Below are 46,645 nucleotides of genomic sequence, written 5' to 3'. Positions count from 1 at the left end.
GCAGGTTCCCGCACGTCTGCCGGTCCGAAACGGTCGCATCCTCGATGCCGACCTGCCCGCCTTGTGCTCGTCCAGCAGGCGCTGCACGGCCTGCTTGTTCGACACCTTGCGCGCCCGGCTGACCGCGCTGGGCGACCACGTCGACCAGCTCATCGCGGCCAGGCTGGCGTCGTCGCGCCGGGCGAACGCCACCGCGAACGTGACCACCGGGGTGTGCGTGGGTCTCGCGCTGGTGCTGGGCCTGGCGAGCGTGCTCATCCTGCGCCGCTCGCTCGTCACGCCGCTGAACCGGCTGGTCGCGCAGGTGCGCGAGGTGTCCGCGGGCGACCTGCACCGCGAGGTCGAGGCGGCCGGGCCGGAGGAGGTGACCAGGCTCGGCGAAGCGGTCGAGGCGATGCGGGTGCGGATCCTTTCGGAGGCCGACCAGGTGGCGGCTGCCTCCAACCGGATCGCCCGGCTGGAGGAGACCGACCGGATCGCCCGCACGCTCGGCGACACGGCGATCCGCCGGCTCTACGGCATCACGCTGGACCTGCAGTCCGCGGCCGCCCGGTTCCCCCGGTCCGGCCCGGTGATGGCGACCGCGATCAGCGGCATCGACCGCACGATCTCGGCGTTGCGGAGCTCCGTCTACGGCACGGCGACGCGCACCCAGCCTCCGCTGCACACCCAGGTCAGCGAGGTGGTCGGGGAGCTGGAGAGCACCCACGGGCACGCGCCGGGGCTGCTGCTCACCGGCGACCTCGACGCCGAGCCGCCCGCCGAGGTCGCCGCCGAGGTCACCCAGGTGCTGCGCGACTTCCTCCGCGCCACCGCGGTGCCGGGCGGCGGCGCGGAGGAGGTCGAGCTGGCCCTGTCTGGCGAGGAGATCCGGCTGTGCGTGACCTGCGCGGCGCCGGACGAGCGGGTGGCCGGCGTGGAGCGGGCACTGGCGGAGGCGTCCGCGGACGCGGTGGTGCGCCGCGAGCCGGGCCGCGTCACGGTCGAGTGGCGGCGTCCGTTGTGACGACCGGGTAGGCCGGTTCGCTCATCTCCGCCAGCGCGGTCTCGCGGCCCTCCGGCGTGAGGTGGTCGATGTAGAGGCGGCCGTTGAGGTGGTCGGTCTCGTGCTGGAAGCAGCGGGCGAGCAGGTCGCGGCCCGGCACGGCGATGGGGTTGCCCGCGAGGTCGAAGCCGCGGACGGTGACCTGGGCGGGGCGTTCGACGACGGCCCTGGCGCCGGGCACGGACAGGCAGCCTTCGGGGTGGGCGCCGGTCTCGTCACCGGCGACCTCGATGACCGGGTTCACCACGTGGCCGGCGTGCCACAGCTCGCCCTCGCTGCGTGCGTAGCTCTCCGGGCAGAGGTAGACGAACACGCGCAGCGGGACGCCGATCTGGTTGGCCGCGAGGCCGACGCCGCTGGCGGTGCGCATGCTGACGAACATGTCGGACACCAGCTGGGCCAGGTCGTCGCCGAACTCGGTGACGTCGGCGCACGGCCGGTGCAGCACGGGGTTGCCGACGACGGTGATGGGCCGGGACGCGCCCCGGGCGTAGTGGTGGGCCAGGTCGCCGCCGGTGGTGACGTCGTGGTGGACCTCGATCTCGGACATGGGACGAGTAAATCAACCGGGTGCGGGTATGACCGCGAGTGCCCAGTTCGAGTGCACCAAAAGGCAGGCAGAGATGACGAAGGCTCGCGAAATCATGACGCCGGACCCCGAGTGCGTGCGGACCAGCGACACCGTGCTCGACGCCGCGAAGCGGATGGCGGAGCTCCAGGTGGGGGCGATGCCCATCTGCGGTGAGGACAACCGGCTCAAGGGGATGCTGACCGATCGGGACATCGTGGTGAAGGTGCTGGCGGAAGGCAAGGACCCGCGCGCGGTGAACGCCGGGGAGCTCGCGCAGGGCGAGGCGGTCACGATCGGCGCCGACGACGATGCGAAGGAGATCCTGCGCACGATGTCGCAGCACCAGGTCCGGCGGCTCCCCGTGATCGACGGCCACGACCTGGTGGGGATCGTCGCGCAGGCGGACGTGGCGCGATCGCTGGACGAGCCCGAAATCGGCGATTTGCTGCAGGCACTGTCGGCCGATTGATGGCGGTAGGTTCATCCGCGCCCGGAGGGGCGTCAACGCTTGGTCGTTGAGCGCCCGCTCCGGGCTTTGCGCTGTGTCGTGGAGATCCGCTCGCGGGTTTGCGCCTCGTTGCGGCCCGCTCGTTGGCCGTGCGCTGCGTCGTAGAGGCCGCTCGCAGGTTTCCGCTCCTCGTTGCGACCCGCTCGCTGGCCGTGCGCCGCCTCGTACAAGCCCCGCGCAGGTGTCCACCCCCACATCGCGACTCGCCCGCCACCATGCGCCGCCCCGTAACGCCCCACGCACGCTTACGCCCCCACATCGCGACCCGCCCGCCACCACGCGCCGCCCCGTAACGCCCCACGCACGCTTACGCCCCCACAAAGCGACCCGCCCGCGACCGTGCGCCGCCTCGTAAAAGCCGCGCGCACGTCTCCGCCCCCCACAGCGACCCGCCCGCCACCGCTCTCCTCGTAAAGGCCCCACGCAGGTGTCCGCTCCTCATTGCGGCCCGCTCCGGCGTCTCGCTGTCCGGGGCTCCAGCCGATCTACCCCGCGCGTCTACCCCCTGTTGCTCCAGTCAGGTGATCCAACCAATTCGACCCGATGGGGTGGCGATTTTCCGCCCAGCACCGGTTTTTGTCGGTCGCCGTCCTTAACGTGGCTGCCATGAACCCGCAAACCCACCCTGGTCCCAAGTGGACGGTCCGCATTCGCACCGCCCTGCTGGGTGCCGCGCGCGCCCTGGCCAGGTCAGTCCGCGTCCTCCAGCCGGAACCCGACCTTCAACCCGACCTGGAAGTGACCGATCGCGCCGTTCTCGATGTGGCCGCGTATTTCGGTCACCTCGAACCAGTCCAACCCCCGCAACGTCTGCGCCGCACGCTCGATCCCCCCGCGAATGGCGGCGTCCAGGCTCTCACTGGACGAGCCGACGATCTCGGTGACGCGATAGGTGTGCCCGGCCATCTCAGGCCTCCTTGCCCTAGGCGAATCCCGGCCCCGGCATTGTCACCCGCCACGCCCGCCACCGCATCCCGCTCCCGATCTCGCGCGCCCGTCGCGACAACCCACCCAAGCCCCTGGGCGAGCCCCAACCTCAACATCGCCACATCCCCCGCACGACTCCGCGCACCCACACACAACCTATGCGCCTTCCCCACGGCCAACCATCAACGCGCACTCACCCCACTCCCCTCCTGCCCGCTCTCCGCCCGGCCCACGAGCGGCCACCTCAAGATCCGCGCGCCGGGGACCGGCGCCGGTCCCAGGGGCGCATGCCAGGATCGGGGGCATGACACCAGAGGAGCTGTTGACCACCACCCGCAGCGTGCGCAAGCGGCTGGACCTGTCGCGTCCCGTGCCGCGCGAGCTCATCGAGCGCGCGATCACCCTCGCGCTGCAGGCGCCGACCGGGTCGAACCGGCAGGACTGGCACTGGGTCGTGGTCACCGACGCCGACAAGCGCGCCAAGCTGGCCGAGCTGTACGCGAAGTCCTACAAGGCCTACCGCGACCTCGGCCCGGCGCCGGAGGAGCGCTACCCCGGCGACACGGACCGCGCCGCCGCCCAGCACCGGGTGATGAACAGCGCCGACTACCTGGCCGAGCACATGGCCGAGGTGCCGGTGCTGCTCGTCCCGGCGATCCACGTCCCGGGCGGCAAGCTGCCCGAGGGCAACCAGGCCGGCCTGTGGGGCTCGATCCTGCCCGCGGTGTGGAGCTACATGCTCGCCGCGCGCACCCTCGGGCTCGGCACTGCCTGGACGTCGCTGCACCTGGTCTACGAGAAGGAGGCTGCTGAACTGCTGGGCATCCCGGACCACGTCCGGCAGGCTGCGCTGATCCCGACGGCGTTCTACACCGGCGAGACGTTCAAGCCGGCGAAGCGCCAGCCGCTGTCCGAGGTCCTGCACTACGACCAGTGGTGACCCGGTGCCCACGAAGAGCGCGGCGTTCCTGCTGTACCGCCTGACCGGTGACGGTGGGGTGGAGGTGCTCATCGCGCACATGGGTGGGCCGTTCTGGGCGCGCAAGAACGAGCGGGCCTGGTCCATCCCGAAGGGCGAGTACACCGACGAGGACCCGCTGCCCGCCGCACGGCGCGAGTTCGCCGAGGAGGTCGGTGAGCCCGTGCTCACCGGCGAGATCCTGGAGCTGGGCGAGTTCCGCCAGCCGAGCGGCAAGGTCATCACGACGTTCGCCGCGGAGGGCGACTTCGACCCGGCCGGCTTCGCCAGCAACACGTTCGAGATGGAGTGGCCCAAGGGCTCCGGCCGCGTGCAGGAGTTCCCGGAGGTCGACCGCATCGAGTGGACCACGCCCGAGCGCGCCGCGGAACTGCTCGTCAAGGGCCAGGTGCCGATCATCGCCCGCCTGCGGGAAACGCTGGTGGCGCAAGGAGTCCTGCGCGCCTGACCCCAATGACCCAGCACGGTTCCGCCCGGACACCTCACCTCCGGGCGGAACCACCGGGCAGGCCGGCTTGCCCCGAGCGGCCGGCTAGGGCGTGTCTGACAAAGGTCGCGGTTGGTGGCTGGGATGCTGCTGGTTGTGTCGCGGTTTGAGTTGCTCTCGGATGAGCAGTGGGCGTTGATCGAGGACTTGTTGTCGGCGCGGACGGGTAGGCCGGGGCGTCCGTTTTCGGACGCGCGGGTGATGGTGGAGGGGATCATCTACCGGTATCGGTGCGGGCTGGCGTGGCGGGATGTGCCGGGAGTGTTCGGGCCGTGGCAGACGATCTGGACCTGGCACCGCCGGCTGGCCCGGGAGGGCACCTGGGATGTGGTGCTGCAGCGACTGCAGGCCTTCGCGGACGCGGCGGGGTTGATCGACTGGTCGGTCTCGGTCGACTCCACCATCGCGCGGGCGCATCAGCACGCCACGAACATCACCCGCCACACAGGGGGCTGGATCGAACTACACGAAACCCGGAATCGAGCCGCCTGACCACGCCATCGGCCGCTCCCGCGGCGGCTGGACCACCAAGATCCACCGTGTCGTCGACGGAAACGGACGCGCACTGGTCACCCTGCTGACACCAGGCCAGGCCGGAGACTCACCGATGTTCGAACCGCTCATGGCCCACCTGCAGGTGCCCCGACAGGGCGGCGGGCGAGCACGGACCCGCCCCGACCGGGTGCGCGGGGACAAGGCCTACTCCTCCCGCGCCATCCACACGCACCTACGCAGGCGGAAGATCCAGGCGGTCATCCCCGAGCCCGCCGACCAAGCCCGACACCGCCGCCGCAACGTCATCGAACGCAGCTTCAACCAGCTCAAACAATGGCGCGGCATCGCCACCCGCTACGACAAGTTGGCCACCGTCTACCGCGCCGCCATCCTCATCCACGACGTCATCACCTGGACCGACGCAATGTCAGACACGCCCTAGCCCCGGCAGGCCGGCTAGCCCGGGCACATCGGCTAGCCCGGGCACATCGGCTTGCCCCGGCAGGCTGGCTTGCGCGGGCAGGCCAGCTTGCCCGGGCAAGCCGCCGCGCCGGTGAAGCGAAGAGCTGCCACGCTACGCCCGGCCAAGCGGATCCACCGGACGTGCCACCCCGGGCCAAGCGGACCCACCGGACGTGCCGCCCCCGGCCAAGCAGATCCACCGGACGGGCCGCCCCGCGCAGGCAGATCCTGCCTCGGCGGGGCGCGGAACCTGCCGCGCCAGGCGGAACCTTCACCGAGAGCGCGCACGCCGATGGGCCTCGCGCAGCGAGGCCCATCGAACCCACCCTTGAAGAAGCAGCCCCAGAACCAGCCGACAGGCCAGCGACACCAGCCGACGGGCCAGACCACCTGCCCTCAGGCCGGCACCACCAGCCGTCAGGCCAGACCACCTGCCGTCAGCCAGCGACACCAGCCGACAGGCCAGACCACCTGCCCTCAGGCAACCACCGGCCGTCAGGCGAGCGACACCGCGACCTGCTCCAGCTTGTCCAGCGACTCCTGCATGCCGCCCTCCATGCCGGACTCCAGGTGCCCGTCGCGGGTTTCCTTGTTCGGGTACTCGGCCAGCACGGTCAGCGTGGTGCGTCCCTCGTGCTCGGTCAGCGTCAGCGTGTTCAGCGACTCCGCGCCGGGCATGCCTTCGAACACCTCGGTCGACACGATCCGCTCGTGCGGCACGATTTCCCGGTACTCACCGTGGAAGGCGACCTCGAAACCGCCGTTCGCGGTCATCACGTTGCGCCATCTCCCGCCGACCCGCAGGTCGACCTCGACGGACGTGACCTCGCCACGCTCGCCCGCCCACCAGCGCTTCACCAGCTCCGGCGTGGTCCACGCCTGCCACACCAGCCGCGCCGGCGCGTTGAACTCACGCACGATCTGGATCTGGTTGTCCGCCGGGAGCGTCACCTTCGCCGTACCGCTGGTCGTCATCGTGCTCATCTCCGTCCTCCAGTTCCCTGAGTTCTTCCAACACCGCGTCCAAGCGGTCGAATCGCTCGTCCCACAACCGCTGGTAACCACTGACCCACTCGTGGATGTCCTTCAGCGGGCGGGCGTTGATGCGGTAGACCCGCTGCCGTCCGGAGTCGCGAACCTCCACCAGACCCACCTCCCGCAGGACCCGCAGGTGCTTCGACACCAGCGGCTGGGCGAGCCCGAGCACCGACACCAGCTCGTTCACCGGCTTCTCCCCGCCGGCCAGCAGATCGAGGATCTGCCGCCGCCGAGGTTCGGCCACCGCGTTGAACGCGTCCGCCGTAGTCGCTGCCCTTGCCATGCACCAAATATATACCCATATGGGAATGCGTCAAGGGATCCAGGCAACTGCATCGATTTCGACCAGGTAGCGGGGGTCGAACAGGGTCTGGACGCCGACCAGCGTGCTCGCCGAACGCGTGGTCACCCCGGCACGCATCGGCGCGAGGATCGCCTCCGCCAGCTCCGGGCGATATCCGGCGACGTAGATCGTGTGCTTGACCAGGTGCTCACGACTCGTGCCGGCCGCGGCGAGCGCGATGTCGATGTTGCGCACGATCTGCTCCGCCTGCGCGCCGTGGTCACCCTCGCCGACGAGTTCACCCTCCGCGTTCCACGCGACCTGCCCGGACAGGAACACCAGCCGCGACGCGGGCACGGCGACGGACAGGCTGAACATCTCGGGCAGCGCGAAGAGCCCGGCCGGGTTGGCGTACTGCGGCATCTCATCCTTGGTCATCGACCCAGCCTAGGCTATGTTTGGTCAGTGACCAAGAACATCGTCATCGCCGGAGCAGGCCCGACCGGGCTGTGGCTGGCCGCGGAACTCCGCCTCGCCGGCGCCGAAGTGACCGTCCTCGAACAGCGCACCGAACGGGACCCGCACTCGAAGGCCCTCACCATCCACCCGCGCACCATCGAGGTGCTCGCCTCACGCGGCGTCGAGCAGCCCTTCCTGGCCGAAGGGATCCCCATCCCGCAGGGGCACTTCGCCGTGCTCGACGACCGCCTGGACTTCGCCCTGCTCGACACCGATTTCCCGATCACCCTGGCGCTCCTGCAGGCGCGCACCGAGGAACTGCTGGAAGACCACGCGCGCGAAATGGGCGCGGACATCCGGCGCGGCCACCGCGTCATCGGCCTCACCGAACACCCCGGCGAAGCGCGTGTGGCAGTCGACGGCCCAGACGGCGGGTACACGATCGCTGCCGCGTACGTCGTGGGCTGCGACGGCACCCGCAGCACCATCCGCGCCGCCGCCGGGATCGACTTCCCCGGCACGTCGGCGTCCGTGTACGGCTGGCTCGGGGACGTCGTGCTGACCGACCCGCCGTCCGCGGGCTCCTACAGCCGCGCGACCGCGGACGGCCTCCTCCTGGCCGTCCCGCTGCCCGGCGGCCTGCACCGGCTGGTCGGCCACAGTCCCGACGACATCCGCGCCGACCGGCCCGGCGACCTCACCCTCGACGAGCTGCGCGCCAAGGTCACCGCCATCGCCGGCCGCGACTTCGGCATGCACTCCCCCGCGTGGCTGTCCCGGTTCTCCAACGCCAGCCGCCAGGCCACCCGCTACCGCCGGGGACGCGTCCTGCTCGCCGGCGACGCCGCCCACATGCACATGCCGGCCGGTGGCGTCGGGCTCAACGTCGGCCTGCAGGATGCGATGAACCTCGGCTGGAAGCTGGGCGCGGTCGTGCGCGGCGAGGCGCCCGACGACCTGCTCGACACCTACCACGACGAACGCCACCCGGTCGGCGCCGAACTCCTGGAGCACACCCAGGCGCAGACCGCGCTGATGACCGCGTTCTCCCCGGACGGCCGCCGTCTGCGGTCGCTGCTCAGCACCCTCATCGCCGAACAGCCCGCGTTCGCCAAGGCCCTCGCCGAGCGGCTGTCCGGTTTGTCCGTCCGCTACCCCGGCGCGCACCCGCTCACCGGCACCCGTGCGCCGAACCTGAAGTTCGGTGACACCACGCTCTTCCGGCTCCTGCACGCGGGACGCCCGGTGCTGCTGGACTTCCGCGACGAGCCCGGCCCCGCTGCCCCCGGCGCGATCGTCCACCACGGACGCCCGCTGGACGACCGGCCGGACTGGGCCGCGCTCGACACCGCCCTCATCCGCCCCGACGGCCACGTCGCGGAGGTGACCCCCAGCGGCGAGCCTGACCAGCACCGCTGACGGCCACCTGGCTAGCATCGCCCGGTGATCACCCGGAACGGCGACAGCCGGCGCGACGAGATCGTCCGGGCCGCGCTCGACCTGCTGGACGAAGAGGGCCTGGAGGCCGTCAGCCTGCGCGCCGTCGCGCGGCGGCTCGGTGTCCGGCTCAACACCGTCTCCTGGCACGTCAAGACCAAGGCGCGGCTGCGTGAGCTGATGGCCGAGGCGATCTTCGCCGGCATCTCCTTCGACGGGCTCCCGGACGACTGGCGGGACCGCACCGCCGAGCTGGCCCGCCGCTTCCGCCGCGCGCTGCTGGCCCACCGGGACGGCGCGTTCGTCGTGGCCGGGACGTTCGTCGCCGAGCCGGCCACCCTGCGCGCCGCGGAAGCGCTGGTCGCCGCCCTGCTCGAAGGTGGCCTCGAACCGCGCGACGCGGGCTGGACCTGCTGGACGATCCTCTACTTCACGCTCGGCCTCACGCAGGAGGAGCAGGGTGCGGCGGGCGCGGTGGCCGGCCTGCTGGAATCCGCGGTCACCCCGGACAGCCACCCCGCGCTGGCCCGCGTCCTGCCGCACCTCGTGGACAACGAGTTCACCCGCCGCTTCGAGTTCGGGCTCGACCGCATCCTGGACACGGCCGCACGTGGCTAGCCTGAACCCATGACGCCAGGCGAACTCAAACGACTGTGCCTGTCGCTGCCGGGGGCCCGCGAGGAGTTCCCGTTCGGCGAGGCCAACAGCGTGTTCAAGGTCGCGGGCAAGATGTTCGCCCTCAGCCCGCTCGAGTCGAAGCCGCTGCGGGTCAGCCTCAAGTGCGATCCGGACCTCGCGGTGCAGCTGCGCCGCGACCACCCGGAGATCACCGCCGGGTACCACCTGAACAAGCGGCACTGGAACACCGTCGTGCTGGACGGCGGCGTCCCCGAGGACCTGGTGCGGGAGATGGTCGAGGACTCCTACGACCTGGTCGTCTCCGGGCTGCCGCGCCGGGAGCAGGAGAAGCTGCAGTGGGTCGCGCTCAGCCAGGAGAAGACACCCCGCGGATCCGGCAAGCCGGCCCGGTGACCGTCGAACTGACCCTGCTGCCGCGGGTGACCTGCCGCGGCCGGGAGATCACCGCGCCCCGGCTGCGCGACCTCCTCGCGCTGCTCGCCGCCGACCTCACCACCGGCTGCGGCACCGGCCGGCTCGTGGACGGGCTGTGGCCGGACGAGCAGCCGGAGAACCCGGTGAAGGCGTTGCAGATCCTCGTCTCGCGCGCCCGCTCGCAGCTCGGCCCCGACCTCATCGCCAGCACGCCGGCCGGGTACCGCCTCACGCTCGAACCCGCTCAAGTCGACGCCGCCGCGCTGCTCCAGCACGCGTCCGCGGCCCGCGCGGACGATCCCGCGACCGCGCTCGCCGAGGCCGACGCCGGGCTCGCGCTCTGGGATGGCACCGCCGACGACGCGCTGGACCCGCTGTCCACCTTGCGCCGCGAACGCCGTGCCGCCCACCTCTTCCTCGTGCGCGCCCGCGGGCTGGCGCTGTCCCGGCTCGGCCGCCACGCCGAGGCGGTCGAACCGCTCACCGCCGCGGCGGCGGACCGGCCGCGTGACGAGGAAGTCCTGCTGGAGCTGCTGCGCTCGGAATCCGCGACCGCCGGGCCGTCCGCCGCGCTGGCCCGGTTCGAGTCCTACCGCCGCGAGCTGCGGGACCAGCTCGGCACCGATCCCGGCCCGGAACTCCAGGCGTGGCAACGGGAAACGCTCGCCGGGGAGCGGCCCCCGGTCCGCCACGGCATCCCGCACGAGCCCAACCCGCTGCTGGGCCGCGCGGACGACATCGCGGCGGTCACGCAGCTGCTGCGCCGGTCCCGGGTCACCTCGATCGTCGGTCCCGGCGGGCTGGGCAAGACCCGCCTCGCGCATTCGATCGGCCGCGACGCCGAACAGCCGCTGGTCCACTTCGTCGGGCTGGCCGGTGTCCGCGCCGACGCGGACGTGGCCGGGCACGTCGCGACCGCGCTCGCCGTCGGCGAGGCGCGCCGCACCCCGAGTCCGCCGCCGCCCGACGACCTGACCGGCATCGCCGAAGTCCTCGGCGCCGCACCGGCGCTGCTGGTGCTGGACAACTGCGAGCACGTCCTCGACGGGGTCGCGGAGCTGGTCCGGGCCCTGGTGTCGATGACGCGGGACCTGCGCGTGCTCGTCACCAGCCGCGCGCCGCTTGGCCTGTCGTCGGAGTCGGTGTACCCGCTGCCGGAACTGGACCTGGACACGACGATCGAGCTGTTCGTCCAGCGCGCACGGGCCGCGCGGCCGGACGCCGACCTGCCCGCGGACACCGTGGCCGCGCTGTGCCGCCACCTCGACGGGCTGCCGCTGGCGGTGGAACTCGCGGCGGCGCGGGTGCGCGTGCTGTCGGTCGCGGAGATCGCGCGGCGCCTCACCGACCGGTTCGCGCTGCTGCGCGGCGGCCCGCGCGACGCGCCCCAGCGGCACCGGACGCTGCAGGCCGTCGTGGACTGGAGCTGGCACCTCCTCGACGAGCACGCGCAGGCGGCGATGCAGGCGTTGTCGGTGTTCCCCGGCGGGTTCACCGAGGACGCCGCGCGGCACCTGCTCGGCAGCCGCGACACGCTCGACGTGCTGGAGGAGCTGTCCGGTCAGTCCCTGCTGAGGGTCGTCGACACTCCCGTCGGCGCGAGGTTCCGGATGCTGGAGACGGTGCGCGAGTTCAGCGCCGCCCGCCTCGACGAAGCCGGCGGGACCGCGCGCGCCACCGAGGATTTCCTGGCGTGGGCACGGGATTTCGGCCTGGCCCACCACGAACCGGTGTTCGGTCCCGACCCGTACACGGCGAGCGAGCGGATCCGCGTCGAGCAGGACAACCTCCTGACTGCGATGCGGCTGGGCATCGAGCGGGCGGACGGCGCGACCGTCGCGGCCACGGCGGCGGCGCTGGGCGCGCTGTGGACGGCCGACTCCAACTACTCGCGCATGGCCGCGCTCACCACGGACGTCCCGGCGGTGCTCGCGCACTTCCACCCGAAACCGGAGTTCGTCGAGGTGACCCGCACCGCCGCGACCGTGTGCGCCACCACGACCTTCATGCTCCAGGGTCCGCGCGCGGTGCGGTCGCTGGTCGTCCTGCGGCGGCTGCCCGAAGCGCCGCCGACGACGCTGGTCCGGGCGCTGTCCACGCTCCTGTCCACGCTCCCCAAGATCGATCCCCGCGAACTCGGCGCCCTGGGCGACAGCGATCAGCCGCTGCTCGCGTTCGTCGCGCACGCCGTGCACAGCTACTGGTGGGAGACCGCGGGCGACGGCGAGCAGGCACTCGCCTCGGCGGTGCGGATGCTGGACGCGGCGGGCGATTCCGGTCTGCCGTGGGTCCGGTTGATGGCCCGCGCCCGGCTCGGCGAGCTGTACCTGCAGCGCGGCGAACCGGACGAAGCCACGCGGCACCTGCTGGTCGCGATGCGGGTGCTGGCTGAGCTCGCGCCGTGGCCCGACACGATCGGCATCCGGTGGGGGCTCATGCTCGCCGCCCTGCAGAGCGGCGCGGTCGACGAGGCCGAACGCTGGCTGGCGAAGACGAGCCCGGGCGGCGGCGAGGACCGGTTCGACGTCATCACGTTCGACCTGGGGGTGCGCGCCGAGATCGCCTTGGCGCGCAACGAAATCGACCAGGGGCTCGCGCTGTGGCGGCAGGCGGTGGCCCGTCAGCGGGACAGTGGCGTGCTCCCCCTGCCGGAGGCGCCCGGTCTGGACGCGTGGTCGCTGGAGCTGCTCTGCGTCACCGTGATCGCGCACGCGCAGCACGGCAGGCTCGGACTGGTCGCCGACCTGGTCGCCGAGCTCCCCCCGCTGGCGCCGCCGTTGTTCAGCGAGAGCGCGGCGAAGGTGCCCGCCTACCTGATCGGGATGCCGGTGCGCGGCACCGTCCTGCTCGCGCTCGGTGTGCTCGCACTCGACCGCGGGGACCGCACCGGGGTGCGGCTGGTGGCGCTGGCCGAGCGGCTCGGGTTCCTGCGCAACTTCCAGCCGACCATGACACCCGCCGGGTTCCGGGCCGCCGCCGAGAAAGCCGACGGGCCGGCGTACGCCGACGCGGTGTCGGAGTACGCCGGCCTCGGGCCGGACGAGCTGCGCCTGGCGGCGCTGGACCTGCTCAGCGGGTCGGTTCCCGGTTGAACAGGCGCTTGGACCAGAAGTAGCCGAGGACGGTGATCCCCGCGCCCCAGCCGATGGCGCCCCAGCCGTACCAGCCGATCGGCGTGCCGGCGAGCAGGCCGCGCAGGGTCTCGATGACGGCGGTGAACGGCTGGTACTCGGCGAACCAGCGGATGCCGGCGGGCATCGAGTCCAGCGGCACGAACGCGCTGGACAGGAACGGCAGCAGGAAGGTCATCGGCAGCACCACGTTGCTGGCGCCCTCCGGGGTCTTGGAGACCTGGCCGAGCGCGGCGGAGAACCAGCTCAGTCCGAGCGTGAGCAGCAGCAGGACGGCGGCCGCGAGCAGCCAGTCGCCGAAGCCGGCCGAGGTGCGGAACCCCATCGCGACAGCCACCGCGAGGACGATCACGAGGCTCACCACGGTCTGGATGACGTTGCCGATGACATGTCCGGTGAGGACGGACGCGCGGGCGATCGCCATGGTGCGGAACCGGGCGACGATGCCTTCGGTCAGGTCGGTGCAGATCGCGACGGCGACCGGCATCGAGGCCGAGCCGATGGTGAGCAGCAGGATGCCGGGCACGAGGTAGCCGAGGTAGTCGCCGCCGGCCGGCGCGCCCGCGATGCCGTTGCCGATCGCGCCGCCGAAGACGTAGTTGAACAGCAGCAGCATCATGATCGGGACGGCGACGACGCTCGCGGTCATGGACGGGTAGCGCATCGCGTGGCGCAGGTTGCGCCGCAGCATGGTGGCGGAGTCGGTGAACATCAGCGGGAGACCTTCTCTTCGGTGGGGTGGCCGGTCAGGGCGAAGAAGACGTCGTCGAGGTCGGGTGTGTGCACCGACAGGCCCTCGGGCTCGATGCCGGCGTGGTCCATGCGGTCGAGCAGCGCGCGCAGCGAGCGGACGCCGCCGTCGCTGGGGATCTGCAGGGTCCGGGCCTCGTCGTCGCGGGTGACCTCGCCGAACGTGCGGGCGGCCAGGTCGAGTGCGCGGTCGTCGGTGAAGCGGAGCTCGACGTGCCCGCCGGGGATGCGGCGCTTGAGCTCGGCCGGGCTGCCCTCGGCGACGAACACCCCGTGGTCGAGCACGGCGATGCGGTCGGCCAGCTCGTCGGCCTCCTCCAGGTACTGGGTGGTGAGGAAGACGGTGACGCCGCGTGCGACGAGGTCGCGGATGATCTCCCACATGGTGTGGCGGCTGCGCGGGTCGAGGCCGGTGGTCGGCTCGTCGAGGAAGATGATGCGCGGCTCGCCGACCAGGCTCATCGCGAGGTCAAGGCGGCGCCGCATGCCGCCCGAGTAGACCGCGGCGAGCTTCTTGCGCGCCTCGACCAGGTCGAAGCGTTCGAGCAGTTCGGCCGCCCTGCGGCGGCCCTCGGCCTTGGGCAGGTGGTGCAGGTCCGCCATCAGCCAGAGGTTCTCCTCGGCGGTCAGCTTGTTGTCGACGGCGGAGAACTGGCCGGTGACGCCAATGGCGGCGCGAACGCGGTCGGCCTCCGCGGCGACGTCGTGCCCGGCGATGCGGGCGCTGCCGGAGTCGGCCCGCAGGTAGGTCGACAGGATCTGGACCATGGTCGTCTTGCCCGCGCCGTTGGGCCCGAGCAGGGCGAAGATCGAGCCGGCCGGGATGCGCAGATCGATCCCGCCGAGCACGACCTTGTCCCCGAACGCCTTGCGCAGCCCGGCGACCTCGATGGCCGGGGTGGTCGTGGTGGTGGTCAAAGCCCCCTCCTCCGTGTGCTGTTCCGTTGCTGGTGACGAGCTTCGGAGGAGGCGGCTTCAGGAGGGCTTCAAGCCGGTTTCAGGGGTGGCGGGGCGGGGTTTCAGGGACCTTCGCCGGGACGGCGGTGGCTCAGCCAGCGCTCGCCGAGCGAGTCCCAGATCCCCTGGTACTCGCCGAACATGCGGCGGATCACCTCGCGGTCCACCTGCTCGGGCGGGGTCTCGGCCAGGTAGTAGGTGAGGTCGTCGCGCAGCCGGTAGAAGCGGTACTGCGTCTCCTCCATGAGAACCCACAGCGAGCGCCAGGCGAAGAACGGTTCGAGGGTGTTGACCACGGTCACCAGCGCGACGAGCGCGAAGCCGAGGCCGGCCCAGAAGTCCAGGTCCTGCAGGCCGAGGATGATCGTGGACGCGCCGGACAAGACGAGCGTCGCGACCCGGACGAGCGCGGACCGGCGGCGGAAGCGGTTCTTGCGGACCCGCGCGTAGCGGTTGCCGGTCTCGATGCGGGACAGCAGGTCCTGTGCCAGCTCGGCCGGGCTCAGCCCGGGCCGCGGCACCGCCGACTGGATGGGTTCCTCCATCGCGGCAGCTTAGGCGACCGTGATCATCGGGAAGAAGCCTGCGAAGACGCGCCCGGCCTACCGGGTGCGCCACCAGGACACGAGCCGCTCGGCGATGGCGTCCACGTCGGCTGTCAGTCCGAAGTGGTCGGACATCTCGTGGCGCAGGTACTCCCGGATCCCGTCGACGCCGGCGCCCGCGCGCAGACGGGACAGCAACGGCCAGACCAGGCAGTCGTACTCGTCGTCAACGGAATCCGCCACGCCGATCGGATCCCACTCGTTGAGCAGGAGGCGGATCGGCTCGACGGGAAGCACGGGACCAGTATGGAGGCATGCGGCACACCCGATGCGCGGCGGTCGACGTGCACTACCCGGACGCCGGCGGCGCCAACGCGGCACTGGTGCTCGCCGCCGGGCCCGCCTTCGCCGAGATCACCGGGGAGCACGTGGCGCGGCTGGACGAGGTCGAGCCGTACCGGCCGGGCGCCTTCTACCTGCGGGAGCTGCCGGCGATGCGCGCGGTGCTGCGCCGCGCGGGGCCGGTGGACCTGCTCGTCGTCGACGGGTACGTGCACCTCGACCCGGACGGCCGCCCCGGGCTCGGCGCCCACGCGCACGAGGAGTTCGGCGTCCCGGTGATCGGGGTCGCCAAGACGGCCTTCCGCACCGCCACGCACGCCATTCCGGTGTTACGCGGCAAGGCGGTCCGGCCCCTCCACGTCACCGCGATCGGCCTCGCCCCGGACGAGGCCGCGCGGATCGTCCGGACGATGGCCGGTCCGCACCGCCTGCCGGACGCGCTGCGCCGCGTCGACCGGCTGTCACGCGAGTAGGGGCCCGTCCCCCCCGAGGACGGGCCCCACCACCCCCGCGATCAGACCCGGGCGAGTTCCGGTTCCGGCGCCCGCCGCAGGCGCACCACGCCGGACAGCGCGATCAGCAGTCCGAGCGCCGCGATGCCGGTGATCACCGCCAGCGCCGGGGTCAGGCCGGTCAGCAGGTCGCCCTCACCGCTGCCCGTCAGCACCGCCGTCACGATCGCCAGGCCGATCGCGCCTCCGACCTGCAGCGACGTGTTCAGCAGGCCACCGGCGAGTCCCTGCTCGTTGTCGCTGATGCCGGTCGTCGCCTGGATGTTCAGGGACGAGAAGGCCAGGGTGAAGCCGATGCCGAGCAGGATCATGCTCGGCAGCACCGAACCGGCGTACCCCGAGTGCTCGTCGACGCGCAGGAACAGCACGTACGCGAGCACGTGCGCCAGCACGCCACCGAGGATCGTGCGCGACGTGCCGACCCGGTCGATCAGCGGCTCGATCCGCGGCGAACCGAACGCGACGATCAGCGCGGCAGGCAGGAACCCGAGCGCGGTCTCCAGCGCCGACCACCCCAGCACGTCCTGCAGGTACAGCATCACCACGAACTGGAACCCGATGTAGGCCCCGAAGAACAGCGCCGCCCCCAGGTTCGCCCGCGCCAGCGGCCCGGAGCGCAGGATGCCCAGCCGCAGCAACGGGTGGCTGCTGCGCTTTTCGATCAACACGAACGCGGTCAGCAGCGCCGCCGCGACGACGAAGGTGATCAACGTCTGCGGCGAGGCCCACCCGGCCTCCGGCGCCTCGACGACACCGAACACCAGCAGCAGCGACCCGGCGGCACCGGTGATCGCGCCGGGCAGGTCGTAGCCACCCGCCGAGTGGTCCCGCTCGTAGGCCGGGACGACCTTGATCGCCGACACCAGCGCGATCAACGCGATCGGCACCGGCAGCAGGAACGTCCACCGCCAGCCGACCTCGGTCAGCAGCCCGGAGAACACCAGGCCGGCCGAGTACCCGCTGGCGCCGAACACGGCGAAGATGCTGATCGCGCGGTTGCGGGCCGGGCCCTCCTGGAACGTCGTGGTGATGATCGACAGCGCGGCCGGCGCGGTGAAGGCCGCCGCCAGGCCCTTGATGAAGCGGCTCGCGATGAGCAGCGCGCCGTTGTCGACGAGACCACCGAGCAGCGACGCGACCGCGAACACGGCCACCGCGACGAGGAACACCCGCCGCCGCCCGAGCAGGTCCGCCGTGCGGCCGCCGAGCAGGAGCAGCCCGCCGTAACCGAGCACGTACCCGCTCACAACCCACTGCAACGCGCTGGTGGACAGGCCGAGATCAGCCTGGATGGACGGCAGCGCGACGCCGACCATCGAGACGTCGAGGGCGTCCAGGCCCACGACCGTTGACACGGTGAGCAGCACGGCCCACAGCCGTGCGTCCCACCGCGTCGATGTGGTGGACAGGTGCGCAGGAGAAGTCATGGCAGCCAGATTACATGCACACGCATCTAATGCAAGAGGATTTAATGTCTTTGCATCAGATTCCCGTGCATGCTAAGGTGTCGCCATGGGTGACGTCGCCGAAGGCCGGCTGGTGCAGCAGTGGCACGAGCTGCTGGCCCTGCACGCGACCGTCTTCGGCGAGCTGGAATGCCGCCTGCAGGACGCGCACGGCATCGGGGTCAGCGAGTTCGAGGCCCTCGAACGGCTCGCGACCTGCGACTTCAAGTGCCGCTCCGCCGACCTCCTGGAGGCGGTGCACCTGAGCCAGAGCGCCACCTCGCGCCTGGTCGCCCGCCTGGAGAAGGAGGGCCTGGTCGAGCGCGCGATGTGCGAGCAGGACCGGCGCGGCATCTTCGTCTCGCTCACCGACGCCGGGCGGCGCCGCTACGAGGAGGCGAAGCCGACCCACCGCGCGGTGCTGCGGGCCACGCTCGGCGAGGCGCATCTGACGAAGGCCGGTTGACGCGCCGCTCCACGGGGTAGCTCACCGCCATCGCGCAGACGCCGACGGTGGGAGTGCAACCGTGAGCGAGCACAACAGGGAAAGCGTTGTCAGCAAGGCGAAGGCCGGCCTCGACCGCGCGGACGCGGTGCAGCAGCAGCACACCGCGCTCTCCGTGCCGGTCGCCGTGGTGAAGAAGTTCCTCGAGGACCAGTCCACGAACCTGGCGAGCATGATCGCGTTCTGGGCGTTCTTCTCGATCTTCCCGCTGTTCCTCGTCCTGATCACCCTGCTCGGGTTCTTCGTGCCGGACGACCTGAAGGGCGACGTCCTCGGGCACGTCGGGTCGATGTTCCCGCTGCTGGACCCCGCCACCATGCAGGGCTTCGGCGGCTCGGTGTGGGCGCTGGTCCTCGGGCTGGTGACCGCGCTGTGGAGCGGGATCGCGGTCGTGCGCGCCACCCAGACCGCGTTCAACTCGGTGTGGGAGCTGCCGTTCCACGCGCGCCCTAGCCTGCCCGAGCAGATCGGCCGCAGCGTGCTCGTGCTGGTGACGATCGGGCTCGGCCTGGTGGTGAGCACGCTCATCAGCGGGTTCGTCTCCAGCGGCACGGACCTGCTGAACCTGGGGTGGCTGGGCCGGATCCTGGGCTACGCCGTCGCGATCGTCCTGGACATCGCGTTGTTCGTCGCCGCGTTCCGGATCCTCACCGACCGCGACATCTCCACCCGGGACGTGCTGCCCGGCGCGGTGCTCTCCGGCGTGCTGTTCTGGGTCCTGCAAACGCTTTCGTCGCTGATCATCAGCCGCTACCTGCAGAACGCGCAGAGCACCTACGGCACGTTCGCCACGGTCATCACGCTGCTCTGGTGGTTCTACCTGCAGAGCATCATCACGTTGCTCGGCGCGCAGCTCAACGTCGTGCTCAAGGACCGGCTGCACCCGCGCGCGCTGGTCGGCGCCCCGGAGACGGACGCCGACCACCGCGCATACGAGTCCTACGCGGAGGAACGCTCCTACCACGAGCAGGAACGGGTGGACACCGAGTTCCCGCCCGAGCAGCGCCGCTGACTACTCGGCGCCGGTGACGAACGCCTCCCGCTCCGCGGCGGGACGTTCGCGCAGGGCGAGGACCGCGGCCAGCGTCACCAGGCAGGCCACCAGCATGTAGCCCGACACCGACAGCGACGTGCCGGTCTCCCCGACGAGCCAGGTCGACACCAGCGGCGCGAACCCGCCGCCGAGGATGGCGCCGAAGGCGTAGGCGAAGGACACCCCGCTGTACCGGATGCCGGCCGGGAACAGCTCGCTGTACGCCGCCGCCTGCGGGCCGTAGGTCAGGCCGAGCCCGAAGCCCAGCACGATCACCGCGGCCAGCATGAGCGGCACCGAGCGGGTGTCGAACAGCAGGAAGAACGGGAACGTCCAGGCGCCCATCGCCAGCGTGCCGACGAGGTAGGTCTTCCGCCTGCCCCAGCCGTCCGACCAGTGCCCGGCCAGCAGCGTGAACACACCCCACGACACCGCGCCGACCATGCCGACGAACAACATCGTCGTGCTGGACAGCTTGAGCGTGCGGGTGCCGTAGGAGTTGATGAACGCGATCAGGATGTAGCCGACCATGTTGTTGGCGATGAACAGCCCGATCGCGACGACGAGCTCACGCCGGTTGGTGCGCAGCAGCTCGGCCAGCGGCGCCGACCGGCGGGCGCGGCGGGCGCGCAGCTCGCTGAACACCGGGCTCTCCGACACCCTGGCCCGCACGAAGAAGCCGACCGCGATCAGCACCACGCTGAGCAGGAACGGGATCCGCCAGCCCCAGCGCGCGAACTGGTCGTCCGTGGTCGCGGCGGACACGCTGAAGAACACCAGGTTCGCCAGCAGCAACCCGATCGGCACGCCGATCTGCGGGAACGAGCCGAAGTAGCCGCGGCGGCCGGACGGCGCGTGCTCCACCGACATCAGGGCCGCGCCGCCCCACTCACCGCCCGCGGACAGGCCCTGCAGCAGCCGCAGCACGACGAGCAGGACCGGCGCCGCGACACCGATCGAGTCGTAGCCGGGCAGCAGCCCGACACCGATCGTGGAAATCCCCATCAGCAGCAGGGTCGCGACAAGAACCGCCTTGCGGCCGACCCGGTCACCGAGGTGCCCGGCGACGATCCCGCCGATCGGCCGCGCCACGAAGCTCACCCCGAGCGTCGCGAACGAGGCCAGCAGCGCCGCGGTCCCGTCCAGCGAGGGGAAGAACTGCTTGCCGAACACCAGGCTCGCGGCCGAGGCGTAGATGAAGAAGTCGTACCACTCGATGGTCGTGCCGACGAGGCTCGCGCCGACGACGCGGCGCAGCTGCCGGCCGTCGTGCGCCGAGCTCGTCCGGGCCGAGGCCTCGGGCGTGTGCGTCATGGGCCATCCCTTCCCGCCATTGGAAAGAAGATCAAAGGTTTGATTAGTTCCCTGGCAACCTAGATCCCACAGTGCCGGAAGACCAGTGGCGGGTGCAGACCTTTACCGTCCTGAGACCTTCGACCGCCCGGTCACAGGAAGTCACCCAGCCGCGCGGCGAAAGCGGCCGGGTCGCCGGCGAAGCCGGTGTGGTCGCCGGGGAACCGGACCGGTTCGACGCCCAGCTCCTTCGCCAGCGCCTCCGACGTGCGTTCACACAGCTGCCCGGCGGACTCGGTGCCGATGCCGACCACCACGGGACGGGTGCGCAGGACGTCGAAGTCCGGGATCCAGCGGGTGGTCGGGCGGTACATGTGCGCGTACTGGAAGTCCGCGTCGGCCCGGTCCCGCGGGTTCGGCTCCTGGGCGAAGAACTGCTGGAAGACCGGCTCCGGGAGGTCGATGCCGGCCATCACCAGGAACTTCCGCATGGCGCCGACCGGGTCGCCGCCGAAGTGGGTCGCGATGACCTCCTCGCCCTGCGCGCGGATCCGCTCGGCGTCCGGGAGCAGGTCGCTCAGCGGCGGTTCGTGCGCGATGACGGTGGTGACCAGGTCCGGGCGCGCCTGGGCGAGAGCGAGGACGCTGACCGCGCCGCCGCTGGAACCCAGCACCACGGCCGGGCCGGCGTCGGCGTGCTCGATGAGCCGGGCGAGGTCGTCGGCGCGCATCTCCGGCGTGGAGTCCTGGTCCGGGTCGTCGACCGGGCTGCGGTTGATGCCGCGCGGGTCGGTGGTGAGGACGGTGTGGTCGGTGGCGAGCAGCTCGGCGAGCGGGGTGAACGACCGCGCGTCCATGGGTGCGCCGACGAGCACGACGAGCGGGCCGTGGCCGCGGATCTCGTGGTAGAGCTCGGCGCCGGGGACGCGGAGTGTGCCGGCGGTCTGGGACATCGGATCCTCCTCGGGAAGTGGGTTCACAGGTGTGACCGCCGGCGTGGGGCAGAATCATCGCTCGTGACGGAACTGGCCGTTGACCTGGAGCGGGCGCGCGCCGGGGACGACTCGGCGTTCACGCGGCTGGTCGAGCCGCTGCGGCGGGAGCTGCACGCGCACTGCTACCGGATGCTGGGGTCGGCGCATGACGCCGACGACGCGTTGCAGGAGGCGCTGCTCCGGGCGTGGCGGGGGCTGGCGCGCTTCGAGGGGCGCGCGTCGCTGCGGTCGTGGCTGTACACGGTGGCGACGCGGACCTGCCTGGACGCGGTGGAGCGGCGTGGCAGGCGGGCGTTGCCGATGGACCTCGGACCGTCCAGCGAGCACGTGGTCGCCGGTGACTCGCCGCGGACGGACGTCGAGTGGCTCGGGCCGTACCCGACGGGGCCGGACGCGCGGGCCGAGCAGCGGGAGGCGGTCGAGCTGGCGTTCGTGGCCGCGTTGCAGCACCTGCCGGGGAACCAGCGGGCGGCGCTGGTGTTGTTCGAGGTGCTGGGGTTCTCGGCGGCCGAGATCGCGTCGATGATGGGCACCTCGGCGGCGTCGGTGAACTCGGCGCTGCAACGGGCGCGGCGCGTGGTGCCGGCGCGGGAGCCGGCGCCGTCGGACGCGCGGGTGCGGACGCTGGCGTCGGACTACGCCAGTGCCCTGGAGCGGGGCGACGCGGACGCGCTGGTGGCGCTGCTGACCGAGGACGTGACGTGGTCGATGCCGCCGATGCCGCACTGGTACCGCGGAATCGACGCGGCGATGTCCTTCGCGCGCCGGTACCCGCTGGCGTCCTGCGGCTCGTGGCGGCACCGGATCGTCTCCGCGAACGGGTTGCCCGCGGTGGCGTCGTACCTGCGCTCGTCGCCGGGCGGGGCGTTCGAGAGCTGGTCGATCAACGTGCTCCGGCCGCGGGACGGGCGGATCGCGGAGATCACGTCGTTCGTGGCGCGGGAGCACTTCGCGGTGTTCGGGCTGCCGGACGCGCTGGACTGAACGGGCACGGTCCTCTGTGGACCGGTTTACCGTCGGTGACCATGGGTAAACCGATGATCCTCCGGTTGACGAGTCAGCGGAGGAGGTGATGCATCGTGGATGACATGGTGCATCGGCCGGATCGGTTCACCAGCGTCGTGGACGGGCCGTCCGAACTGGCGGCCCTCCGGCGGCGGGTGCGGGTCATGCTCGCGGGCGTCGGCGAAGAACACGTCGTCGACGCGCTGCTGGTGACCGATGAAATCGCCGGCATCGCCTGGCTGTCCACGCGCCAGCCGTTCACGTTGCGGCTGGGCTGGGCGGGCGCGGACACCATCCGTGTCGACGTCACGATCGCCGCCGAGCCACCCGCCCGCGGGGAACTCGGCACGTCGGCGCGGGTCCTCGACGGGATCGCCGCCAGGTGGGGCATGACGCCACGCCGCGGCGAAACGGTGCTGTGGGCGGATGTCCCGGCCGCCGCCCCGGTCACGCCGGACGGTCCGGCGCTGGACGCGGTGCACGTCACGGAACCGGCGTGACGGTGGTCGCCGGTGGTCCGGGAACCGGGCCACCGGCGACGGCGGTTAGAGTGTCCGGGCTGAACTGACCGACGATGGAGGAGATCCGTGCCGCAGGCCTTCGCCACCCGCTGGACGCGCGAGGGCAGCGAAGTCATCGTCACCATCGTCGGCGAGGTCGACCTCACCACGGCGCCCCGCGTGCGCGAAGCCGTGAAGGACGCCCGCGACAGCGCCGGCCCGGTCGCGCTCACCACCGTGATCCTGGACCTGTCCGAGGTCGAGCACCTGGACTCCCTCGGCCTCGCGGTGCTGGTCGAGACCGCCGCCGAGTGCCACTCCGCGGAGCAGGCGCTCGCGCTGGTCTGCCCGACGCCGGTCGTGACGCGGCCGCTGGAGATGACCGGCCTCGACGGGATCCTTACGATCACCGCGTCACTGGACGAGGCCCGCGAGGCGGCGCGGGAGTACCTCTCCGGCAAGTCCTAGGCGCTGGTCGTCGAGCCGGGGCGGACGATCATCAGGACCGTGACTACGGCCCACAGGACGTTGAAGATCCCGGTGTACATCGCCAGCCGCGCCGGGGCGCGTGGCTCCGGTTCCGCCTGCTCCGCGATCCCGTCCAGGATGCCCTGCTGGCGCGGCAGCACCACCAGCACGAGCACGGCCGCCGCGATCGCGGTCAAGACGATGGACACGATCACCCACGCGTCGCCCGTCACGCCGAGGCTGCCCGCGGTCGCGAACCCGAACACCGGGATCGCGATGCCGACCGCGGCGTAGACCCGGCAGATGCGGTGCAGCGTGCGCAGCACCGCGAGGTCGTGGTCGGTGCCGCCGGTCGCGCGGCGGGTCGCGGCGGGGAACATGCTGGCCGCGACGGTGACCGGGCCGATCGCGACCAGCGCCGCGAGCACGTGGAGGGAGAGCAGTACCTTCGTCACGCCCCGGGACGGTAACGGCCGCCGGTGATCACCGGAACTGGCTCGATGGCCAACTTCCACAAGATTCTCGCCAACCCACTGACCAGGGCGGTCCTGGCGCGGCGACGTGGCGAGGACCTACGGTGTCGCCATGCACACGGTCGCCGTGCTGGCGCTGGACCAGGTGGTCCCGTTCGACCTGGCCACCCCGATCGAGATCTTCACCAGGACCCGCCTGCCCGGCGGGCGCCCGGCCTACCGGGTGCGCGTCTGCGCCCCGACCCCGGAGGTCAGCGCGGGCACGTTCACGGTCCGGGCCGAGTGGGGCCTGGAGGCGCTCGCCGACGCCGACACGATCATCCTGCCCGGCTGCGCCGATCCGACGGTGCCGGTGCCGGAGGACGTGCTCGACGCCCTACGCAAGGCAGCCGCCGACGGCACCCGGATCGCGTCGGTCTGCGCCGGCGCGTTCGTCCTCGCCGCGACCGGCCTGCTCGACGGCCTGCGCGCGACGACGCACTGGGTGGCCGCGGACCTGCTCGCCCGTCGGCACCCGGAGGTCGAGGTCGACCCGGACGTGCTGTACGTGGACAACGGCCAGTTCCTCACCTCGGCGGGCGCCGCGGCCGGGATGGACCTGTGCCTGCACCTCATCCGGCGCGACCACGGCTCGGCCGTGGCAGCCGACGCGGCGCGCCTGTCGGTGATGCCGCTGGAGCGGGAGGGCGGTCAGGCGCAGTTCATCGTGCACGACCAGCCTCCGGCGCCGCGGGGTTCGGTGCTGGAGCCGGTGCTGCGGTGGATGACCGATCACCTCGACCGGGACCTGACGCTGAACGACATCGCGGCGCGGGCGGGCATGAGCACGCGGTCGCTGAACCGGCGCTTCCGCGAGCAGACCGGGACGACGCCGCTGCAGTGGCTGCACCGCGAGCGCATCCGGCAGGCGCAGTACCTGCTGGAAACGACGCGGCACCCGGTGGACCGCATCGCGGGGCAGGTGGGTTTCGGTTCGCCGACCGCGTTCCGCGAGCGGTTCCGGCGGGTGGTCGGCACGAGCCCGAACGCCTACCGGGCGGCGTTCCAGCGGCGGGAGCCGGCGCAGCCGGGCGTGCCTTCGTAGCGGCGCCGGGGCTTTGGCGCACGTCAGCACAAGCGCCACCCCGCCGCGCTCCAGCGGCGGGAACGGGCCCAGCCGGGGTCGTCTCCGCGACAGCCGCTCGGGCCGGGTTTCGATTCCCGCGGCGAACCGGCTCAGGCCCGGCGAACCCTCGCAGCAGCGGCTCCACGGCCGATTCCGGTGCGTCGACTCCAGCTGACACCGACCGCGCTGCGGTCAGCAAAGGGAACCTACCCAGCGAAGCACCAAACCTTCCGGCCCCGGCGCGCCGTCGCCCTCCCACGGGCCGAACCAGCCGTCCGCTCCGGATCGGTGACGTCGGCCCGCACCTCCTCGACCGGCGCACCGATCTCCCCGCTCAGCACCAGGTCGCTCCCGTCCAGCCGTCCACCCATCCGACCGCTCCTCCCAGTGGAAAAGGGCGATCCTGACCACGCCAACGATCGAGACGGGGCCGTCCCGTCCACTCCTGGTACTGTCCGGGACATGACCCGGACCCGTCGCGCGCCCAGTGGCGCCGCCGTGCTGCGTGTCGAGCTCACGGACGCCATCGTCGAGGTCGTGATCGACGAACTCGCCGAGAAGGGCTACGCCCGCACCTCGATGGACGGCGTGGCCAGGCGGGCGGAGGTCGGGAAGAGCTCCCTGTACCGCCGGTGGCCGTCGAAGCAGGACATGGTGGCCGACGCGGTCTCCCAGCTGAGCGTCCCGCTGGTCGACATCCCCGACAGCGGCTCCCTGCGCGGCGACATCGAGCGCGCCTTCGAGATGGTCGTGCAGTGGCTCAGCGACGAGCGCCTCGGCCGGATCCTGCCCGACCTGACGGCCGAGGCGAAGCGCAACCCGGCACTGGCCAAGGCCATGACCGAGCACCTGGAGGAGCCGCGCCGCGCCAAGGCGGAACCGGTGCTGGACCGCGCGATCGCCCGGGGCGAGCTGCCGCCGGACGTCGACCGGGAACTGGCGCTCGACATCTTCGCCGCCCCGATCTACTGGCGCTACACCGTCCGCCGCACCGAGATCACGCCCGAGTTCCTGGCGACGCTGACCGATTCGACGCTGGCGTTCCTCGGCGCGCGGCCGGCGAAGAAGCGCCGCAGGTAGTTCACCGCAGCACCCGGAACGTGCTGCGGTGGAACACCACCGGCTCCGCGCCGGGGAAGTCCGTCAGCGCCGTGATTCCGAGGAGGGCGATGACGTGGTCCCCGGCGTCGACCTCGCCGGTCAGCCGGCATTCGAGCTGCAAGGCGCTGTCCTCGACCAGCACGGCGCTGCCCCGCGCCACCCACGGCACCCCGGCGAACCGGTCCCCCTCCGGCATCGCCAGGCTGCGGCAGATCCCGCCCTGCCCGGCCGACAGCACGCTGACCCCGAGCTCCGGCGCCGCCCGCAACGTCCGCCAGGTCCGCGACTCCTTCCGCACGCACACCGAAACCAGCGGCGGGTCCAGGGAAACGGCGGTGAACGTGCTCGCGGCCATGCCCACCGGTTCACCGCCGACCAGCGCGCACACCGCCCCCACCCCGCTCGGGAACTGGCCGAACGCCGCCCGCAACGTGCTCCCGTCGATCATGTCGCCACTCCTTCCAGCTCGAACGCGCCGCGGAGGAACTCGACCGCCGGGCCAACCACCTCCGGGCTGCTGAACACCGCCATCGCGTGGTCCGCGCCCGGCACGACCTCCAAAGTGGACTTTCCACCCGCGGCGAGCACCGCCTCGTGCAGCCGCCTGCTCTGCCCCAGCCCGCACCGGCGGTCGGCGTCGCCGTGGCTGATCCGGAACGGCGGCACCCGCGACGCCGCCGCCACCGCGCGGGACACCGCCGCCCCGGCCACCACGCCGGGCCGCGAAGCCAGCGGGAACCCGAAGAACTGCGACCCGACGTCGACCATGTTCCGCAGACCGGCCTCCGTCGGCTCGAAGGCGTCCTCGGTGATCGTCGAAAAATCGGTGACCGGGTAGTGCAGCACCACCGCGGACAGCCGCGCGGACACCGCCGGGTGGTCGCCGACCGGCCGTCCGATCCGGTCGGTGAGCGCGGCCAGCCCCATCAGGTACCCGCCGGCGGAACTGCCCCACCCGGCGACGCGCGCCGGGTCCAGCCCGTACCGGTGGGCGTGGACGCGGACCCACCGGATCGCGGCGAGCACGTCCTCGACCGGCTCCGGGTACCGCGCCTCGCCGGCGAGCCGGTAGTCCACCGACGCCACCGCGATCCCGTGCCGCGGCAGGCTCGCCCACGGCCCCATTTCCTTGACGCCGCCGAGGAAACTGCCGCCGTGCGCGTAGACCACCACCGGCACCGGGCCGGTCGCGCCGAGCGGGACGTGCAGGTCCAGCGTCAGCGGCCGCCAGCCGACCGGGATCGCGTACTTGACGTTCAGGTACGACTCGGCGTCGTCGAGGACCCGCACCGGCCGGACCGTCCACAAGCGAGGGTCGGCCATGTGGTGCGAGGCGGGCCGCGCGAAGGCGACGTCGGACGGGTGCGGCAGCGTCATGCCTTGCGCACCCCCGGCAGGTAGCGGCCGGCGTCGGGGATCTCGCCGCTCAGCTCGGCGGCGCCGACGAACGCGTTCTTGGCGTCGATGCTGTCGTGGCTGGCGAACGTGCGCGCGTTGCGCCAGAACCGGTCCAGCCGGTACTTGTTGGCGGTGCTGCGCGCGCCGGTGAGGTCGTGCAGGCGTGCCGTGACGTCGAGCGCCGCCGTGGTGCACACGACCTTGACCTTGAAGAACTCGGTCATCAGGGCGCGCAGGTCGGTGGTGTCGTCGGAGTTCGCCAGCTTCCGGCAGGTGTCCAGCAGGTAGGCGCGGCCGGCGGCGAGTTCCGCGGCCATCTCGCCGATCTGCCGGTGCATCAGCGGGTCCTCCATCGCGGAGGCGAACATCGGCATGCTCGCGCGGTTCAGCCCCCGCAGGTACTCCAGCATCGCCGCGTACGCGCCTTCGCCGATCCCCTGCAGCAGCAGCGCGTGGCCGGGCAGGACGAGGTCGACGAACACGACCTCCGACTCGGGCGCCGCGTAGTGCCAGCCGTCGGGCACGAACACCTCTGCGTAGGTGATGGTCTGGCTGATCGTGCCGCGCTGGCCCATGTTGTCCCAGTCGCCGTGCACCTCGACGCCGGGCGCGTCGAGCCGGATCAGCGCGTGGTGCCGGGTTGTCGCACCGTCCGGCCCGGTGAGGCGGAAGCTGACGTTCGCCAGGTCGCGGCCACCGCCGCCGCTGTTGGTGTTGAAGGTCTTCACGCCGTTGACGACCACCCCGCCGTCCGCCCGGCGGCCGGTGACCGGTCCGGTGCCGCCGGTTTCGGCGTTGGAGGCGACGATCCGGCGCCCCTCGGAGATCAGCTCGTCGGCGAGCGCCTGCTTGGTCGACGCGGGCAGCGGCGCGGACATCACCTCGCGGGCCTGCAGCGCGGTGGTCGACCAGCACTGGCCGGTCGACCCGTCGCCCGCGGTCACCTCCAGCGCCGCCTCGACCACCCGGTCCCAGCCGGCGAAGGTGCCGCCCGTCCACAGACCGCCGAACTCGACGGGGACGTTCGCGCGCTGCAGACCGGCCTCGCCGAGCAGGCGCATCGCCTCGGTGGGATCGACGCCGAGTGCGTCCACCTCGACGCCCAGCTCGGCGATGCGCGGCCGGAGCGCCCTGGCGCGCTCGACGACCTCGTCGTAGCTCGCGGGCGCCGAGGGCCAGGCGGGGATTTCGCGGAATTGCGTGGAAACGGACATGAACGCCGTCCTTCCGGGAGGAATCGAGAAATGGACGAGACGGTATCGTCTCGACCACGGTAACTCGTCCGGAGCGGACCAACAAGAGTCTGGACACGCCGGGAGCGCCCGGCGTACGCTGCTCGGACGCGACGATACCGTATCGACCATTCGCGAGCGCTGTTCCGTGGCGTGGTGGGGGGACCGCCATTCACCCCGGATGTCCAGGAGTGCTCATGAACCCAGACGGAAACCACCACCGGTTGCGACCCAACGCGGTGGGCATCTTCGACATGATCCTCATGGTGATCGCGGTGACCGCACCGCTGACCGCGGTCGCCTCGAACCTCTCGCTGAGCCTCGCGTTCGGCGCCGGCACCGGCACGGTCGGCGTGCTCGTCCTGGTGCTGGCGATCCTGCTGGTGTTCTCGGCGGGCTACGTGGCGCTGAGCCGCCAGGTGGTCAACGCGGGCGCCTACTTCGCCTACATCGGGTTCGGCCTCGGCCGTCGCATGGGCGGCGCGTCGGCGCTCGTGGCGACGCTGGCCTACAACGTCGCGGCGGCCGGGATGTCCGTGGCCGTCGGGTACTTCGGCCACGCCGGGCTGTCCGCCTACCTCGGGGTGGACGTCCCGTGGTGGGTGATCGCGCTGGTGGCGGTGGCGGCCACCTGGGTCGTCGGCTACTTCGGCGTGACGATCGCGGGCAAGGTCAACGTGTTCGTGGCCGTGACCGAGTTCGCGGTGCTGCTGGCGTTCGCGATCGCGGTGCTGGTGCGGCGGCCGGGCGGGTTCTCGTTCGACGTGCTCGCGCCGGGCACCGTGTTCGGCGGGAACTTCGGGCTCGCCGTGGTGTTCTGCATCCTGTCCTTCGCCGGGTACGAGGCCGCCGCCATCTACGGCGAGGAGGCGCGGTCGGCGCGGCGGAACGTCGGCCGGGCAACGTACTCCGCGCTGATCGTGCTGGCCGTGACGTTCGTGTTCGTCATGTGGGCGATCGCGGCGGCGTTCCCGGACGCGGCCGCGGCGGCGCAGGCCGATCCCGGCGCGCTGCTGGTCTCGGCGATCACCGCCTACCTCGGCGGGTGGGCCGGGCCGGTGCTGAGCCTGATGATCACGTTCAGCTTCTTCGCCGCGGCGCTGTCCTTCCACGCGATCGCGTCGCGGTACATGTTCTCCCTGGCGCGCGACGGGTTCCTGCCCCGGTCGCTGAGCCGGGTGCACCACCGGCGGCGGACGCCGGTGTCCGCGGGGACCGTGCAGCTGGTCGTGTGCGTGCTGGTGGTGGTGCCGTTCGCGGTGGCGGGCGCCGACCCGATCGCGACGTTCTTCCCCGCGGTCTCCGGGATCACCGCGCTGGCGATCATCTACCTGATGGCGGCGTGCTCGGCGAGCATCGTCACCGCGGCCGCGCGCGGGCGGATCAGCGGTTCCACGTGGGCGGTGCGGGTGGCGCCGTCGATCGCGTGCGTGGCGCTGGTGAGCTGCGGGGTGGTCATCGTCGCGCACTACACGGAAATCACCGGCAGCGATTCGCCCGTCATCAGCGCGCTGCCGCTGTCCCTCGTCGTCGCCGCGGTCTACGGCTGGCTCGCGGCGCGGACCCGGACCGTCACCGAGGAACCGGCTCTGGCCTGAAAGGAAGTCCGATGAGCTACACCCCCAATCCCGGCGACACGCTGGTGTTCGAGAACGACCGCGTGCGCGTGTGGTCGATGACGCTGCCGCCGCGCGGAATGTACGACTGGCACCAGCACCACCACGACCACCTGATCATCTGGCCGGACCCGGGCCGCGCGGAGGCGCAGCGCCTCGGCGACGAGGACTGGACGCTGCGGCAGACCGCGGAGGCCGGGTACGTGGCGTTCAAGACCGTCGGCAGCGGCGGACCCCTGACGCCGCACCGGATCCGCAACCTGGAGGACCACGCCGTGACGCACTACATTGTGGAGCTGATCAGCGAACCGTCACCGAGCCCCGTGGAACTGCCGTCGGAGACGAACGACCGCGGCTCGGCGGTGGACGTCCGGACGGGCGAGCCGTTCTAGGGAGGTCACGTGCGAGTCGCCCTGCGCTCAGCGTTGAGCAGCGCGACGGCTCGCTCTACCTGGGACGGATCGAGCTCTGCCGGACCGGCGGCTGCGGAACGCCTTGACCGGCTACGGCATCATGACCGGCGTGAAGCGTGGATCTTTCTTCCGGACAGCAGCGGTGGTGGCGGCGGCGCTGACCGCCTCGGCGTGTGGATCGTCCTCTTCGGACGCTCCGGCCCCGCCGGCGGCGAGCAGCAGCGCCCCGCCGCCCATCGTGGAACCCACGACGCCGCCGGCCACTTCGCTGACCGTCGGGCAGCGCGCGGTGGTCAGCTACTCCGACGGGATCGACGAGGGTCTGCTGGCGATCACCGTCACCGCGATCGAGCAGGCGGACCAGAACGAGTTCCGGACCGCGTTCGGGGACCGGGCGCAGGGGCTGACGCCGTACTGCATCCGCTACACCGTGGAGAACCTGACCGGGATCGACTTCGGCACCAAGGTCGGCCCGAAGCTGGAGGCCCTGGTCGGCGACGGGGAGACCACGGGAACGTTCATCACGGGCGACATCCCGAGCTGCGCCCCACGCCTGTCCCCCGGCGACTTCGACCACCCCGGCGCGCGGTACGAGAACGCGGACCTGGACGCGACGTCCCCGGACGCCCCGGTGGTGGCGGCCCGCTACGACGGCAACGACTACGACGGCAATCCGCTGGTGTGGCGCATGCCCTGACCCCCGGTGTGTGGTGTTGGCGCGGTGGTGGTGCACGGTGGCCGCCGGGTACCACCACCACCCCCGACGCCGCGGCCACGGTGCCGAGCGCCGCTGCCCGACGCGCCACGCCACGACCGAGCGCCGCTGCCGGACGCGCCGCTCGTGGGCGGCATCGCCGCCGGGAGGGCCGCCCGGCGGCCCTCCCGGCAAGCAGCGCCATGGCTCCGCGCCGCCGCCGCAGAGCGCGCCGCGAGCGGGTGGGACCGGCAACCAACGGTCCCACCCGTGCGGAGTCCTACCCCGCCACCGGCTCCAGCACCTTCGCGCCCGTCTTCTCGCGCAGCTCCTCCTCCGTGACGCCCGGCGCGAGGCGCACCAGGCGGAGGCCCTCCGGTGTCACGTCCAGCACCGCGAGGTCGGTGATGATCCGGTCCACCACGCCCGCGCCGGTCAGGGGCAGCGTGCACGTCTCGACGATCTTCGGGCTGCCGTCCTTCGCCACGTGGTCGGTGATCACGATGATCCGCTTGGTGCCCGCGACCAGGTCCATCGCGCCGCCCATGCCCTTCACCAGCGCGCCGGGCACGGTCCAGTTCGCCAGGTCGCCGTTGGCGGCCACCTGCAGCGCGCCGAGGATCGCGAGGTCGATGTGCCCGCCGCGGATCATGGCGAACGACGTCGCCGAGTCGAAGAAGCTCGCGCCGGGCTGGACGGTCACCGTCTGCTTGCCGGCGTTGATCAGGTCGGCGTCCTCCTCGCCCTCGAACGGGAACGGGCCGAGGCCGAGGATGCCGTTCTCGCTCTGCAGGGTCACCCGGACGCCGTCCGGGATGTGGTTGGCCACCAGCGTGGGGATGCCGATGCCGAGGTTCACGTAGTCCCCGTCGCGCAGTTCCGCCGCCGCCAGCGCGGCCATCTCGTCGCGGCTCCAGCCCATGGTCACGCCTCCGTCCCGGCGAGCGCCCGCGGGCGCACCGTGCGCTTTTCGATCTCCTTCTCCCGCGGCGTGGCGACCACCAGGCGGTCCACGAACACGCCGGGGGTGATCACCAGGTCCGGGTCGACGTAGCCGTCGAGCAGGACCTCGGTCTCCACCACGGTCACCCGGCCGCAGGTGGCGACCACCGGGTTGAAGTTGCGGGCCGCCATCCGGTACACGAGGTTGCCCTCCCGGTCGGCGGTGTGCGCGTGCACCAGCGCCAGGTCGGCGACGATGCCGCGCTCCTGCACGTAGGTCTCGCCGTCGAACTCGGCGTGCGGCTTGCCCTCGGCAACGGGCGTGCCCACGCCCGTCTTCGTGTAGAACGCCGGGATGCCGGCGCCGCCCGCGCGCATCCGCTCGGCCAGCGTGCCCTGCGGCGCGAACTCGACCTCGACCGAACCGTCCAGGTACTGCTGCGCGAACAGCTTGTTCTCCCCGACGTAGGACGCGATCACCTTGCGGACCTGCTTGTTCTCCAGCAGCAGCCCGAGGCCCTTGCCGTCCACACCCATGTTGTTCGACACGATCGTCAGGTCGCTGACCCCGGCTTCGCGGACGACCTCGATCAGGTCGTAGGGGATGCCGGACAGACCGAAGCCGCCGACCGCGATCGTCATGCCGTCGCGCAGCGCGCCTGCCATCGCGTCGGCGGCCGCGCCGAACACCTTGGACACGTGAACTCTCCTTCGAGCGTCCGTGGGATGAGCACCTGCCCGCAGTCAAGACGACCTGGGGAAACCCGGTCAAGCGCGCCTTCTGGATCTCTCGTCAGGTGAACGACTCGAGGCATGGCGTTCACTGAGTGGACGTACCATGGGGACATGCCGCCCGCCCATCTGATCGGCCGGGCCGCGCTGGTGCTTCGCGCGCTGTCCGCGGCCGGCGAGCCCGGCGCGTCGACCTCCGACGTGTCGCGGCTGACCGGGCTCGCCCGGCCGACGGTCCACCGGCTGCTGGCGGCGCTGGCCGACGAGGGGTTCGTCGACCGCGACCAGCGCAACGGCCGCTGGTACCTGGGCCCGGAGCTGTACCTGCTGGGCGAGTCGGCGGCCGCGCGCTACGACGTGACGCAGCACGCGCGGGCGAGCGTGCACCGGCTCGCGGCGGCGACCGGGGAGAGCGCGTTCTTCTCCGCCCGGCGCGGCGACGAAACGGTGTGCCTGCTGCGCGAGGACGGCGACTTCCCGATCCGGTCGTTCGTGCTGTACGAGGGCGCGCGGTTCCCACTGGGCGTGGTCTCGGCCGGGCTCGTCGTGCTGTCGCTGCTGTCCGACCGGGAGATCGACGACTACCTGGCGCGGGTCGACCTGACGGAGCGGTGGGGCGAGGCGCACGCGCCGGGGCCGCTGCGGGAACGGATCGCCGAGACGCGGGAGCGGGGGTACGCCGTCAACCCGGGCCTGGTGGTCGAGGGCAGCTGGGGCATGGCGGCGGCGGTGTTCGGCTCGTCCGGGGAGCCGGCGTGGGCGCTGACGCTGACCGGGGTGGAGTCCCGCTTCCGCGAGCCGCGGCGGGCGCAACTGGGCGCGCTGCTGCTCAAGGAGGCCCACGCCCTGACGACGACGCTGCGCGCGGACCGGCAGCGCGGCGGGCTCTGACGCGGGCGCCGGTGTCCGGGTGTCGCAGGTCGGCAGGGGCGGCCCTTGATGAGCCGCCCCCGCCGGGCCTCAGCCGCGCGTCACCGGTCCAGCGTGCGCAGCGCCCGCTGGTACAGCCGTCGCGCCTCGGTCAGGTTTCCGTGCGCCTGGTGGTCCATCCCGAGCGTCGTCAGGCCCGCCGCGGACACCTCGGGCGCGCGCCGGGCCAGGTGGCGGACCACGTACTCGGCGTCGCGGCCCGCTCCGCCCACCAGCATCGAGCTGAACGAGTGCAGGAACGGCAACCCGACGAAGTACAGGCCGGGCACCGGCGTCACGCCGCGCTCCTGCTCGGGATAGCCGTCCTCGCCGGTGACGGGCAGGTCGATCCAGCCGTAGTCGGGGCGGAAACCGGTGCACCACACCACGTTCGCGACATCGAGCACCCGCCCGTCCGCCAGCACGGGCATGCCGTCCCGGACGCCGGTCGTCTTGTCGACGACCCGCTCCACACCGGCCTTGCGCAGGTCCTCCTTCTTGACCCGGATCAGCGGCCCGCCGTGCCCGCGCACCTCCTCACGCAGCTTGCGGCCCACCGACCGGTTCACGGTCAGGACCCGCGTCGCGGCGAACCACAGCACCCGCAACGCCACCGACGCGACACGGCTTTCGAAGTAGAACGGGATCTCACCGGTGTCCGTGCCGGACAGGATCGTCGGGTGCTCGCGGGCCACCTCGTAGGCGATGTCCGCGCCGGAGTGGCTCGCGCCGACGACCAGCACCGGCCCTGGCCGCAGCTGCGAAGGGTTCCGGTACTCGCTCGAGTGCATCTGGCAGATCTCCGGGCTCAACTCGCCCGCGAAAGCCGGGACACGCGGGACGCCCCACACCCCCGAGGCGACCACCACGTTCGCGGCCTCGAACCGCTCACCGCCCGCGGTCACCACGAACTCTCCGTCCTCTTGCGACAGCCGGTCCACCCGCGTGCCGCAGCGCACCGGCAGGTCGAACCGCCGCGCGTAGGCCTCCAGGTAGTCGGCCATTTCGTCCCGCGTGGGGAAACTGCCGGGTGGCGCGGGGAACCGCATCCCGGGTAGCCCGTCGTAGCGCGCCGGGCTGAACAGCCGCAGCGAATCCCAGTGCCGCCGCCACGAGTCGCCGATCCGTTCGTGCGCGTCGAGAATCACGAACCGCCTGCCGTCGCGGGCCAGGTGGTACCCGGCCGAGAGCCCGGCCTGCCCACCGCCGATGACCACCGTGTCGAACCTCATCGTCCACCTCCTGTTTCGAGGAGACCGACGCTAGGCCGCGGCGCGCCAGGGGAACTTCGGGCGAACGACCCAATTCCCGCCGCCGGGCATGGGTAGTTCTGCCCAGTCAGCCGATCCGGTGCTGGAACGCGTACGCCGCCGCCGCGGTCCGTGAACCGACCCCGAGCTTGGCGAAGATGTTGCTGACGTGCCGCGCCACGGTCTTCTCGCTCAGCACCAGCTCCCGCGCGATACCGCGGTTGGTCGCGCCTGCGGCCAGCAACCGCAGTACCTCCGTCTCCCGCGGGCTCAGCAGCGACGCGCCGCGGCGGGCGTCGCGCACGCGGGCCAGGTCCGGTTCGGCGCCGAGCCGCGCGAACACCTCCGCGGCCGCGTCCAGCTCCACCTCGGCGGCGTCCTCGTCGCCGAGCGCGCGGCAGACCAGCCCGACGAGGCACCGGGTCCGCGCCGCCTCGTAGGGCGCGTCCAGTTCGCACCACAACCGCAACGCGGTCCGCAACGGCGGCAGCGCCGCGGACTCGTCACCCGCGGCGAGGTGCGCCGCGCCGGTCGCGCCCGACGCCAGCGCACGCAGGGCGGGCGTGTGGAACCGGCCTGCGATCGCGGTCAGCTCGGCCGCCGCCGCCCGGGCGCACTCCGGGTCGCCGTTGCCGATCGCGGCTTCCACCTGCGCGGGCAGCAGGCGGGACCGGCTGATGTCGTCCTCGGCCTCGGCCAGCGCGCGGCGCAGGGACACGTCCGCCGCGTCGGCGCGGCCCTGTGCCAGGCGGAGCAGCGCCAGGCCCGGCTGGACGTCCCACCCGCTCTCGCCGGCCCGCCGGTACGAGCGCTCGGCGTCGGCGAACTCGCCACGCAGCCGGTGGATCTCGGCGAGCTGGTAGTAGGCCATGCCCGCGACCACGTGCCCGTACCGCTGGTCCAGCCGCGCGCACGCCGTCCGCGCCTCCCGGACCGCGTCCGGCCAGTCGCCGACGAGCTGCAGCAGTTCCGAGCGGTGCACGCGGCAGATGCCGGAGTAGGCGCCGGTGAACTGCGGCATCGCGTCGCACCAGGCGTTCACCGCGGCGGTCCACTCGCGGGCGCGGCCCAGCTCGTGCACGTCGCGGCAGGCCGCGATCATGCTGCAGTACATCCACCCGGTCACCTGGGAGGAACACGCGCCCGCGGCGATGTCGAGCATCGCCTCGTCCAGCAGCGCGAGCCCCTCGTCGACGCGGCCCTGCGCGAGCCGGGCGCGGCCCTGGACCTGCACCCCGATGGTCACCAGATCCCGGTCGCCGCACCGGTTCCCCAGCTCGACGGCTTCCGCGGCGGTGGCGAACGCGGCGTCCCCGGTCTGCCGCTCGGCCTCGCCGATCAGCAGGTAGCCGCGCTGCGCGCAGTCCGGGTCGTGCGCCAGCAGCCGCGCCGCCCGCGCCATCCAGCCCTGCGCGCGGGAGAACTCGCCCTGGAACGCGCACACTTCGCGCAGCCAGAAGGCGCACCGCACGGCCCGGCCGATCGCGCCGGCGTGCACGTGCTGCTCGTAGCAGCGGCGGAACGCGTCGGCGGCCTCGTCCGGGCGGCCCAGCAACAGCGCCAGCTCGCCGAGCCGCTCCAGGTCCGGCAGCGCGAGCGGGGTTTCCCGGTCGGCGGCGGCCAGGGTGTCGCAGGCGTCGGCCCAGGCCCGCCGGTCGTAAGCCGCGCCGGCCCGTTCGAGCAGGACGCGCGTGTCCACCGGGTCATTAAACGCCCGCGATGTCCTTGTCACCAGGCCCGTCGGTCAGGCGGCCGCGCAGCTTCGCGGGCGCGACGGCGAGCCACCCGTCGGTGAGCGCTTCGCGCAGCGCGGTGCGGGACACCTTCCGCAACTGGACGAGCACCGCCGCGTAGCCGTCGAAGTGCGGGATGGTGAAGAAGGCGTCGGGATTCGCCGCGAGGACCGCTTCCTTCTCGCCGAGGTCGTCCACGCGGATCGCGAGGATCGGCCCGTCCGGCGGGATCTCGTCGCCGAACCGGCGGAGGTCGGCCTTGCTGAACGGCCGCACCCAGGCGAACGCCTTACCGGCGACAGACCACGTCTGGTGACCGTGCCGCTCCCCCTCGGTCACCTCCGGCAGCTCGGAAACCAGCCGTGCCACGTCGCCGACAGTCGCCATCGTCGAACGGTACCGCTCTCACGGCGCGCCCGGCAGCTTCCGCCGCTCGAAGCTCTCGCGCAGGGCGGCGCGGCGGGCGTGGCCGCGCTCGTACAGGCGCCCGAACACGAACGCGTCGGTCACCGAATCTCCCGTTCGCTGCCGGAGGAGCTCGCCCGCGCTCACCAGGTCGTGGTACTCACCGAGCTCGCTCTGCACCTCCTTGACCGTCCGCCGCCACGAGCGCACCCGCTTGCCCAGCAACGGTTTCGCCACATCGGCCGCGTACCGCGCCGCCTTCGCCTTCTTGCGCACCTCGTGCAGGGCGGCGTCGGGGTCGCGCGCGTCGCGCACCGCCTCCGCCGCGGCCGTCAACCGCCGGTTCGCGCGCCGGAGGGCCTTGCGCAGCTCGCGGCGCCCGGACTCGGCGGCGGTCGTCAACGGTGGGTCGGCCACCCACTCGTCGAGCGCGCCCAGCAGCCGGGCGTAGCGCTGGCCGGTCAGTTCGGCGAGCAGCGCCTGCCGGTCCCGCTCGGCTGCTTCGTCCAAATGCGACACCAGTGTGCGGCGGGCGTGCTCGGTTTCCGGCTCACGCGGGAGGTTCGCGAGCTCGGCGAGCAGGGTTTCGCGGCGGACCTCACCGTCCCGCGCCGGGGACAGCACCCGGCCGGCCCACTTGAGTTCGTCCGCCAGCGCCTTGGCCCGGTCACGCACGAAGAGGCGCCGGTAACCGCGCAACGCGCTCCGCAGCCGCCGCATCGCGACGCGCAACTGGTGCACCGCGTCGTCGTCGCCGCGCCGGACGCCCTCGTCGTGCCGCCGGATCGCCTCGACCTGGGTGCGCACGTAGGTCATGACGGTCTCCCCGGCGTTGCCCGGCTCGTCGTCGGCGGCCATGTCGGCGGCGAGCAGGCGCCGCAGCTTCGACGGCCAGTGCGCGGGCCGTACCCCGCACGCGACGAGGGCGTCGGTGAGGATGTCGAGGAGTTCCGGTTCGGCGTCGTCGAGTTCGACCTCGAGTTCGCGCCAGTGGTCCAGGTGCGCCTGGTCGCCGGCGCGCTCGCCGTGGACGTGGTCGTCGGTCAGCACGGCCAGCCGCCGCCCGTCGGCGTCGGTGAGGTCGTGGGTGAAGCGGTCGACGCGGAGGCGTGCGATCTCGACGAGGTCCGCACCACCGGTCCACTCGCGCGCGGCGTCGGCGAGTTCCGGCGGCAACTGGTCGCCCGGCGGCAGCTGGGTCTCCTCGCGGACCCCGGCGGTCGCCGGGCGCTTGAGGTGCCAGCCCGCGTCGTCCCCGCCGGTGCGGCGGCGCAGGGTCACGCCGGCGCGGGCCAGGCGGAGGTCGCGGGTGTCGTAGTAGGTGTTGTCGAGCCGGGACTCCCTCGGCGGGGCCTGCTCCGCCACCGGACCCACCCCGGCCAGCCGCGGCACCGGCCGGCCGTCGTCGAAGTCGAACTTCCGCTCCCGCTCGGTGACCGTCTTGGCGCCCATGGCGAGGAGTTCCCGGGCGACGACCGGCGAAAACCCGCGTGCGGCACCAGCGGAGCGGCCATTGGCAGGCGCCTCGCCTACCGCCGGCGGACGCCGGTGCAGGCGATCAGCTCCGCGCAGCCGGGCCGCAGGAACAAGACGAAAGCCCACACGCCGTCGGGAGCAACGACCTGCCCGAGCGCCAGCTGCTCGTTGCCGAGCTGATCGAGGGCCTCGACGGTGTCCCGCAGATCCAAGGTCTCGACGCCACGCCGCTCGGTGTTGCGCAACCGTGACCGGTAGGTACTCGCCAATCGGTAGGCGGGCACTGGACTCTCGTCCCAGACCCGGTACTCCCCGTCCCGCCGCAGAGCGAGCCGCGCGGCGCGGCAAGCCGCGGACGGCCGGTCGAGCAGCTCCGCCAGCGCTTCCCGGTCCAACCGCGCCTCCTCCCGTCGCGCCGGACGCTACCCGCCCACCGCGCGCCGTGACAGCCGGTTCAGCAGATCGCGTACACGTCCAGCAGCACGGCGTCCGGGCGGCGCAGCGCCGAGCTCACCGCGACCACGTGGTTGAGCCACGCGTGCTCCGGCGAGTCCTCGGCCGTCTCGAAGGTGATCGCGGTGCGGAAGCGGTACGTGGACGGGGCCGGGCACTGTCCGGCGAGCAACGCGGTCATCACCTCGGGCGGCCCGTGCCGCACGCCCCGGCTGGTGATCGAAACCAGCGAACCGTCGTCGGTGCGGGCGGTGTAGCGCGCCTCGACGCGCACCCAGCCGCCGGTCTGCAGGATCTGCCAGTCCGCGCCGCCGGGCAGGACGTCGGCGGACAGCCGCGGGCCGTCGACGCGGCCGCCGGTGATCGGCACGACCCGGCGGCGACCATGGGGGGGTGCCGCCCAGGTCGAGCACCTCGTCCAGCGTCACCTCCGCCCTGGCGAGGAACTCCAGACCGGGTCGCGGTGGCTCGTACGGGGTCGCCATGACCCGGCAAACTATCAGGGATTCTGATCCAGAACAGCCGTCGCGCGGAGGACGAGGTCCCGCAGGTACCGGTGCTCGGGATCGTCGTCGTACATCGGGTGCCACCACATCGCCTCGCGCAGCGGGCCGATCTCCAGCGGGCACGGCAGCGCGCGCACCCCCAGCTCGGCGGGCACCCCGGCGGCGAGCCGGCGCTGCAGCAGCGCGACGCGACCGGTGCCGCGGACCAGGCTCGGCACGGTCAGGAACGTCTCCGTCACCACCTGCACGTTCGGCTCGATGCCGAGCATCCGCATCTGCCGCGCGGCCGGAGTGGACGCCGTCGGCCCGTGGTAGGTGACCACCCACGGCATCGTCTTCAGCTGCTCGACGGTCAGCTCCTCGCCGACATCCGGGTTGTCCCGCGACACGAGGCACACCCAGTCGTCCAGGTACAGCTCGCGGTAGGGCAGGTCGGTGATGAACCCGTGCGGCATCAGCAGCAGGTCGTGGTTGACCAGGGCCTGCGCCGCCTGCTCGACCAGCGACGGGGTGTTCGCGGTCAGCCGCAACCGGGTGCCGGGCGCCTCGGCGGCGAGCAGCGCGGCGATCTCCGCCCCCAGCACCGCCACGCCGTAGTCGCTGATCAGCAGCGAGAACTCGCGCGCCGAGGACGCCGGGTCGAAGTCCGGTTCGGCGGCGAACACCCGTTCCACCCCGGAGATCGCGACGCGCACCCGTTCCTTGAGCTGCACCGCCAGCGGGGTCAGCCGGTAGGAGTTGCCGACCCGGATCAGCAGGTCGTCGCCGAAGTGCCGGCGCAGCTTGCCCAGGTGCGCGGACACCGCGGGCTGGCTCAGACCCATCCGTTCGGCCGCGCGCGTGACGCTGCGCTCCTGCAGCAGCGCGTGCAGCGCGACCAGCAGGTTCAGGTCCAGGCTCGCGAGGTTCACCAGCGCAGGCTACATCAGCCAGGCTGATACCTCCCATAACCGATTTCGTCTTCCCTGATACCGCCGCGGTGCCCGACAGTGGACTCGTCGCTCAAGGAGGAACCGACGTGATCCACGACCGCACCGATCCCGAAGGCGCGATCGCCGCCGCGGCCAAGCGGTGCTCCAACTGGGGCCGCTGGGGAGCCGGGGACGTCCTCGGCACGCTGAACTTCCTGGACGAGGCCAAGCGCCGTGAAGGCGCCGCGCTCGTCCGGCAGGGCAAGAGCTTCTCGCTCGCGCAGCGGTTCGAGGCCGACGGCCCGCAGAAGGGCTGGCGCCGCCGCACCAACCCGGTGCACACGATGCTCGACACCGGCCTGGACGCCGAACGCGGCCAGGGTTTCCCGCACGGCCTCGGCGGCGCGGACGACGTCGTGTTCATGCCGCTGCAGGCCTCGACACAGTGGGATGGGCTCGGCCACATCTTCGACCACGGCACCGCCTACAACGGCCGCCGCGCCGGCGACGTCGTGACCAGCGAGGGCGACCAGGTGACCGGCATCGAAACCACCGCGGGCCGGATCGCCGGCCGTGGCGTGCTGCTCGACGTCGGGCGCGCGATCGGCGACGACGGCGAGCTGCCGGACGGGTTCGCGATCACCGTCGAGCACCTCGAAGCCACCATCGCCGCACAGGGCGAGACCGCCCGCGTCGGCCGAGGCGACCTGCTACTGGTGCGGACCGGACGGCTCACCCGCGCCCGGCGCGAGGGCTGGGGCGACTACGCCGGCGGTGACGCGCCCGGCCTGTCCTTCACCACCGCCGATTGGCTGCACGGCACCGAGATCGCCGGGATCGCCACCGACACCTGGGGTTTCGAGGTGCGGCCCAACGAGTTCGACGTCGCGTTCCAGCCGCTGCACCAGGTCTGCATCCCGCACATCGGCCTGTTCCTCGGCGAGATGTGGGACCTCGACGCGCTCGCCGCGGACTGCGCCGCCGACGGCGTGTACGAGTTCTTCCTCGCCGCCGACCCCATCCCGGTGACCGGCGCGGTCGGCGCCCCGGTCGCACCCGTCGCCGTCAAGTAGGAGTTGCCATGCCAGCCGTGAACAACGTCCTGGTGGTCGGCAGCGGCCTCGCCGGGACCGCCACCGCGATCGGCCTCGCCGCGCACGGCGTCGCCGTCGACCTGGTCGAGCTCAAGCCCGACATCGCCGCCATCGGGTCCGGGATCACCTTGCAGGGCAACGCTTTGCGGGAGCTGCGGAACCTGGGCGTCTGGGAACGGGTGCGCGCCGAGGGGTTCGGTTTCGACAGCCTCGGCCTGCGCGCGCCCGACCCCGCGGGCACCCTGCTCGTGGAGATCCCGGACGCCCGCACGGGCGGGCCGGACCTGCCGGCCACGATGGGCATGCCGCGCCCGGCACTGGCGCGGATCCTGCTGGAGCGCGCGGCCGAAACCGGTGTGAAGACCCGCTTCGGCGTCACCGTCACCGAACTGGAGACCGACGGCAGCGTGGTGTTCTCCGACGGCTCGTCCGGGCGCTACGACCTGGTCGTCGGCGCCGACGGCATCCGCTCGTCGGTGCGCCGCATGCTCGGCGTCGAACTCGAGACCCGCGCCACCGGTATGGGCATCTGGCGCGCGTTCGGGCCGCGCCCGGCGTCCGTCAGGCGCACCGACCTGTTCTACGGCGGCCCGTGCTACATCGCCGGCTACTGCCCCACCGGGGAGAACTCGCTCTACGCCTACGTCGTCGAGGACGCGCAGGACCGCTCCGCGCTCACCCCGGACGAGCGGCTCGCCACGATGCGCGAGCTGGCTGCGGCCTACCACGGCCCGTGGGACGAGATCCGGGAGACGCTGACCGACCCCTCCCGCGTCAACTACACCTGGTTCGAGACCCACGTGCTGCCGCCGCCGTGGAACCGGGGCCGCGTCGTGCTCATCGGCGACGCCGCGCACTCCTGCCCGCCCACCCTCGCGCAGGGCGGCGCGCAGGCCCTGGAGGACGCCGCCGTCCTCACCGAACTGCTGCTCGCCGCCGACGCGCTGGACGACACGCTGTGGCAGGCCTTCACCGACCGCCGCTACGAGCGGGCCAAGGCCGTCGTCGACGCGTCCAACCAGCTCGGCCAGTGGCTCCTCGACCACGAACAGGGCGACGTGCCGGGCCTGATGGGCCGCGTCGCCGCACTCGTCACCCAGCCCGCCTGATCCAGGAGGACCCATGACCGACCGACTCATCACCCACCTGCGCCACGTCGACCTCGCGGTGCCGGACCTGGCCCGGCAGCAGGACTTCTTCACCGGAGCGTGGGGCCTGACCACCGAGCACACCGACTCCGGCATCGCGTTCCTGGCCGCCGAGGGATCGCCCGAGCAGTACGTGATCCGGCTGCGCCAGGCCGACGACAAGCGCATCGACCTGATCTCGTTCGGCGCCGCCACGCCCTCCGATGTGGACACCCTCGCCGCGCGGCTGGCGTCCTCCGGCGTGCGGCTGGTCAGCGAGCCCGGCGCCATCGACACCCCCGGCGGCGGTTACGGCTTCCGGTTCTTCGACAACGAGGGCCGCACGATCGAGATCAGCGCCGACGTCGCCGTCCGCGCCCACCGCAAGGTCGAGGAGGGCGAGTCGATCCCGGTGCGGCTGTCGCACGTCGTGATCAACTCCGCCGACCCGGAGGGCACCCGCGCGTTCTACGAGAAGCACCTCGGGTTCCGGCTCTCCGACATCCTGATGCACCCGCGGATGGGCGAGATGATGTGGTTCATGCGGGTGAACTCGTGGCACCACAGCATGGCCATCGCCCGCTGCCCGCACCCGTCGCTGCACCACGTGTCGTTCGAGATGCGCGGCCTGGACGAGTACATGCGCGGCACCGGGCGGCTGCTGCGCGCCGGGGTGGAGAAGATCTGGGGCCCCGGCCGCCACCTGGCCGGCAACAACACGTTCAGCTACTTCCTCGACCCGCACGGCAACACGATGGAGTACACCACCGAGCTGGAGCTGATCGACGAGGACACCTGGCACCCGCACCTGTACGACTTCAGCGACCCCGAGGTGTCCGACCAGTGGGGCACGGCGAACGCGATGAACGAGTTCGTGGCCCAGAAGTCGTTCAACGACCCGGACAAGGGCCTGTTCGTCGCCCCGCCGGTGTGAGGAGGTCCTGATGCGTTTCGCCACCTACTCGCTGGACGGCGAGGTGCGGGCCGGTGTCGTCGCAGGCGACGGCATCCACCCGCTGCCGCCGGACGTGACGGTGCTCGGCCTGGTGCGGTCCGGGCTGCCGGCCGCGCTGGAGACCGGTTCGAGGGTCCTGAGTGGACCGTCCGTGCCGCTGGATCGCGTGCGGTTGCTGCCGCCGTTGGAACCGCCGACGGTCCGGGACTTCGTCGCGTTCGAGGAGCACGTGGAGGGTGTGGTCGCGAGCGTCTCCGACGGGGCCGGGGTCGTGCCGGAGTGGTACGAGGCGCCCACGTTCTACTTCACCAACCCGTACGCGCTGCTCGGCGCGTTCGACGACGTGCCGGTGCCGCCGGGCGCGCGGCTGTTCGACTTCGAGCTGGAGGTCGCGGCCGTGGTCGGGCGCGACGGGTCGTCGCTGGCGCCGGACGAGGTGGAGATCTTCGGCTACACGGTGCTGAACGACTGGTCGGCCCGTGACCTGCAGCGGCGCGAGATGAGGGTGCAGCTCGGCCCGGCGAAGGGCAAGGACTCGGCGACGACGCTCGGGCCGTGGCTGGTCACGGCCGACGAGCTGGAGTCCTATCGCGACGGTGACGGGTTCCTGGAGCTCGACCTGAGGGTGTCGGTGAACGGCACGGAGATCGGCCAGGACCTGCTGTCCAACATGGGCTGGCCGTTCGAGGAGCTGGTCTCCTACGCTTCACGCGGCACCTGGGTCCGGGCCGGGGACGTGCTGGGCTCCGGGACCTGCGGCAACGGCGGCTGCCTCGCCGAGCTGTGGGGCCGCGGCCGGGAGCTGCCGCCGCTGGCGCCGGGCGACGTCGTGGAGATGACCGTCGAGGGCATCGGGACGATCCGGAACACCGTCGTCGCCGGGGTGGAGCTGCCCCCGGTGCGGGCCGCGCGGCCCCGCCCGCGGAAGCGCAAGCGATGAGAGTCGCCGGCAAGGTCGTCGTCGTGACCGGCGCCGGGCAGGGGCAGGGCGCGGCGGAGGCGCGGCTGCTCGCCGAGGAGGGTGCCCGCGTGATCGGCGTCGACCTGGGCGCCTCGCCGGTGGAGCCGTTGCCCGGGGTCGAGTACCTGCAGCTCGACGTCACCGACTCGGCGGGCTGGGCCGCGCTGGCGTCCCGGCTGGATCGGGTGGACGGGCTGGTCGCGAACGCCGGGGTCACCTGGCGGGCGCGGCTGGACGAGGTCGACCCGGCCGACCTGGCGCGCGTGCACGACGTGAACGTCGGCGGGGTGGTGCGGGCGATCCAGGCCGTGCTGCCGCTGATGCCCACGGGCGGGTCGATCGTGACGGTCGGGTCGGTGGCGGCGCTGACCGGGCACTACCCGGTGGCGTACACGGCGAGCAAGTGGTCGTTGCGCGGGCTGACGCGGGCGGCGTGCCTGGAGCTGGGCGCGCGCGGGATTCGGGTCAACGCGGTGCACCCCGGCTACATCGAGACACCGATGACCGCGTCCGCCGCGGCGGCCTTCCGGGACGCGAACATCGCCGAAACCCCGCTGGGGCGCACCGGAACCGTCGACGAGGTCGCGCCGCTGGTGGTGTTCCTGCTCTCGGACGAGGCGTCGTTCATCACGGGCGCGGAGATCCCGGTCGACGGCGGCCTCACCGCGCACGGTGGCGTGAAATCGATCAGTGACAGACTTCTGAAGGGTATCTGATGTTCGAGTACTTCCCCGGCAACTACGTCTGGAACCTGGGCGTCGTGGCGACGCTGAACAGCGGCGGGCTGATCGACGAGGTCGACCGCGCGTGCCGCCCGATCAAGGAGGCCGCGCAGCGCGGTGAGGACGCCGGGACGGCCGACTTCCTGACGGCGTGGACCGCGCTGACCGACCAGCTCGTGGGGCAGGCGGAGGAAGCGGAGGCGGCGGGGCACACCCGCACCGCGCGGCAGCTGTACGCGCGGGCGACGAACTACCTGTGCCAGGCCGAGCGGATGCAGAGCGCCTCGGCGCCGGGACGGCTGGACACCTACCGGCGGGTGCTTTCGTTGCAGGAGAAAGCGTTTGCGCCGGGGGTGTCGCGGGTCGAGATCCCGTACGAGGGCACGACGCTGCCCGCGTACTTCAGCGCGGCGCCGGTCGACGGTCCGGCGCCGGTGATGATCATGTGGAACGGGCTGGACTCGACCAAGGAGCACATGTACTCCTCCGGGCACTGGGAGGAGCTGGCGGCGCGCGGGATCTCGTGCCTGATGGTGGACTGCCCCGGTTCCGGCGAGGCGTTGCGGCTGCAGGGCCTGACGGCGCGCGTGGACACCGAGGCGTGGGCGTCGGCGTGCGTGGACTACCTGGCCGGGAGGTCCGATGTGGACTCTTCGCGGATCGGCCTGGTGGGCTGGTCGCTGGGCGGCTACTACGCGCCCCGCGCCGCCGCCTTCGAGAAGCGGCTCGCGCTGGTGGTGGCGTGGGGCGCGAACCACGACTGGGGAGCCGTCCAGCGGCGGCGGCTGGAGCGCGAGGGTGAGCGGCCGGTGCCGCACTACTGGGAGCACGTGCTGTGGGTGTGGGGCCACGACGACCTGACGGAGTTCATCGACTTCGCGGACGCCGTCAACCTGGACGGCGTGGTGGAGAAGATCGACGTCCCGTTCCTCATCTGCCACGGCGAGAACGACCGGCAGATCCCGCTGGCGTATGCGCACCGGTCGTACGAGCAGGCCACCGCCAGCCCCCGGCGCGACCTGCGGATCTTCAGCGCCGCCGAGGGCGCGACGGAGCACATCGGGCTGGACCACCTGCCCCACGTGAGCAGCTACGTGGCCGACTGGGTGGCGGACGTGTTCGAGGGTCGCTGACCGAATGGTGGTGTCCCCGCCTCAGGGCGGGGACCCCCCCCCACCGCAAAGGGGCCCCCGGGGGGGCCCCCCCCGCCCG

At 72.2% G+C, this 46,645-nt stretch carries 52 protein-coding genes and 1 pseudogene; 27 read left to right on the top strand and 26 right to left on the bottom strand.

The genetic code is table 11. The features are described from left to right. On the top strand, positions 1-1,006 hold a 1,006-nt coding region (locus ABZ193_RS30030; protein WP_354712357.1), incomplete at its 5' end, for a methyl-accepting chemotaxis protein. On the opposite strand, the gene def is transcribed toward ABZ193_RS30030, so the two are convergent. Next, complete coding sequence (gene def / locus ABZ193_RS30025) at positions 978-1,595, bottom strand: peptide deformylase (protein ID WP_354712356.1); 618 nt, start codon at positions 1,593-1,595, stop codon at positions 978-980. The two genes, ABZ193_RS30030 and def, sit on opposite strands and share 29 nt — an antisense overlap. Positions 1,596-1,668: 73 nt before the next feature. Between def and ABZ193_RS30020 the strand changes: the two genes are divergently transcribed. Continuing rightward, a complete protein-coding gene (locus ABZ193_RS30020; RefSeq protein ID WP_237339780.1) occupies positions 1,669-2,085 on the top strand; it encodes a CBS domain-containing protein in 417 nt (138 codons plus the stop codon). Positions 2,086-2,814: 729 nt separating this feature from the next. On the opposite strand, the gene ABZ193_RS30015 is transcribed toward ABZ193_RS30020, so the two are convergent. Further along, positions 2,815-3,030 (bottom strand): dodecin, encoded by a 216-nt coding sequence (locus ABZ193_RS30015; protein ID WP_017984202.1) that lies wholly within the window; start codon positions 3,028-3,030, stop codon positions 2,815-2,817. A 325-nt stretch (positions 3,031-3,355) separates the two neighbouring features. Between ABZ193_RS30015 and ABZ193_RS30010 the strand changes: the two genes are divergently transcribed. The 3 genes and pseudogenes from ABZ193_RS30010 to ABZ193_RS30000 all read left to right on the top strand — a co-directional run bounded on the left by ABZ193_RS30010 (position 3,356) and on the right by ABZ193_RS30000 (position 5,454). Then, positions 3,356-3,991, top strand: a complete 636-nt coding sequence (locus tag ABZ193_RS30010; protein ID WP_354712355.1) for a nitroreductase family protein — start codon at positions 3,356-3,358, stop codon at positions 3,989-3,991. Between the two features lie 4 nt (positions 3,992-3,995). Beyond that, positions 3,996-4,478 (top strand): NUDIX domain-containing protein, encoded by a 483-nt coding sequence (locus tag ABZ193_RS30005; RefSeq protein ID WP_354712354.1) that lies wholly within the window; start codon positions 3,996-3,998, stop codon positions 4,476-4,478. A 111-nt stretch (positions 4,479-4,589) separates the two neighbouring features. After that, positions 4,590-5,454, top strand: a pseudogene (locus ABZ193_RS30000) (IS5 family transposase). 515 nt (positions 5,455-5,969) lie between these two features. Here ABZ193_RS30000 and ABZ193_RS29995 read toward each other — a convergent pair. Genes ABZ193_RS29995 through ABZ193_RS29985 form a run of 3 tightly spaced genes read right to left on the bottom strand, consistent with a single transcriptional unit; the run spans position 5,970 to position 7,233 of the window. Next, positions 5,970-6,449 (bottom strand): SRPBCC family protein, encoded by a 480-nt coding sequence (locus ABZ193_RS29995; RefSeq protein ID WP_237339451.1) that lies wholly within the window; start codon positions 6,447-6,449, stop codon positions 5,970-5,972. Continuing rightward, positions 6,385-6,795 carry a metalloregulator ArsR/SmtB family transcription factor gene (locus ABZ193_RS29990; protein WP_039791908.1) on the bottom strand — a complete coding sequence of 137 codons (411 nt, stop codon included), beginning with the start codon at positions 6,793-6,795 and terminating at the stop codon, positions 6,385-6,387. Before ABZ193_RS29990 ends, ABZ193_RS29995 begins: the two co-directional genes overlap by 65 nt. A gap of 30 nt (positions 6,796-6,825) precedes the next feature. Beyond that, positions 6,826-7,233 (bottom strand): RidA family protein, encoded by a 408-nt coding sequence (locus tag ABZ193_RS29985; protein ID WP_027936457.1) that lies wholly within the window; start codon positions 7,231-7,233, stop codon positions 6,826-6,828. Between the two features lie 27 nt (positions 7,234-7,260). Between ABZ193_RS29985 and ABZ193_RS29980 the strand changes: the two genes are divergently transcribed. From ABZ193_RS29980 to ABZ193_RS29965, 4 genes are read left to right on the top strand one after another with little or no spacing between them, the layout of a single operon-like run. Continuing rightward, positions 7,261-8,673 (top strand): FAD-dependent monooxygenase, encoded by a 1,413-nt coding sequence (locus ABZ193_RS29980; protein ID WP_354712353.1) that lies wholly within the window; start codon positions 7,261-7,263, stop codon positions 8,671-8,673. Between the two features lie 24 nt (positions 8,674-8,697). Beyond that, a complete protein-coding gene (locus ABZ193_RS29975; RefSeq protein ID WP_354712352.1) occupies positions 8,698-9,309 on the top strand; it encodes a TetR/AcrR family transcriptional regulator C-terminal domain-containing protein in 612 nt (203 codons plus the stop codon). 9 nt (positions 9,310-9,318) lie between these two features. After that, entirely contained in the window at positions 9,319-9,723 is a 405-nt protein-coding gene (locus tag ABZ193_RS29970) for an MmcQ/YjbR family DNA-binding protein (protein ID WP_237339455.1), read from the top strand. After that, positions 9,720-12,836: a BTAD domain-containing putative transcriptional regulator gene (locus ABZ193_RS29965; protein ID WP_354712351.1), complete on the top strand. Its 3,117-nt coding sequence runs from the start codon at positions 9,720-9,722 to the stop codon at positions 12,834-12,836. The genes ABZ193_RS29970 and ABZ193_RS29965 overlap by 4 nt, the downstream gene beginning before the upstream one ends. Here the strand turns inward: ABZ193_RS29965 and ABZ193_RS29960 are convergent. From ABZ193_RS29960 to ABZ193_RS29945, 4 genes are all read right to left on the bottom strand, one after another. Continuing rightward, positions 12,814-13,587 carry an ABC transporter permease gene (locus ABZ193_RS29960; protein WP_354712350.1) on the bottom strand — a complete coding sequence of 258 codons (774 nt, stop codon included), beginning with the start codon at positions 13,585-13,587 and terminating at the stop codon, positions 12,814-12,816. The genes ABZ193_RS29965 and ABZ193_RS29960 overlap by 23 nt on opposite strands. Beyond that, on the bottom strand, positions 13,587-14,543 hold the full coding sequence (locus ABZ193_RS29955; protein WP_354712349.1) for an ATP-binding cassette domain-containing protein: 957 nt from the start codon (positions 14,541-14,543) through the stop codon (positions 13,587-13,589). Before ABZ193_RS29955 ends, ABZ193_RS29960 begins: the two co-directional genes overlap by 1 nt. A gap of 101 nt (positions 14,544-14,644) precedes the next feature. Further along, positions 14,645-15,127: an SLATT domain-containing protein gene (locus tag ABZ193_RS29950; protein WP_020422031.1), complete on the bottom strand. Its 483-nt coding sequence runs from the start codon at positions 15,125-15,127 to the stop codon at positions 14,645-14,647. 57 nt (positions 15,128-15,184) lie between these two features. Next, on the bottom strand, positions 15,185-15,424 hold the full coding sequence (locus ABZ193_RS29945) for a hypothetical protein (protein ID WP_354712348.1): 240 nt from the start codon (positions 15,422-15,424) through the stop codon (positions 15,185-15,187). A 17-nt stretch (positions 15,425-15,441) separates the two neighbouring features. Here ABZ193_RS29945 and ABZ193_RS29940 point away from each other — a divergent pair, with 17 nt between their 5' ends. Next, positions 15,442-15,942: an endonuclease V gene (locus tag ABZ193_RS29940; RefSeq protein WP_020422033.1), complete on the top strand. Its 501-nt coding sequence runs from the start codon at positions 15,442-15,444 to the stop codon at positions 15,940-15,942. A 41-nt stretch (positions 15,943-15,983) separates the two neighbouring features. Here the strand turns inward: ABZ193_RS29940 and ABZ193_RS29935 are convergent, their stop codons facing one another. Further along, positions 15,984-17,408: an MFS transporter gene (locus ABZ193_RS29935; RefSeq protein WP_027936459.1), complete on the bottom strand. Its 1,425-nt coding sequence runs from the start codon at positions 17,406-17,408 to the stop codon at positions 15,984-15,986. An 85-nt stretch (positions 17,409-17,493) separates the two neighbouring features. Between ABZ193_RS29935 and ABZ193_RS29930 the strand changes: the two genes are divergently transcribed. Next, positions 17,494-17,892: a MarR family transcriptional regulator gene (locus tag ABZ193_RS29930; RefSeq protein ID WP_020422035.1), complete on the top strand. Its 399-nt coding sequence runs from the start codon at positions 17,494-17,496 to the stop codon at positions 17,890-17,892. 61 nt (positions 17,893-17,953) lie between these two features. Next, entirely contained in the window at positions 17,954-18,943 is a 990-nt protein-coding gene (locus ABZ193_RS29925; RefSeq protein ID WP_354712347.1) for a YihY/virulence factor BrkB family protein, read from the top strand. Here ABZ193_RS29925 and ABZ193_RS29920 read toward each other — a convergent pair whose 3' ends face one another. Together ABZ193_RS29920 and ABZ193_RS29915 are read right to left on the bottom strand one after the other, a co-directional pair. Beyond that, on the bottom strand, positions 18,944-20,278 hold the full coding sequence (locus ABZ193_RS29920) for an MFS transporter (RefSeq protein ID WP_020422037.1): 1,335 nt from the start codon (positions 20,276-20,278) through the stop codon (positions 18,944-18,946). It lies immediately after the preceding gene. A gap of 131 nt (positions 20,279-20,409) precedes the next feature. Then, on the bottom strand, positions 20,410-21,210 hold the full coding sequence (locus tag ABZ193_RS29915; protein WP_354712346.1) for an alpha/beta hydrolase: 801 nt from the start codon (positions 21,208-21,210) through the stop codon (positions 20,410-20,412). Between the two features lie 63 nt (positions 21,211-21,273). Between ABZ193_RS29915 and ABZ193_RS29910 the strand changes: the two genes are divergently transcribed. The 3 genes from ABZ193_RS29910 to ABZ193_RS29900 all read left to right on the top strand — a co-directional run bounded on the left by ABZ193_RS29910 (position 21,274) and on the right by ABZ193_RS29900 (position 23,225). Continuing rightward, positions 21,274-22,236: a sigma-70 family RNA polymerase sigma factor gene (locus tag ABZ193_RS29910; protein WP_354712345.1), complete on the top strand. Its 963-nt coding sequence runs from the start codon at positions 21,274-21,276 to the stop codon at positions 22,234-22,236. 104 nt (positions 22,237-22,340) lie between these two features. Next, complete coding sequence (locus ABZ193_RS29905; protein ID WP_354712358.1) at positions 22,341-22,757, top strand: hypothetical protein; 417 nt, start codon at positions 22,341-22,343, stop codon at positions 22,755-22,757. An 87-nt stretch (positions 22,758-22,844) separates the two neighbouring features. Continuing rightward, on the top strand, positions 22,845-23,225 hold the full coding sequence (locus ABZ193_RS29900) for an STAS domain-containing protein (RefSeq protein ID WP_354712344.1): 381 nt from the start codon (positions 22,845-22,847) through the stop codon (positions 23,223-23,225). Here the strand turns inward: ABZ193_RS29900 and ABZ193_RS29895 are convergent. Then, positions 23,222-23,680: a DUF2269 family protein gene (locus ABZ193_RS29895; protein WP_017984222.1), complete on the bottom strand. Its 459-nt coding sequence runs from the start codon at positions 23,678-23,680 to the stop codon at positions 23,222-23,224. The two genes, ABZ193_RS29900 and ABZ193_RS29895, sit on opposite strands and share 4 nt — an antisense overlap. 130 nt (positions 23,681-23,810) lie before the next feature. Here ABZ193_RS29895 and ABZ193_RS29890 point away from each other — a divergent pair, with 130 nt between their 5' ends. Continuing rightward, positions 23,811-24,782 (top strand): helix-turn-helix domain-containing protein, encoded by a 972-nt coding sequence (locus ABZ193_RS29890; protein ID WP_354712343.1) that lies wholly within the window; start codon positions 23,811-23,813, stop codon positions 24,780-24,782. A 227-nt stretch (positions 24,783-25,009) separates the two neighbouring features. Here the strand turns inward: ABZ193_RS29890 and ABZ193_RS29885 are convergent, their stop codons facing one another. Continuing rightward, on the bottom strand, positions 25,010-25,174 hold the full coding sequence (locus ABZ193_RS29885; RefSeq protein WP_354712342.1) for a hypothetical protein: 165 nt from the start codon (positions 25,172-25,174) through the stop codon (positions 25,010-25,012). Between the two features lie 91 nt (positions 25,175-25,265). Between ABZ193_RS29885 and ABZ193_RS29880 the strand changes: the two genes are divergently transcribed. Next, the gene (locus ABZ193_RS29880) at positions 25,266-25,883 is read left to right on the top strand and encodes a TetR/AcrR family transcriptional regulator (protein WP_237339465.1); all 618 of its coding nucleotides are present in this window, start codon (positions 25,266-25,268) and stop codon (positions 25,881-25,883) included. Position 25,884: 1 nt separating this feature from the next. On the opposite strand, the gene ABZ193_RS29875 is transcribed toward ABZ193_RS29880, so the two are convergent. From ABZ193_RS29875 to ABZ193_RS29865, 3 genes are read right to left on the bottom strand one after another with little or no spacing between them, the layout of a single operon-like run. After that, positions 25,885-26,352: a flavin reductase family protein gene (locus tag ABZ193_RS29875; RefSeq protein ID WP_354712341.1), complete on the bottom strand. Its 468-nt coding sequence runs from the start codon at positions 26,350-26,352 to the stop codon at positions 25,885-25,887. Next, positions 26,349-27,281, bottom strand: coding sequence for an alpha/beta hydrolase (locus ABZ193_RS29870; RefSeq protein ID WP_354712340.1), 933 nt, complete (start codon positions 27,279-27,281; stop codon positions 26,349-26,351). The genes ABZ193_RS29875 and ABZ193_RS29870 overlap by 4 nt, the downstream gene beginning before the upstream one ends. Further along, positions 27,278-28,516, bottom strand: coding sequence for an acyl-CoA dehydrogenase family protein (locus ABZ193_RS29865; RefSeq protein ID WP_354712339.1), 1,239 nt, complete (start codon positions 28,514-28,516; stop codon positions 27,278-27,280). The genes ABZ193_RS29870 and ABZ193_RS29865 overlap by 4 nt, the downstream gene beginning before the upstream one ends. 215 nt (positions 28,517-28,731) lie before the next feature. Between ABZ193_RS29865 and ABZ193_RS29860 the strand changes: the two genes are divergently transcribed. The 3 genes from ABZ193_RS29860 (at position 28,732) to ABZ193_RS29850 (ending at position 31,260) form a co-directional block, all read left to right on the top strand. Continuing rightward, positions 28,732-30,132 carry an APC family permease gene (locus tag ABZ193_RS29860; protein WP_027936463.1) on the top strand — a complete coding sequence of 467 codons (1,401 nt, stop codon included), beginning with the start codon at positions 28,732-28,734 and terminating at the stop codon, positions 30,130-30,132. A gap of 11 nt (positions 30,133-30,143) precedes the next feature. After that, on the top strand, positions 30,144-30,542 hold the full coding sequence (locus tag ABZ193_RS29855; protein ID WP_020422050.1) for a hypothetical protein: 399 nt from the start codon (positions 30,144-30,146) through the stop codon (positions 30,540-30,542). Between the two features lie 130 nt (positions 30,543-30,672). After that, positions 30,673-31,260, top strand: coding sequence for a hypothetical protein (locus ABZ193_RS29850; protein ID WP_354712338.1), 588 nt, complete (start codon positions 30,673-30,675; stop codon positions 31,258-31,260). 277 nt (positions 31,261-31,537) lie between these two features. Here ABZ193_RS29850 and ABZ193_RS29845 read toward each other — a convergent pair whose 3' ends face one another. After that, positions 31,538-32,179, bottom strand: a complete 642-nt coding sequence (locus ABZ193_RS29845; RefSeq protein WP_037323002.1) for a CoA transferase subunit B — start codon at positions 32,177-32,179, stop codon at positions 31,538-31,540. Positions 32,180-32,181: 2 nt separating this feature from the next. Then, positions 32,182-32,898: a CoA transferase subunit A gene (locus ABZ193_RS29840; RefSeq protein ID WP_020421184.1), complete on the bottom strand. Its 717-nt coding sequence runs from the start codon at positions 32,896-32,898 to the stop codon at positions 32,182-32,184. Positions 32,899-33,045: 147 nt separating this feature from the next. On the opposite strand from ABZ193_RS29840, the gene ABZ193_RS29835 reads away from it, so the two are divergent. Beyond that, complete coding sequence (locus tag ABZ193_RS29835; RefSeq protein ID WP_354712337.1) at positions 33,046-33,822, top strand: IclR family transcriptional regulator; 777 nt, start codon at positions 33,046-33,048, stop codon at positions 33,820-33,822. Positions 33,823-33,902: 80 nt separating this feature from the next. On the opposite strand, the gene ABZ193_RS29830 is transcribed toward ABZ193_RS29835, so the two are convergent. From ABZ193_RS29830 to ABZ193_RS29800, 7 genes are all read right to left on the bottom strand, one after another. Further along, positions 33,903-35,072 carry an FAD-dependent oxidoreductase gene (locus ABZ193_RS29830; RefSeq protein WP_237339472.1) on the bottom strand — a complete coding sequence of 390 codons (1,170 nt, stop codon included), beginning with the start codon at positions 35,070-35,072 and terminating at the stop codon, positions 33,903-33,905. Positions 35,073-35,178: 106 nt separating this feature from the next. Next, positions 35,179-36,789: a response regulator transcription factor gene (locus ABZ193_RS29825; protein ID WP_354712336.1), complete on the bottom strand. Its 1,611-nt coding sequence runs from the start codon at positions 36,787-36,789 to the stop codon at positions 35,179-35,181. Between the two features lie 7 nt (positions 36,790-36,796). Further along, the gene (locus ABZ193_RS29820) at positions 36,797-37,210 is read right to left on the bottom strand and encodes an MmcQ/YjbR family DNA-binding protein (protein ID WP_354712335.1); all 414 of its coding nucleotides are present in this window, start codon (positions 37,208-37,210) and stop codon (positions 36,797-36,799) included. An 18-nt stretch (positions 37,211-37,228) separates the two neighbouring features. Beyond that, positions 37,229-38,680, bottom strand: a complete 1,452-nt coding sequence (locus ABZ193_RS29815) for a CYTH and CHAD domain-containing protein (RefSeq protein ID WP_354712334.1) — start codon at positions 38,678-38,680, stop codon at positions 37,229-37,231. A 77-nt stretch (positions 38,681-38,757) separates the two neighbouring features. Next, positions 38,758-39,099, bottom strand: coding sequence for a hypothetical protein (locus ABZ193_RS29810; RefSeq protein WP_354712333.1), 342 nt, complete (start codon positions 39,097-39,099; stop codon positions 38,758-38,760). A 59-nt stretch (positions 39,100-39,158) separates the two neighbouring features. Beyond that, positions 39,159-39,527 carry a DUF3237 domain-containing protein gene (locus tag ABZ193_RS29805; protein ID WP_354712332.1) on the bottom strand — a complete coding sequence of 123 codons (369 nt, stop codon included), beginning with the start codon at positions 39,525-39,527 and terminating at the stop codon, positions 39,159-39,161. Positions 39,528-39,656: 129 nt separating this feature from the next. Beyond that, positions 39,657-40,574, bottom strand: coding sequence for a LysR family transcriptional regulator (locus tag ABZ193_RS29800; RefSeq protein ID WP_354712331.1), 918 nt, complete (start codon positions 40,572-40,574; stop codon positions 39,657-39,659). Between the two features lie 107 nt (positions 40,575-40,681). On the opposite strand from ABZ193_RS29800, the gene ABZ193_RS29795 reads away from it, so the two are divergent. The 6 genes from ABZ193_RS29795 to ABZ193_RS29770 are packed head-to-tail and all read left to right on the top strand — an operon-like array spanning position 40,682 to position 46,566. Continuing rightward, on the top strand, positions 40,682-41,647 hold the full coding sequence (locus tag ABZ193_RS29795) for a cyclase family protein (RefSeq protein WP_354712330.1): 966 nt from the start codon (positions 40,682-40,684) through the stop codon (positions 41,645-41,647). A gap of 8 nt (positions 41,648-41,655) precedes the next feature. Continuing rightward, positions 41,656-42,777 carry an FAD-dependent oxidoreductase gene (locus ABZ193_RS29790; RefSeq protein WP_354712329.1) on the top strand — a complete coding sequence of 374 codons (1,122 nt, stop codon included), beginning with the start codon at positions 41,656-41,658 and terminating at the stop codon, positions 42,775-42,777. Between the two features lie 13 nt (positions 42,778-42,790). Beyond that, complete coding sequence (locus ABZ193_RS29785; protein WP_020421195.1) at positions 42,791-43,729, top strand: VOC family protein; 939 nt, start codon at positions 42,791-42,793, stop codon at positions 43,727-43,729. A 10-nt stretch (positions 43,730-43,739) separates the two neighbouring features. After that, the gene (locus ABZ193_RS29780) at positions 43,740-44,690 is read left to right on the top strand and encodes a fumarylacetoacetate hydrolase family protein (protein ID WP_354712328.1); all 951 of its coding nucleotides are present in this window, start codon (positions 43,740-43,742) and stop codon (positions 44,688-44,690) included. After that, positions 44,687-45,427 carry an SDR family NAD(P)-dependent oxidoreductase gene (locus ABZ193_RS29775; RefSeq protein ID WP_237339482.1) on the top strand — a complete coding sequence of 247 codons (741 nt, stop codon included), beginning with the start codon at positions 44,687-44,689 and terminating at the stop codon, positions 45,425-45,427. The genes ABZ193_RS29780 and ABZ193_RS29775 overlap by 4 nt, the downstream gene beginning before the upstream one ends. Next, the gene (locus ABZ193_RS29770; RefSeq protein ID WP_237339483.1) at positions 45,427-46,566 is read left to right on the top strand and encodes an alpha/beta fold hydrolase; all 1,140 of its coding nucleotides are present in this window, start codon (positions 45,427-45,429) and stop codon (positions 46,564-46,566) included. The genes ABZ193_RS29775 and ABZ193_RS29770 overlap by 1 nt, the downstream gene beginning before the upstream one ends. Positions 46,567-46,645: the final 79 nt, after the last annotated feature.

The sequence above is a fragment of the Amycolatopsis sp. NPDC006125 genome (assembly GCF_040614195.1).
Taxonomy (GTDB): domain Bacteria; phylum Actinomycetota; class Actinomycetes; order Mycobacteriales; family Pseudonocardiaceae; genus Amycolatopsis_E; species Amycolatopsis_E tucumanensis.
Note: the sequence above shows the minus strand (reverse complement) of the source record. Positions and strands in the feature narration are given on the sequence as shown.

Coding starts and splice junctions, on each gene's coding strand:
- def (WP_354712356.1), bottom strand. CDS start 1,595: ATGTCCGAGATCGAGGTCCACCACGACGTCACCACCGGCGGCGACCTG.
- ABZ193_RS30020 (WP_237339780.1), top strand. CDS start 1,669: ATGACGAAGGCTCGCGAAATCATGACGCCGGACCCCGAGTGCGTGCGG.
- ABZ193_RS30015 (WP_017984202.1), bottom strand. CDS start 3,030: ATGGCCGGGCACACCTATCGCGTCACCGAGATCGTCGGCTCGTCCAGT.
- ABZ193_RS30010 (WP_354712355.1), top strand. CDS start 3,356: ATGACACCAGAGGAGCTGTTGACCACCACCCGCAGCGTGCGCAAGCGG.
- ABZ193_RS29995 (WP_237339451.1), bottom strand. CDS start 6,449: ATGACGACCAGCGGTACGGCGAAGGTGACGCTCCCGGCGGACAACCAG.
- ABZ193_RS29990 (WP_039791908.1), bottom strand. CDS start 6,795: ATGGCAAGGGCAGCGACTACGGCGGACGCGTTCAACGCGGTGGCCGAA.
- ABZ193_RS29985 (WP_027936457.1), bottom strand. CDS start 7,233: ATGACCAAGGATGAGATGCCGCAGTACGCCAACCCGGCCGGGCTCTTC.
- ABZ193_RS29970 (WP_237339455.1), top strand. CDS start 9,319: ATGACGCCAGGCGAACTCAAACGACTGTGCCTGTCGCTGCCGGGGGCC.
- ABZ193_RS29960 (WP_354712350.1), bottom strand. CDS start 13,587: ATGTTCACCGACTCCGCCACCATGCTGCGGCGCAACCTGCGCCACGCG.
- ABZ193_RS29950 (WP_020422031.1), bottom strand. CDS start 15,127: ATGGAGGAACCCATCCAGTCGGCGGTGCCGCGGCCCGGGCTGAGCCCG.
- ABZ193_RS29940 (WP_020422033.1), top strand. CDS start 15,442: ATGCGGCACACCCGATGCGCGGCGGTCGACGTGCACTACCCGGACGCC.
- ABZ193_RS29935 (WP_027936459.1), bottom strand. CDS start 17,408: ATGACTTCTCCTGCGCACCTGTCCACCACATCGACGCGGTGGGACGCA.
- ABZ193_RS29930 (WP_020422035.1), top strand. CDS start 17,494: ATGGGTGACGTCGCCGAAGGCCGGCTGGTGCAGCAGTGGCACGAGCTG.
- ABZ193_RS29920 (WP_020422037.1), bottom strand. CDS start 20,278: ATGACGCACACGCCCGAGGCCTCGGCCCGGACGAGCTCGGCGCACGAC.
- ABZ193_RS29915 (WP_354712346.1), bottom strand. CDS start 21,210: ATGTCCCAGACCGCCGGCACACTCCGCGTCCCCGGCGCCGAGCTCTAC.
- ABZ193_RS29905 (WP_354712358.1), top strand. CDS start 22,341: ATGGTGCATCGGCCGGATCGGTTCACCAGCGTCGTGGACGGGCCGTCC.
- ABZ193_RS29890 (WP_354712343.1), top strand. CDS start 23,811: ATGCACACGGTCGCCGTGCTGGCGCTGGACCAGGTGGTCCCGTTCGAC.
- ABZ193_RS29885 (WP_354712342.1), bottom strand. CDS start 25,174: ATGGGTGGACGGCTGGACGGGAGCGACCTGGTGCTGAGCGGGGAGATC.
- ABZ193_RS29880 (WP_237339465.1), top strand. CDS start 25,266: ATGACCCGGACCCGTCGCGCGCCCAGTGGCGCCGCCGTGCTGCGTGTC.
- ABZ193_RS29875 (WP_354712341.1), bottom strand. CDS start 26,352: ATGATCGACGGGAGCACGTTGCGGGCGGCGTTCGGCCAGTTCCCGAGC.
- ABZ193_RS29870 (WP_354712340.1), bottom strand. CDS start 27,281: ATGACGCTGCCGCACCCGTCCGACGTCGCCTTCGCGCGGCCCGCCTCG.
- ABZ193_RS29865 (WP_354712339.1), bottom strand. CDS start 28,516: ATGTCCGTTTCCACGCAATTCCGCGAAATCCCCGCCTGGCCCTCGGCG.
- ABZ193_RS29860 (WP_027936463.1), top strand. CDS start 28,732: ATGAACCCAGACGGAAACCACCACCGGTTGCGACCCAACGCGGTGGGC.
- ABZ193_RS29855 (WP_020422050.1), top strand. CDS start 30,144: ATGAGCTACACCCCCAATCCCGGCGACACGCTGGTGTTCGAGAACGAC.
- ABZ193_RS29845 (WP_037323002.1), bottom strand. CDS start 32,179: ATGGGCTGGAGCCGCGACGAGATGGCCGCGCTGGCGGCGGCGGAACTG.
- ABZ193_RS29835 (WP_354712337.1), top strand. CDS start 33,046: ATGCCGCCCGCCCATCTGATCGGCCGGGCCGCGCTGGTGCTTCGCGCG.
- ABZ193_RS29830 (WP_237339472.1), bottom strand. CDS start 35,072: ATGAGGTTCGACACGGTGGTCATCGGCGGTGGGCAGGCCGGGCTCTCG.
- ABZ193_RS29820 (WP_354712335.1), bottom strand. CDS start 37,210: ATGGCGACTGTCGGCGACGTGGCACGGCTGGTTTCCGAGCTGCCGGAG.
- ABZ193_RS29815 (WP_354712334.1), bottom strand. CDS start 38,680: ATGGGCGCCAAGACGGTCACCGAGCGGGAGCGGAAGTTCGACTTCGAC.
- ABZ193_RS29790 (WP_354712329.1), top strand. CDS start 41,656: ATGCCAGCCGTGAACAACGTCCTGGTGGTCGGCAGCGGCCTCGCCGGG.
- ABZ193_RS29785 (WP_020421195.1), top strand. CDS start 42,791: ATGACCGACCGACTCATCACCCACCTGCGCCACGTCGACCTCGCGGTG.
- ABZ193_RS29780 (WP_354712328.1), top strand. CDS start 43,740: ATGCGTTTCGCCACCTACTCGCTGGACGGCGAGGTGCGGGCCGGTGTC.
- ABZ193_RS29775 (WP_237339482.1), top strand. CDS start 44,687: ATGAGAGTCGCCGGCAAGGTCGTCGTCGTGACCGGCGCCGGGCAGGGG.
- ABZ193_RS29770 (WP_237339483.1), top strand. CDS start 45,427: ATGTTCGAGTACTTCCCCGGCAACTACGTCTGGAACCTGGGCGTCGTG.